This is a genomic window from Bradyrhizobium shewense (assembly GCF_900094605.1).
Classification (GTDB): domain Bacteria; phylum Pseudomonadota; class Alphaproteobacteria; order Rhizobiales; family Xanthobacteraceae; genus Bradyrhizobium; species Bradyrhizobium shewense.
Genome location: NZ_FMAI01000020.1, coordinates 1 through 54,835, shown reverse-complemented (window position 1 = coordinate 54,835; position 54,835 = coordinate 1). Strand labels below are relative to the sequence as shown.

Here is a 54,835-nt window from a genome sequence, read left to right as displayed (position 1 = left end):
GCTCGGCCGGCGCAAACAGACGATCGGCTGCGTGCGCGACCACGGGCGTGCGATGCGCCGCCGACAGATCGGTGTCGACCGAGCCGCCGAGCACGATGATGCCGTCGGGCGCGCCGCGTGCGGGGTCCCACGCCGGAAACCGCGACTCCAGCGGATAGATCAGGAGATTGCCGAGCGGCGAGAACGCCGCCAGCGCCAGCAGCACCAGCGTGGTCACCGAAAGCTTGCGGCCGAACGCGGCAAAGCGCGTCGCCATCAGCACCAGCGACAGGATTCCGAGCTCGACCATGAAGTTGATCGGCAGCAGCGCGGTGCCAAGCGTCTTGGAAAGGACGAAAAACAGGGGAGCCTCGCTGGAATGAACTGGCCGGTCCGCGCGGGGCTTGACCTGCCCGGCGATCTTCAGAAATCTTCTTGAAAGAGGATCGATCGCCGGGTCAAGCCCGGCCTGATGAAAGCGACCGGACGCGGCAAATGACCCATCACCACCTGCATTCCAGCTCCAAAACCTGCCATTGGGGCTTCTTCGAAGCCGCGCTCAAGCCCGTGCTGACGATCAAAAGCGGCGACGAGGTGACGGTCGACACCATCAGCGGCGGCCCCGACATGCTGCCCGACCGCGACAAGTTTCACATTCCCCCCGAGATGTTCGAGGTTCACGCCAACAACGAGCGCATGCTGCCCGGCCACATCCTCACCGGCCCGATCGCGGTCGAAGGCGCCGAGCCCGGCGACGTGCTCGCCGTCGAGATCCTCGACGTCCAGCTCCGGCAGGACTGGGGCTGGAACATGATCAAGCCGCTGTCCGGCACCCTGCCCGACGATTTCCACGAGACCCGCATCCTGAACATCCCGCTCGACCGGGCGCGGATGGTCGGCCGCATGCCGTGGGGCCTCGACCTGCCGCTCAAGCCGTTTTTCGGCGTGATGGGCGTGTCGCCGCCCCCTGGCTGGGGCCGTATCTCCTCGCTGATCCCGCGCGCGATGGGCGGCAATCTCGACAACAAGGAGCTCGGCGCCGGGGCGACGCTCTATTTACCGGTGTTCGTGCCGGGCGCGATGTTCTCCTGCGGCGACGGCCACGGCGTGCAGGGCGACGGCGAGGTCTGCGTCACCGCGATCGAGACGGCGCTGCAGGGCCGCTTCCGCCTGACGCTGCGCAAGGACCTGAAGTTCGACTATCCACGCGCCGAGACGGCGACCCACTACATGACCATGGCGATGGATCCCGACCTCGACCAGTGCGTCGTGCGCGCGCTGCGGGACATGATCGCGCTGCTCGGCGAGCGGCGAAACCTGTCGCGCGAGGATGCCTACACGCTGTGCAGCCTGGCCGCCGATCTCAGGGTGACCCAGACCGTCAACGGCGCCAAGGGCATCCATTGCATGATCGAAAAGGCGATCGTGCACGGCTGAGCCGGCCGCCCTTCCCCGACCTGTCGACGCCACGCCGCCGCCCGATGTTTCGCGCGGCGCGCCCGGCCATGCCGAACTTCTCCAGCGATTCCAACGAGCTGATGCACCGGCCGAGCCGGGATTTGACTTCCACCCCCGAACCTAAATAGAGTCTTAATCGTTACTTTTATGTACCCGAGTAAGAGGCTAGCGTTCGGCCATGGCCACCGAAAAAGCCGAGACTGACCGTATTCCCGTAACCTTGGCGCTCTCGACCATCACCTACCTGGAGAAGCTGGTGAGACAGGGCACCCACGGCACCAGCGTTCCCGGCGTCGCACGTACCCTGATCGAGGAAGGCATCCGTCTCGCCATCAAGGACGGGCTTTTGTCGATTCGCGACAACGGCAGAACGTGAGCGCGCGCCGAACGTGAGGCGGACGGATCTCGGAAGGCGGATGGCCACATCTGCAACCTGGGACCGTGACACATGCCTGTTCTCTCACCAACGTCTTCACCGACCTGTTCTGCACCGACGTCTTCCTCAAGCACTTATTCCGCGACGACTTATTCCTCAAAAACCTGGACCGACGAGCGCATCGAACTTCTGAAGCGGCATTTCGAGGCCGGCCTCTCCTGCCGCGAGATCGCCGCCGACATCGGCGTCAGCCGCAACGCGGTGATCGGCAAGCTGTCCCGCCTCAATCTCACGCGCGGCCGCACCATCGACGAGCGCAAGGTTCAGGACAGGCCGGCGCGGGCGCCGAGAGCCGTGCCGCGGCTGCAATATGAGATGCTCGCCACGATCTATGGCGACACCGACGCACCCGTGGCCACAGGTCCGATCGACGACGCCAATCGCTGCTCGCTGATGGAGCTGGCCGAGAACCGCTGCCGTTGGCCGATCTCGACGCCGGGCGCCGAGGATTTCTGCTTCTGCGGCAATGCCGCGCCCGACGCTCAGCCCTATTGCGCCGGCCACAGCCGCCTCGCCTACCGGCCGAACTCACGCGCTCGCGTGATGCGCGGTTAGCATCTGTTTGACGCGTTTTCTTGACGCGAACCGGTATCCACTTCGCTCGAAAACGCTGTGCCTCCCAAAAACGAAAAACCTCCGGCGGGGCATCGCCGGAGGTTTCTGGAGGCTTAGCGTGAAGCTAAGAGCCGCAACTTTCGTATTTGGCTTGGAGATATATAGCTTAGTAACTCATGTAAGTAAATAAATCTGAGGCGATTGAATCGCATAGCTCGTCTTCGCCGTCTGCACGGACGGACGGATTGCGAAGATCTCCGCAAACAAAAAGCCCCGGCGGTCTCCCGCCGGGGCCCTGTCGCATCGAGGGACGTTAAGCTTACCAGTTGCGCTGGGCGCGCAGCAGCATGCTGTAGGTGTCCTGGTCCTTCAGCTCGTAGGTCGCCGCCGGCTTGGCGACGCCCGTCAGTGCGCCTGTCGTGATCATGCCCGAATACTTCTGGTCGAGATGGCTGTAGGTGAAGTCAGCCGAGAAGGTCAGGTTCTTCACCGGCGTCCAGCGGGTGATGACACCGACCTGCCCGATGTTGAAGTCCGGGTTGCAGGAGCCGGTCAGGGTGGCGAACGCCGCGCTGCCGCAGATCATGCTCTTCGCCGTGCCGCTGTAGTTGACCGCAGCCCACGCGCCGTAGAGCGCCGTGTTCCAGTACGGGCTCCAGTTGTGGGTGAAGGCACCCCGGAAGCCGTAGGTCTTGGTCAGCTCGAGCTGGCCGCCTGGTCCGAACACCGCGTCGGACACGCCGGCGAAGCCGATGCTCTGATAGGCGGCGTTCGAGCTGCCGAACATCGAGTAGCTGGTCGCGGCCAGCTCCTGGAAGTTGTAGCGGCTCGCGCCTTCGGTGTAGACGCCCGAGATGTTGATCACGTCGCCGGCGCCCGTCGGGATGTTCTTGATGCCCAACGCGAGCTGAACGGCCCAGCCCCATTTGTCTTCGGGATGACCGGTGGTTTCGGTCGCACCGTAATAGGCAACATGGTTGTCGTGCGCGGCGACCGACGCCTGGAACAGGCCCCAGGCCTGCTCGACGCGAACCATGGCGACGAGATCGGGCGCGCGGGTGCCGCCGAGGTCGTTCGAGCCGTACGCACCGCCGAGAACGCCGGTGGTGGACATGCCGGCCGTGTTCCAGACGTTGGTCTGGAACACCTGCGTCTGGTCCTGCGCCGAGAATGCAGCCGTGATGCCCTGACCGAAATCGGCGGTGTAGGTGAACTGGGTCACGCCGTTGGTGGTGCCGCTGCCGCCGACGAGCTGGTCGAAATTGTTGCCGGGATAGTTGATCCAGGGCGCGTCGAACTGCGACACGGCCTTACCCATGGTGAAGCCGGCGAACTGGATGAAGGCGTAATAGACGCCGAGCGCACCGCCCGAGGTGTTGCCGTCGGTGCCGTTGATGTTGCCGCCGCTCGAGCCGGTGAGGCCGGTGCCGGCCGCGTTGAGGCCGATCGTGCCGCTGTACTGGGTCGCACCCGTGCCCGAACCGGTCCCGCCATAGCTGCCGGTCGTCCAGGTGAAGACCGCGTCGAAATAGGTGCGGACCACGCCGTACTCGGTCGCGGTGCGCGTATCGATGTTGAGGTCTTCACGAGCGCGCATCGAGTAGTAATTGGTGAGGCGGTTGTTGGCCGCGAACACGCCGTTGTACTGGGCGCTGTAATTGCCGCCGGCGTTGAGCGCCACTTCGGCACGCACATAGCCGCCCAGCTTGATGCAGGTGTCGCTGCCCGGGATGTAGTAGAAGCCCGCGCCGTACAGCGTGCAGATCTTGACGTACTCGACTGCCTTGGCCTTGACCGGAAGATCGGCCGCCTGGGCTCCACCGACGGCGATCAGGCCCGCCGCAGTGCCGAGCAAAAGGCTCTTCACCACTTTCATCTTAAAACCTCCAAGTTGCTCATTTTACGGAGACCGGACCGTGTGGCCCCCCAAGATTCCCGTCTCTATCAATCCGCTCGGCCGCTTTCGCACACACCCGCTTCGACGCGAGCAACGTGAGCGAACCACCTGCAACGGGACGATCGAGACCCCCCACCGTCAGGAACCAATATGCCTGCGTCATTCGCTAATCAAAATACTTTATTAAGTCATCTTTCCGGTTTTCGCTAAACCTGTGCCCCGCGCGCAACACCGGCGCCGGGCCAATCGCTGAGCTGATCATCTTTGTAGTTTTAGTGACGAAATTACCCTGCCCTGCACTTGCGTCAGAGCAGGCTTGCGTGGACTATGGCCCTCCACGAACACCGGCCTGAACAATCGGTTCACGGGAGTGACGCTGTGTCCGCGACGAGGAAAGAAGGAGCGCGCCTGCGCTCGATCGGCAATCTGGATATCATCAGGCGCTTCACCTGGGAGATATCGTCGATCAACATGTATCTGGAGGAGCTGCGTCAGTTCTGGGCGAAGACGCTCGGCATCAGCGGTCCGCAATGGCTGATCCTGATGGCCATCTCCGACCTCGACAAGGACGACGGCATTCCGGTCAACGTGGTCTCCAAGCTCCTCCACGTCGATCCGTCCTTCGTCACCACCCAGTCCAAGCTGCTCGAAAAGAAGGGCCTGCTCCGCCGTCGCCCCTCGCCGACCGACGCCAGGGTGGTCCGGCTGTCCCTGACCGACAAGACCCAGAAGCACATCGCAAGCCTCAACGAGCAGTACAAGACGATCCGCGAATTCGTCTTCCAGGAGTTCGACGAGAACGAATTGACGGAATTCACCGGCAAGCTGGCGACGCTGAAGAACCGCCTCCAGAAAGCCTGCGTCCGGATCTCGCTCGACTTTTGAAGCGTTGGTGCGGTGCTCAGATCCGCCGCGCGGCAGTGCCGAGCCGAGATTCGAGCCAGTCGAAGATGTATTCGTTGGCAAGGCTCGGATTGTCCGCATGGGCCTGCGCCGCGCCGGTCTCCGCCGCGGTGAACACCTTCAGCATGACATCCGAGGTGGCGAGCCGGGAGCTCTCGACGATCTGACGCGCCCGGTCGGCCTTGAGCCAGCCGTCCTCGCCGAGCGTGATCAGCACCGGGCAGTCCGCGCTGGAGGCCATCAGCGGCGCATGCGGCACCGGCACGATGCTGACGTCGCTCATCGCGAATCGGCTGGCAAAGAAGGCCCGCTCGTGCAGGTCCCACAGGCCGCCGTCGCAGACGGCGGCGGCGAGCCGCGGCTCCTGCAACACCGCGCGCGCCACGAAGGACGAGCCCCAGCCGTCGGCGATGATCCCGACCCGGGCGAAATCGATGTCGCCGCGCGTCTCCAGATAGTCCATCACGCCGGGAATCGCGCTCTCGAGATCCCGCCGCCGCAACAGCGCGTCGAGATAGTCGTCGCGCTGGTCGCCGAGCAGGTCGAGCGCCAGCATCGAGAATCCACGCTCGCGCGCATGCGGCACGAGCTTGAACAGGAATTCCTCCTTGCGATGGCCGGGCTCGCCGATGCAGATCACGGTCGGAGCCCGTCCGCTTCCCGACGGCGCGGGAAGGAAATAGCCCTGCAACGCATGTCCGTCGAGCCAGGGGATCGTCACGACTTCGCCGGCGGGCCCGCGCGCCGCGAGGTAGCGGCGGGCGCATTCCTGCATCGCAAGCACGGCAACCCAGCGGCGCTCGTCGGTCGGATCGAGCGGCATCGCCGCCGCACCATAGTAGTTCATGGCGCGCAGCCAGTTACGCTGCGCGCTCGCCATGTGGCCTTCCGCGAACGCGGCCTCGGCGCGCTGCCGATTGGCCTGCGCCAGCTTCTTCCACTCGCGATGCCAGGACCGGTCGTCACCGCGCTTCAACTGCCGCGCGATCATCAGGCATTCGGCGATCGTGGCGCCGCCCTCCTGGGCCGCGGTCAAGAGCCGCGTAAATTCAGCGGAGATGTCCTCCCTCTCCGGGCAAAGGATCCAGTCGTCGGAGAGGCATGCGGGAATCATCGGAGCTACGCTCTATCATCGCGTTATCCCTGATTGAGTAGACTATTTCAGTTGACCGACCAAGCAGCCGTGCACCGAATGAGAGCCGTTCGAGATCACCATCGCTTGAACGAAACGGTCCCCTCGCATGCGTGACATTCCAATTGGTCATAAGGCGATAAACACTGGCAGGAGGTGGCACGTACAATTACCTGCGCGCCTCTTGCCATGATGATTATCATACCTATATCGGCGCGCCGATCAGCCCCCCTCAACCGAGCCGCCAGCCGACCTCCTGCGTAAAGCTTTCGTAGAAGGCGCGGTCGTAGGCCTGCTCCGGCGTGGCGCGCACGCGTTCGTCGAGTCGCCCAGCGTCCTCGCCGACGAGGATGCGCCAGCGCTCCGCCTTGACCCCGTCGAGGATGATCTTCGCGGCTTGCGCAGCCGTGGTCGGCGCATCCTCCAGAAAGCTGCGGGCGCGCTCGGCGAACGCCGCCTGGATGTCCTCGTCCGACATCTTGTCGGCATCCGGCACGCCGGCCGCGACCATGCGCTTGCGGGTCAGCGCGACCTCGTCGGCATTGAGCCGCTCCGATCCGTCGGCGCTCTGCACCTTGCGCGAGTTGGAGACGATCGAGGTGCCGATGTGGCCGGGCATCACCACCGAGCATTTGACGTGCGGCGCGTGCAGGCGGAGGTCGTTGATCAGCGCTTCGGTAAATCCCTTCACCGCGAACTTGGCCGAGCTGTAGGCGGTGTGCGCCTGGCCCATGCCGATCGAGGCCCAGAAGCCGTTGACACTCGCGGTGTTGACGATGTGGGCCTCGTCCGCCGCGACCAGCATCGGCAGGAAAGTGCGCACGCCGAGATAGACGCCGCCCCAGCAGATGTTGAAGGTGCGCTCCCACTGCTCGCGCGTGTTGGTGAACAGGCTGCCGCCGCCACCGATGCCGGCATTGTTGAACAGCAGGTGGATCCTGTCCGTCTTCTGCTGCTCGGCGAGTTCATCGCGAAAGCGCTTCAGATGATCCTCGATCGAGACGTCGGCGACATGCGTCGTGACGCGCAGGCCCTGCGGCAGCTTCTCGATCTCGCAGAGCCGCTTGGTCTCCGCCATCGCCGCCTCGGAGACGTCGCACATCGCGACATTGCAGCCTTCGGCCACGAGTTGCCGCGCGAGCTCACGCCCCATTCCCGTGCCGCCGCCGGTGATGACTGCGATCTTTCCTGCGAAATCCTTCATGGGACTTTCGGCCCCTCCCTTGTCGGTATGTTTCTTCGTCATCGCACCCACTGGAGCGCGCACGAAATGTAGCAGCGCCGCATCCGCAAATGAAAGCGGATCGGCGAGGCAATCTTCGGCATCAGTTATTTCGGCGCGCGGATTATTGGCAGCCCTGGTGCAGTCGCTACGCGGTTGTTGCATGCGAGGCAGCCTCGCTTGCGGCACATCCTTCGACACGCCCGCCGTTGGCGGGCCCTCAGGGTGAGGCGCTTGCTCAATCGTCGCCGGAAGCACACGCGATAGCCCGGCCGTTGCGAGGGAGCGTCCGCGGCGCTGCCGCCACAGTCGGGCAAAATTGCCCGGTTCCCGTATTTCTCCGGCTTCGGTTTATGGGCAATTTTTTTACAATCCGAATCGTCAAATGGACTCCGGACGCTGGGTCGAGTCGGCCAGGCCAGCGTGTTGTTTGTGTGTCACAGGCTCTGGCACTCCGCTTGCATCCTCTTCGTGGTCTGAAACTACCGATGAGGTGACAGGAATGTTCGTGACCGTCGTTGCCGTGCTCTGCCGGCTGAGTGCAGCCAGCTCAGGCAGTTGCATCGAGGAAATCGTGACCGACAGCAACATGACGCCCGAGATGTCGATGATGCAATGTGCGATGGGCGCACAGGCGCCGTTGGCGAAATGGATGGGCGAGCATCCGATCTATCGCGCCAATTGGCGCCTGGATCGGTACAAATGCGTGCCCGGCCATTACGAGATCAAGGGCCACGCCTAAGGCCCGCAAAACTACCGATCCGAAGACGACGGATATGAGGAAACGCCCGGGGGCCGCTCGTCCCTTCGCGCGCACTGCCAGCGCCAAGCCCCAGCGAGGCGGCGCGCCCTGTGACCACGGTCACACGCTTCTCCCATCACGCCACCGCGCGCATGATGAGCGCCCGCGCTTTGCGTCCCTCCGGCGTCGGCATCAGCGCGTAATTGTGCGGCTGGTCACGCAGCAGATGCAGATCGACCGGCACGCCCACGGCCCTCGCCCGCTCGGCGAGATCGACGCTGTCGGGGTAAAGCAGATCGCGCGTCCCTGCGAAGATCGTCATCGGCGCGAGGAAACGGAAAGCGCCGTTGAGCGGGCTGACGAAGGGATGGCCGATATCGAGCTCGCCCGCGTAGAGCCGCCCCGCCTCGACGATCCCCGGAATGTCCTGGATCGGATCGCGCTTTGCGATCTCGATCTGCTCCGGACGGCTGACGGAGGCATCGGCCGCGGCCGAGATCAGCACCATCTGGTTCGGCTGCCGATGACCGCGATCGCGCAGCCATTGGCATGCGGCGAGCGCCAGGCCTGCGCCGGCCGAATTGCCGACGAGGGTGACTTTTGCCGGACCCGCATCCTCCAGCAGCATGCGCAACAGCTCGGCCGTCGCCGGCACGAGATCCTTCGCGGTGGCGCGCGGCGCCAGCGGATAGATCGGCACGACGCAGACGACGCGCGCCTTGCGCGTCATCTGGCCTATGAGGCGCCAATGCGCCGGCACGATCTCGTTGATGAAGCCGCCACCGTGCAGGAACATCACGAAATTGCAGCCCTCATGCCCCGACGACGGCGCGGTGTAATAGACCGGCCAGCCGCCCATCTTCGTCAGCGTCGCCTCGACACCACGACCAAGCCCCGTCGGCTCGAACGAGGCCGGCTGCAAGGCGAGCTTCTGCACATGCGCGTGCACCGCTTCGGCCGACGCGAGCTGCTGCTTGTAGGGCAACAGGGAAAGCAGCGCGTTGAAGCCGCGGCTCTGCAGGCTCGGCCCGGGCTCGGGGCTCCGTGGTGGGCACATGACAGGACAAAACTGCAGGGCCGACACGATCCTTGCGATGCTCATGGTCAGTTCTCCGCCTGGCTGGGCATCCATATGGCGACGAAGAGGCTTGCCGACAGATCGCCATATGCGCGTATAATGCGAGCATTCGCTCGCTTTTCCTACTCGCATTCGGATCGCAAAGCCCATGGCGCGCACGCCGCCGACGAAACCCCGGAAAAACGCCTTGCAGGCGCGATCACGCGCCACCGTCGACGCGCTGGTCGAGGCGACCGCTCGCATTCTGGTCCGCGAAGGTTTCGAGAAGGCCAGCACCAACCGCATCGCCGAGATCGCCGGCGTCAGCGTCGGCTCGCTCTACCAGTATTTTCCGAGCAAGGAGGCGCTGGTCGCCGCCGTGATCGATCGTCACAACGAGGAGATCATGGGCCTCGTCCGTACAGCGCTCACCGAGGTCGCCGACCTGCCGATCGACAAGGCCGCGCGAAAACTCGTCAGAGTCGCGATCGAAGCCCACCGCATCGACCCGAAACTGCACCGGGTGCTCGCCGAACAGATCCCGCGCACCGGCCAGCTCAAAGACGTCGAAGCCTTCAACCGCGAGGTCCAAACGTTAGTACGAACCTATCTCGAAAGCCGCCGCAAGGAGATGCGCAAGATCGACCTCGCTGTGGCGACCTTCGTCTGCGTCAGTTCGATCGAGGCGGTCGCGCACAACACGGTGCTGAACGGACCCGAGATGCTGTCGGAGAAGATGGTGCGGACGCTGGTGGACGAGACGACGCGGATGGTGGTGGGATATTTGAGGTAGGCGGACCTTACAGAGATCTGATCCGAGGCTCAAAAATGATAGTTCACGCCCACTCGCGCCACGTGGAAATCCGCCCGGCCGAAATTCGCCGTGTATCTGGACAGGTTCGGGCCAATGCCCGTTGCAAGTGCGTTGGCCGTCACTGACGATTTGCCGAGGTCAACGTAAAGATATTCGGCTTTGAAGCTCCAACGAGGCGCAAAGCGCCATTCGCCGCCTCCACCCAGCGTCCAGCCGGTCTGAATGCGGGAATTGCTCCCCGTGAAGCAAGTCAATCCCGTTGTACAGGCAAATGAAGTGCCGCTGACGGAGATACTGAAGCCTGCAGGCGGTCCGTTTACGATGTAGTCGTCAAATGTCGCGACCCGACCAAAAGCGAAGCCGCCGGTCCCATACAGAAGAACGCTAGGCGAGACCAGCGCCCCAAGGCGCCCACGAATACTCCCCCACCAATCAATCTTTTGCTCGGCCGAGATGGTCTGTGTGAAAGCTGGGGCCGAAAGCGGCACCGTTTCGCGACCGCTTCCGCGCAAGCCGGATGCGCTCAAGTCACCTTCAACGCCGACGAGCCATTTGCCACCCAGCTGCCAATTGTAGCCCGCTTGCAAACCTCCCGTTACGCCATTCATCGAAAAATCGTGAGCGCTGAGAGCAAATGCCCCGCAAACGGAGCTACAAGCGGAACTCCGGGATTGAAAAGGAAAGCGGAAGCGGCGTCACTCGTAAAACCCACAGACCGGTTTGCCCATGCGCCGCCAACGTTGCCGCCTACATAAAATCCCGTCCAGCTTGGGCTAGAGTCGCCCGTGCGCGCTTTCGTGAAAAATGAAGGGCTTTGGTCAGCAGCTTCCGCCCCCGACGCGACACTCGCCAAGACTGCTACAGCGGCCAGCACTCTTCTCACGGGACGCCCCCTCCGCGATTCCAAACGCGCCCGAAATTCTTAGATCATGTTGACGCTGCACGCTGTGACGCCAGGGCAACACTCGCGGAACGTTGCAACCCGCAAACGTGCGGCCCGCGGTAAACCCGCCCGAAAAGGAACTTGATTCTTTGAAAAATGGTCGGAGCGAGAGGATTTGAACCTCCGACCCCTAGTCTCCCAGACTAGTGCGCTAACCGGGCTGCGCCACGCTCCGAACGTCGTTCCATTAGCTAGGATCGCTGCTTTGCGCAAGGCGAGGCCGCAGCATTTTGGTGCCTCTCCCTCCATGGGCTCGGAGCCCAAGCGCCCGGAACTGCCGGCAAAGCCGACTGAACCGCCCCTAGCCGTCCTTCAGCGCCTGGTCCAGCATCTCGCGGCAGGCGACGAGGTCGGCGAGGACGCGCCCTAGCCGTTCCCGGTCCAGCGCGCTGGGGCCGGCGGGCGCGGCGGCGGTGCCGCCCTTGCGGAAGGTGGTGAGGATTTCCTCGTCGTCGACCTCGGTGAAGCGGAAGTCGATGCCTTCCTCTTCGTCACCCTGGTAGTCGTCATCGTCGGTGTCGGCGACGCCCTTGATCGGCGCCTCCTCGTCGTCGGGCTCCATCAGGCTGGCGCCGATGGCATCCTCAATGGCGCCGAACGAGACCGCGGCGGCACTGTCGGCGAGACCCTGCACCGATTTGACGCCGTGCTCCTTCAGGATCCGCTGCACCCCGCGGATGGTGTAGCCCTCGCCGTAGAGGAGACGGCGGATGCCCTTGAGCAGGTCGACGTCGTCGGGGCGGTAATAGCGGCGGCCGCCGCTGCGCTTCATCGGCTTGATCTGGGAGAATCGGGTCTCCCAGAACCGCAGCACGTGCTGCGGAATGTCGAGTTCCTGCGCTACTTCGCTGATGGTTCGGAACGCATCCGGCGCCTTGTCCAAATGCCAAATCCTTTGCGAGAGGCGTTACGCCTCCTGTGGAGCCTTGCTGGCGTCACCGTTGGCGCGGTGCTGGCCGTTGATCCGCTGCTTGAGGATCGCCGACGGCTTGAACACCATGACCCGGCGCGGCGAGATCGGCACCTCGGTGCCGGTCTTCGGATTGCGGCCGATGCGCTGACCCTTTTTGCGGACCATGAAGGACCCGAACGAGGACAGCTTCACCGTCTCGCCCTTCTCCAGGCAGTCGGTGATCTCCTTCAGCACGAGTTCCACGAAGGCGGACGATTCCGTGCGCGACAGGCCCACCTTCTGGTAGACGGCTTCGCAGAGATCGACACGCGTTACGGTTTTACTTTGATCGGTCATCGCCCTGCCCCACATCACGGCGAACAATTGTTGTCTGAAATTATGAGGTTACGATACGGCGGTCAACAGCGCTCATCAATGCAGACGCATCGATCTTGCGGCCAAATCCGGCAAAATTTTATCGACTGTTGCTCTACCAGCGCACGAGCGCGGAGCCCCAGGTGAAGCCGCCGCCCATGGCCTCCAGCAGGACCATGTCGCCCTTCTTGATGCGGCCGTCCTTGCCGGCCACCGACAGCGCCAGCGGAATCGAGGCGGCTGAGGTGTTGCCGTGACGGTCCACGGTCAGCACCACCTTCTCCGGCGCGATGTGGAGCTTGTGGGCGGAGGCGTCGATGATTCGCTTGTTGGCCTGGTGCGGCACGAACCAGTCGATGGTCTCGGCATTGAGCCCGGTCGCCTGGAAGGCATCGACGATGACGTCGGTGATCATGCCGACCGCATGCTTGAAGACCTCGCGGCCCTCCATGCGCAGATGGCCGACGGTCTGGGTCGAGGACGGTCCGCCGTCGACGAACAGCTTTGCCTTGTGGCGGCCGTCGGAGCGCAGATGCGTGGTGACGATGCCGCGGTCGGTCGCCGCCTTGCCCGGCTGCTCCTGCGCCTCCAGCACCACCGCGCCGGCGCCGTCGCCGAACAGCACGCAGGTGCCGCGGTCGTTCCAGTCGAGGATGCGCGAGAAGGTCTCCGCGCCGATCACCAGCGCGCGCTTGAAGGCGCCGGTGCGGAGGAAATTGTCGGCGGTGGCGAGCGCGAACACGAAGCCGGAGCATACCGCCTGGAGGTCGAAGGCCGCGCCGTGGGTGATACCGAGCCCGTGCTGCACGGCGACCGCCGTCGCCGGGAAGGTGTTGTCCGGCGTCGAGGTCGCGAGCACGATCAGGTCGATCGACTGCGCGTCCATGCCGGCGTCGGTCAGCGCAGCCTGCGCCGCCCTGATCGCCAGATGCGAGGTGAACTCGCCCTCGGCCGCGATGTGCCGCTCGCGAATGCCGGTGCGCTGCACGATCCACTCATCGGACGTATCAATGCGCGCCGCCAGCTGGGCGTTGGTCACCACCCGCTCCGGCAAATAAGAGCCGCAGCCCAGCACGACCGAACGAATCTGAGTCACGAAACAGCCTCCTGCGCGGCTTGCACGGAATTGAGTGCACCACCTTCGCGGTTGAGCATCTGATTGATCTTGTTCAGGAGATCGAATTTGACCATCTCATAGCCAACATCGATCGCTGAGGCAAAGCCTTCGGCGCTGATTCCGCCGTGGCTCTTGACCACTAATCCGTTCAAACCCAGGAACACGCCGCCATTGGACTTGTTCGGGTCCATCTTGTTGCGCAGCGCCTGGAAGGCGTCGCGGGCGAAGAGGTAGCCGAGCCTGGACATCCAGCTCCGCTGCATCCCTTCGCGCAACAATTCCGCCATCTGCCGCGCGGTTCCCTCGGCAGCCTTGAGCGCGATATTGCCGCTGTAACCTTCGGTCACGATGACGTCGGCGTGCCCCTTGCCGATGCCGTCGCCCTCGACGAAACCGATATAGTCGAGTTCCGGCAGGTTCCTCGCGCGCAGGATTTCCCCGGCTTCGCGGATCTCCTCGTGCCCCTTGATCTCCTCGACCCCGATATTGAGCAGCCCGACCGTGGGGCGCTTCTTGTCGAACAGCACGCTTGCCATCGCCGCGCCCATCACCGCGAGCGACACCAGATGGTGCGCGTCGCCGCCGATGGTTGCGCCGAGGTCGAGCACGATGGAATCGCCGCGCTTGGTCGGCCAAACGCCCGTGATCGCCGGGCGGTCGATCCCCGGCAACGTGCGCAGATGGAAGCGCGACATCGCCATCAGCGCGCCGGTATTGCCGGCGGAAACCGCGACATCCGCCTCGCCCTTCTTCACGGCATCGATGGCAAGCCACATCGAGGAGGTCTTGCGGCCGCGCCGCAGCGCCTGGCTCGGCTTGTCCGAGCCGCTGACGGCCACGTCGGTGTGGATGATCTTCGAAGCGGCCTTGAGAGCCGGATGCTTCTCGAGCTCGGGCTCGATCCTGGCGCGGTCCCCGACCAGCAGGAACTCGGTCCCGCGATGCCTCTGAAGCGAGATGGCGGCGCCGGGAATGACCACGGCGGCGCCGGCGTCGCCCCCCATGGCGTCCAGCGCGATGCGAACCTTGCTTGGCATAAAAGTCCTGGAAACCTGGTCTGGTGCGGTCTTGGATCAGCGGGACCGCAAAATGAGTTCGCCACGGACATGGCGGCTGGCCAAGCGCCACGCCGCACCCGGGCCGGGGCGCGACAATAGCGTTTTGTTACCCCGAAACAACCTCTTGCCCCCAGCCTTTTGCTTCCAGGGCGATCCGGCTGCCAAACCGCAAATTCACAGGAAACACATCGAAATCAAGTAGATAAATCAGCCTTTCAAACCATCCACGCAAGCACCTCGCGTCCCGTAGCAAAGCGGTGTTCCCGGGAATGCTCAGCTATTTGCCCTTCTTCTTGTCTTGCAGCGCCTTCAGGGCTGCGAATGGATGGTCCTCCGGATCGGGGGCGGTGACCTCCGCCTCGAACACGACCCCCTCCTTGCGCGGATAGGGATCGACCGCCAGGAACAGGGCGTCGGTGGCGAGCCGGCCGAGGTCGATGATGCCGCCCACGATCGGCTCCGGCGGGTCGGCGACCTCCGGCGGCTCCTTGTCGTCCTGCCCCTCTGCGATCAGGTCGGCGAGACGCCGCGCCTCAGCCTCGGGGGCGAACACCAGGTCCACCTCCTCCTCGATCTCGCTTTCGATCGGATCGAGCGTGACCACGCAGGTCTGGCCGATTCGGGCCCGGACGCTGCCGGTCACCTGGACCCGGCCGCCGCTCCGGGGCACCACGTCGAAGTCGGCCTCGGCCGACAGGACTTCGCGGAGGCCCGCAAGCTCGGCCATCGCCTGCCGCTCGGCGGCCGAGGCCTCGAGCTTGCGATGCAGGCCGGTGTCGGGGATTTGCGCGACGATGACGGGGGCCCGCCAGGGATCGGGCTCGGATCCGGTATTGGGTCGGCTCATGGCGTGTCGCCCTCGGGAAGCGCTGGAGGAAACCTGAAGGAGGCGCGCAGCAGCGCAGCCTCGTCGGCCCGGCCGAGATCGGCCTCGGTGGCCCGCGCATAGGCCGCCAGCCGCTTCGCCTGGTCCAGGTCGGTCCCGTTCAAGATATTCTTGCGGATCGCCTCTGCCAGGGCCTCGCCGCCGGCCTCGATGGCCTGGTCATAGGCCTGCACGCGGCCGTAAAACGCCTCGCCGAAGGCTCGCATCCGCTTCGGCACGGTCTGGTCGCCGACCCCCATCTCGCGCAGATTGTCGTCCATGTCCTCGCAGAACCGGTCGAACAGCGCCTGCGACAGCTCCGAGGCTCCTGCGGTGGCGCCCTGGACCGCGCGCAGGCGCCGCAGCAGCAGCCACAGATGCAGCAGCAACAGGTCGAAACGCCCGTTAACCGTATCGGGCACGCCCAAGTCGCGGTAAAATATGGGTTCTCGCGCCTGCGTCACGATCATGCCATAGATGGCTTCAATGGTGCCCGACGGGGTTAGCCGGGGTTTCCTGAAGTGATTGAACGGCCAAAGCATTGTGGTTTCCGCAAGGGGGCGCGCGCGAGTTGCATTCAGACGCCCAGCCCGGTACTTCAGCGCCTCGCGCGACGCAAGGGGACGGAATCAGTTCCGCTATGACGACAACGAACCAGATCAGCCTGCGCGCGGACAAGCGGCGCGGCCTTCATGCACGCTGGCGCGGCTTGCGCATGCTCGCCGCCGTCGCCCTGGTCGGCGCCGCGCTCACGGGCTGCACCGGCGAGCAATTCCAGAAGGGTTACATCCTGCCGCCCGGCGCGCTGGAGCAGATTCCGATCGGCGCGAGCCAGGACCAGGTGCTGATCGTGATGGGCACGCCCTCCACGGTGGCGACCCTCGATGGCGAAGTGTTCTACTACATCTCGCAGCGCTCGGAGCGCATGGTCGCCTTCATGAACCAGAAGGTGGTCGACCAGCGCGTCATCGCGATCTATTTCGACAAGAACCGGCGCGTGCGGCGCCTCGCGAATTACGGCCTGCAGGACGGCAAGATCTTCGACTTCATCAGTCGCACCACGCCGACGTCGGGCCAGGAGATGAGCTACCTCACGCCGCTGTTCAAGCTGCTCAGCTTTAACTGAGTCCCCGAAGCGTTTTCGGGCGAAGCCGGGGACCGGCTCGCATCAGGAAAACGCTTCAAGACAAGCATCCAGAACGCCTTCCAATTCCGCCGGAAGGTATATGGCCCTCGCCTGCGGCGTCGTGCCGCCCTCCGTGCGGCACTGACCGCCGCGCGCGACTTGCCGTCGCACCTGCGGTTTCCTACCCTCCCTGCAAAGAAAGAAGCAGGGAGTGGATTCGTGCCTAAGACTTTGTCCCGACGTCGCGTGCTCACCGGAGTGGCCGGCCTTTCGGCCGCAGCGATCCTGCCGCGATCGAGCTTTGCGGACTGGAAGCCGACCGAAAACGTCCGCCTCGTCGTGCCGGCCGCGGCCGGCGGCTCGACCGACGTGTTGGGCCGGCTCCTGGCCGCGCATCTGCAAACCGCCTGGGGCCAGTCGGCTGTCGTGGAAAACCGCTCGGGCGGCGGCGGCACCATCGGCACCGCCGAGGTGGTTCGTGCCAAGCCCGATGGCCACACCATCCTGGTCGGCAATCCCGGTCCGAACGCGATCGCCTACAGCATCTTCAAGAATCTGACCTACAAGCCGGACCAGCTCCAGCCGGTCTCCAACATGATCCGGATCCCGAACATCGTGTCGGCGCATCCGAAGACCGGCATCAAATCGGTCGCCGAGCTGATCGCCTATCTCAAGGCCAATCCGGACAAGCTCAGCTACGCCTCCTCCGGCGTCGGCCAGAGCCCTCACCTCACCGGCGCCTGGTTCCTCCAGCTCACCGGCCTCAAGATGACACACATCCCGTTCCGCGGCGCCGGACCCGCGCTCCAGGCGGCGCTGGCGGGCGACATTCAGATCCTGTTCGACAATCTCTATCCGAGCCTGCCGCAGGTGCAGAACGGCACGCTCAACGGTCTGTGCGTTACCACCACCGAGCGCAGCGACCTCGCGAAAGACCTGCCGACCATGCGCGAGAGCGCGCCGGAGCTGGCGAATTTCGACGTCTCGTCGTGGTTCTCGGTCTTCCTGCCGAAGGGCGTCTCGCCCGAGGTGTTGAGCGCGCTCAATCTCCAGGTCAAGGCGATGCTGGAGCGCGACGACATCAAGAAGCAGATCGCCGCCATGGGCGCCCGCGCCGATTACGGCACGCCCGAGCAGTTCGCCGCCTTCGTGGATTCCGAGACGAAGAAGTTCGCCGGCATCATCCAGAAGGAAGGGCTGCAGATGGACGTGCAGTAGGTCTCGTGTCCCGGACGCGGTGCAGCGTGTAACACTGCTCCGCTGAGCCGGGACCCAGCCGCGCGAACGTGGACCCCGGATCTGCAGCGCACCACTTCGTGCTGCGCGGCGTCCGGGGAACGCGGATAGAGCGAAGCCTCATAAACAAAAACCCCGCGGCTCGCACCGCGGGGTTTTGTCTTGTCTCGTCTTCGCCGCTCAGTGCGCCAGGATCGCCAGCAGCAGCAAGGCCACGATGTTGGTGATCTTGATCATCGGGTTCACTGCGGGACCTGCCGTGTCCTTGTAGGGATCGCCGACGGTGTCGCCGGTCACCGCCGACTTGTGGGCGTCAGAGCCCTTGCCGCCGAAATGACCGTCCTCGATGTACTTCTTGGCGTTGTCCCAGGCGCCGCCGCCCGAGGTCATGGAGATCGCGACGAACAGGCCCGTCACGATGACGCCGAGCAGCATGGCACCGACGGCGGAGAACGCCGCCGACTTGCCGGCCACGCCGCCGCCCGCGATCGCGTAGATCAGGAAGTAGACGACGATCGGTGACAGCACCGGGAGCAGCGAGGGGATGATCATCTCCTTGATCGCCGCCCGGGTCAGCAGGTCGACCGCCTTGCCGTAATCCGGCTTGTCGGTGCCCTGCATGATGCCCGGCTTCTCGCGGAACTGACGCCGGACCTCCTCGACGATCGCGCCGGCGGCACGGCCCACCGCGGTCATGCCCATCGCGCCGAACAGGTACGGCAGCAGACCACCGAACAGCAGGCCCACCACCACATACGGGTTGTTGAGCGAGAAGTCCGGATTGACGCCGGCGAAGTAGGGATGACGCGCGGAGTCTGCAACGAAGAACTTGAGGTCCTGGTTGTAGGCCGCAAACAGCACGAGGGCACCGAGACCGGCCGAGCCGATCGCGTAGCCCTTGGTGACCGCCTTGGTGGTGTTGCCGACCGCGTCGAGCGCATCGGTCGACTTGCGCACCTCCTTCGGCAGGCCCGCCATCTCGGCGATGCCGCCCGCGTTGTCCGTCACCGGGCCGAACGCGTCGAGCGCGACGACCATGCCGGCCAGCGCCAGCATGGTGGCGGTCGCGATCGCGATGCCGAACAGGCCGGCAAGGCTATAGGTGACCAGGATGCCGGCGATGATCACGATCGCGGGGAGCGCGGTCGCTTCCATCGAGACGGCGAGGCCCTGGATCACGTTGGTGCCGTGGCCGGTCACCGAGGCCTGGGCGATCGACTTCACGGGCCGATAGTCGGTGCCGGTGTAGTATTCAGTGATCCAGATGATCAGCGCGGTGACGACGAGGCCGACCACGCCGCATTGGAACAGCGCCATGCCGGTATAGTCGACGCCATCGAGCTTGCCGAAGCCGATCAGGCTGTAGATCACGCCGGCGATGCCGATCAGCGACAGGACGCCGGTTGCGATCAGGCCCTTGTAGAGCGCACCCATGATCGACTGGCTCGGCCCGAGCTTGACGAAGAAGGTGCCGATGATCGAGGTGATGATGCAGATGCCGCCGATCGCAAGCGGCAGCGTCATCATGTTGGCGAGGATCGGCGTCTTGGCGAAGAAGATCGCGGCGAGCACCATGGTGGCGACCGCGGTCACCGCATAGGTCTCGAACAAATCGGCGGCCATGCCGGCGCAGTCGCCGACATTGTCGCCGACGTTGTCGGCAATGGTGGCCGGATTGCGCGGATCGTCCTCGGGAATGCCGGCCTCGACCTTGCCGACGAGGTCGCCGCCGACGTCCGCACCCTTGGTGAAGATGCCGCCGCCGAGACGGGCGAAGATCGAGATCAGCGAGGCGCCGAAGCCGAGTGCCACCATGGCGTCGATGACGGTACGGCTGTCAGGCGCAAGCTTCAGCGAATGCACCAGGAAGCCGAAATAGAGCGTCACCCCGAGCAATGCGAGACCTGCCACCAGCATGCCGGTGATCGCGCCTGCCTTGAAGGCGAGCTCGAGGCCGCCGGCGAGCGAGGTGGTCGCCGCCTGGGCGGTCCGCACATTGGCGCGGACCGAGACGTTCATGCCGATGAAGCCGGCCGCCCCCGACAGGACGGCGCCGATCAGGAAGCCGATGGCGACATAGATTCCGAGGAAATAGACAAGCAATAAGAAGATGACCACGCCGACGATGCCGATCGTCGTGTACTGGCGCCGCAGATACGCTTGTGCACCCTCAGCGACCGCTCCCGCGATCTCCTGCATGCGCGGCGACCCCGCATCCGCGCTTAACACCGAAGACGTCGCCCAAATCGCGTAGACGACGGAAAGCACTCCGCAGAGCACTATCAACCATAATGCTGTCATGTGATTTTTGCCTCAGATCCTTGATGTACCCCCGGCGCCTTTTGTTGTCCGTCGAGCGGTGCGGCGCCTTGATTTCGAACAAAGCCGCCCCTTGCCCAAAAGGGGCGGCCTTAGTCGGTAGCAAGCTTGCCAAAATCAAATTGAGGGTGCAACGCCGGATAAGGCCGAAAACGCCGATCTCGGCAGGTATTTAGGCCAAGTGCAGCGAACTAAGATGCCGGTTTGGAGCAATTCCTAGAAGTGGCTGTAGGACAGCCGCCTCAAGACCAATTCCTGGCCCTGCCCGTCCAGGAAACGCGGCCCCTGCTTGCCCGCGACGATCGTGCCGATCGCGGTGACGGCAAGGCCGGCCGCCCGCCCCGCGGCCATCAGCGCATCGACCTGCGCCGGCGGGACGGTGCACAGCACCTCGTAATCGTCGCCCCCCGCAAGCAGCGTCTCGACGCAAGCGACGTTGCGGGCGACCAGGCTGGCTGCCGCGGCCGAGAACGGCACGCTCGTTACGTCGACCGTGGCGGAGACCCCGGATGCTGCGCAGAGTTTGGTCAAATCGCCGGCGAGCCCGTCGGAGACGTCCATTGCCGCGGTCGCGTGATCGCGCACGGCCCGTGCCAGCGGGTTGCGCGGCTGCGGCACGCGATAGCGGGAGACCAGGGCTTCCCTTGCAGCGGGATCGGTCGCGAGCGCTGCGGCAGCGGCACCGCCCGTGAGCACGTCGAGGCCGAGCGCGGCGTCGCCGATTGTGCCGGTCACCAGGATGCGATCGCCTGGCCTCGCGCCGGTACGGCCGACCATCCGCCCCTGCGGCACGCGGCCGAAGGCGGTGATCGAAATCATCTGCGGGCCCGGCGTCGAGACCGTGTCGCCGCCGAGCAGCGGACAAGCGAATTCCTTTGCGTCCTCGCCCAGCGCGTCCGCAAAGGGCCGGAGCCAGGCATCCTCCTTGCTGCGCAGCGCCAGCGTCAGCACGAATCCCGCCGGCGTCGCGCCCTTGGCGGCGAGATCGGACAGATTCACCCGCAGCGCCTTGCGCGCGATGGTGTCGGGGGGATCGGTGGCAAGATAGTGCACGCCTTCGACGACGGCGTCGGTGGTGACGACGATGTCGTCGCCGGACGACGACAGCACCGCCGCGTCATCGACCAGACCGAACGCACCGGGATCGGTCGCCAGCGGTTTGAAATAGCGCGCGATGAGGGAGTCTTCGGGGGAGGACTGTGTTCGGTCCTGTGTCACGATAGCAGACCCGTCATCCCTGCGCGATGGCGAAGCCATCGTCGCTGGAGGTGCGAGCCCTTGCGAGCCTCGAAGGATGTACGGCCGAGGTGCACCTTCAGTGCCACGCCGTCGTCCTTCGAGGCCTCCGCTTCGCTACGGCACCTCAGGATGACGGCTACTGCAGGGGCCATCGACTGTTCCTACCCCCGCCCGAACTCATCGCCGCGAAACTGGCGGCCGATCTGGTCGAGCACGGCGTTGACCATGCCGGTCTCCTCGCGGTCGACGAAGGCGTTGGCGACATCGACATATTCGGAGACGACGACGCGGCCCGGCACGTCCTTGCGGTGCTCCAGCTCATAGGCCCCTGCCCGCAGCACCGCGCGCAGGATCGCTTCGATCCGCTTCAAGGGCCAGCCCTTCGACAGCGCCTCGTCGATCAGGGGATCTAGCTTCTTCTGGTCGCGCACGACGCCCGAGACGACGTCGCGGAAGAAGGCGGCTTCGGCCGGCAGGTACGTGTCGCCCTCGACCTCGTTGCCGAGCCAATGGCTCTCGAACTCGGCAAAGATGTCGTTGATGCCGGCGCCGGCAATATCCATCTGGTACAGCGCCTGCACCGCCGCGAGCCGCGCCGCGCCGCGCCGGTTCGCCTTCTTCTCGTTAAGTCCTGCCGGCTTCTTGGTGGGATCAGCCATGGCTTCAGGCCCGTGCCATGCGGCGTTTGATGCGCAGCATCGCAAGCGCCGCACGTGCGGCATCGCCGCCCTTGTTGAGCTCGCTGGCCCGCGCCCGCGCCCAGGCCTGCGCCTCGGTGTTGACGGTGAGGATGCCGTTGCCGAGCGGCAGCTTTCGCGCCACGGCAAGATCCATCAGCGCGCGCGAGGATTCCTGCGACACGATCTCGAAATGGATGGTGTCGCCGCGGATTACGCAGCCGAGCGCGATCACCGCGTCATAGGGCTTGTCGTTCGCCGCCGCCGCGTCGATCGCGATGGCGACCGCCGCGGGGATCTCCAGCGCGCCGGGAACCGTGATGACGTCATGCGTCAGGCCGGCCGCCTTCAGCTCGGCGATGGCGCCGTCCAGAAGCGCGTCCTGGAGATCGTCATAGAACCGCGCCTCGACAATCAGCGCCCGTGCGCCGGAAATGTCGGTCTGGTCCTTCAGGGGTGCGCGCCGCGCGTCAGCCATCGTTTAAGATCCGTTCTAGAGGTTGGCGCGTTATGTAGTCGCCGCAGGCACGTAAGCCAAGTTCAAAGACTGTCATTCCGGGGCGCGAAGCGAACCGGGAATCTCGAGATTCCGGGTCTGGTCCTGCGGACCATTCCGGAATGACGGCTCTGCCGTCACTTCATTTCCGTCAGCCGCGCCGCGTAGCGGGCCATCAGGTCGACCTCGATATTGACCTCGTCCCCCGCCTTCCAGCCACCGATCGTCGTGACCGAGAGCGTGTGCGGGATGATCAGCACCGAAAAGGTCACGTCCCTGACCGTATTGACCGTGAGCGAGACGCCGTCGAGCGTGATCGAGCCCTTGGTGGCGATGAAGCGCGCCAGCTCCCGCGTGGTCGAGAGCTCGAACCGCGCCATGTCGGGCAGATCCTCGCGGCTGACGAGGGTCGCAATACCGTCGGCATGGCCGGCGACGATGTGGCCGCCGAGCTCGTCGCCGATCTTGAGCGCGCGCTCGAGGTTGAGCCTGGTGCCGACCTTCCAGTGCTTGGCCGTCGTGAGTGCCAGCGTCTCCGCCGCAGCATCGACGTCATACCAGGTCCTTTGCTTGGAGTCCTTGCCACCTGAGACGCCGGAAGCAACCACAGTCAGGCACACGCCGTTGCTGGCGATCGAGGCACCGTCGGCGATGGTGGTCTGATCGTAGCGGCAGGCGATGCGCAGCCGGTGCAGCTGGCCCTGTGCCACGGGCGTGAAGCTGACGATCTCGCCGATATCGGTGACAATGCCGGTGAACATTACGCGCGCCCGTAGATGGTGAGAGTATCCTTGTCGAATGTTTCGCTAGCATGAACCTTGTAGGCCTGCGACTGCGTGATTTTCGACAGGGGCAATGCATCGAGCGCATCGACGCCGCCACTGCCTACCGCTTCCGCGCCGCGGAACAGCCAGACCTCATCGGCGAGGTCGGCCGCGACGAACGAAGCCGCAACGCGGCTGCCGCCCTCGACCATCAGGCGGGTGATGCCCTTTCCGGCCAGCGCATGCAGCGCGGCCGGCAAATCGAGCCCGGAGGCGCTTGCCGGCGGGATGCGGATCACTTGCGCGCCGGTCGCGCCGAGGCGTGTTGCTGCCGCGGCTTCCGCAAGGTCGGAGCCCATCACCCAGAGCGGCGTCTCGCGCGCGGAGCCTATGAGCTTGCTCGCCCCGGGAATGCGCAGGCTCTGATCGAGCACCACGCGCACTGGCGAGCGCGCCGCCATACCCGGCAGGCGGCAGGTGAGAAGCGGGTCGTCCGCCAGCACCGTTCCGATGCCGACCAGGATGGCATCGCTCTGCGCGCGCAGGAGATGCACGCGATTGCGCGCCGCCTCCCCCGTGATCGCGACCGGCTTGCCGCCGGCGGCGCCGATCTTGCCGTCGGGCGAGACCGCCAGCTTCAGGATCACATGCGGGCGCTTGTCCCGGATGCGACGGAAATGCCCGGCATGGTCGAATGCGGCTTCAGCCGCGCACAGGCCCACATCCACATTGATGCCGGCGGCGCGCAGGCGCGCATGGCCCTGGCCGGCCACTTCCGGATTGGGATCCTCGATCGCCGCCACCACCCGCTTGATGCCAGCGGCGATCACCGCGTCGGCGCAAGGCGGCGACTTGCCGAAATGCGAGCAGGGTTCGAGCGTGACGTAGAGCGTGGCGCCGCGTGCGGCTTCGCCTGCCCGCCGCAGGGCTTCGGGCTCGGCATGCGGGCGTCCGCCTGCCTGGGTCCAGCCGCGGCCGACGATGACACCGTCCTTGACGACGACGGCGCCCACGGCCGGGTTCGGCCAGGTGCGTCCCTGCCCGCGGCGTCCGAGCGCCAGCGCAAGCTGCATAAAACGAAGATCGGCGTCCTTGGCCTCGCGGGCCTTCTGCGCGAACTGATCCTCCAGGATACGGAAGATCATTTGCGGATCGCGGCGAGCCGCGCTTCCTCCTCACCGGAGAGCTCGCCGAGCACGTCGGCGAAATCCTTGGCCTCGCGGAAATTGCGGTAGACTGAGGCGAAGCGCACATAGGCGACGTCGTCGAGCGTGCGCAGATGCTCCATCACGGTCTCGCCGATCACCTCGGAGGAGATCTCGGCCTCGCCCCCGGTCTCGAGCTCGCGCACGATGGTGGAGACCATCTTCTCCACCCGCTCCGGCTCGACCTGCCGCTTGCGCAAAGAAATCTGCACCGAGCGCATCAGCTTGTCACGGTCGAACGGCACGCGGCGGCCGTTGCGCTTGATCACCGTGAGCTCGCGCAATTGCACGCGCTCGAAGGTGGTGAAGCGGAAATTGCAGGCGACGCACACGCGCCGCCTGCGGATCACGGAAGAGTCCTCGGTCGGACGCGAGTCCTTTACCTGCGTATCGAGACTGTTGCAGTTCGGACAGCGCATCCGCGTGACCCAGCCTTACTGATAGATCGGGAACCGATCGGTGAGCGCCTTGACCCGTTCCTTGATCGCGGCCTCGACCAGCGGCGCCTTGCCGTCGTCCGACTGCGCGATCGCGTTGAGGACCTCGGCGATCATGCCGCCGACCTGCTGGAATTCCGCGACGCCGAAGCCGCGGGTGGTCGCCGCCGGCGTGCCCAGACGGATACCGGAGGTCACAAACGGCGACTCGGGGTCGAACGGAATGCCGTTCTTGTTGCAGGTGATGGCGGCACGAACCAGCGCCTTCTCCGAGGCGTTGCCCTTCAGGCCCTTCGGCCTGAGATCGACCAGCATCAGATGGTTGTCGGTACCGCCGGAGACAATGTCGAAGCCGTGGCTCTTCATCGCCTCGGCCAGCGCCTTGGCGTTCTCGACGACGTTCTTGGCGTAGACCTTGAAGTCCGGACGCAGCGCCTCGCCGAAGGCAACCGCCTTGGCCGCGATCACGTGCATCAGGGGGCCGCCCTGCAGCCCCGGGAAGATCGCCGAGTTGAACTTCTTGGTCAGCGTCTCGTCATTCCACAGCATCAGGCCGCCGCGCGGACCGCGCAGCGATTTGTGCGTCGTCGTCGTGGTGATGTGGGCATGCGGCACGGGCGAGGCATGCACGCCGCCGGCGACGAGGCCCGCGAAGTGTGCCATGTCGACCAGGAGGTACGCGCCGACGCTGTCCGCGATCTCGCGGAAGCGCTTGAAGTCCCAGGCGCGCGAATAGGCCGAGCCGCCGGCGACGATCAGCTTCGGCTTGACCTGTTCGGCCTGCTTGGCGACCGCATCCATGTCGATGATCTGGTCCTCGCGGCGCACGGTGTAGTGCGCGGCCTTGAACCACTTGCCACTCATGTTGACGGGCGAGCCGTGGGTGAGATGGCCGCCGGCCGCGAGGTCGAGACCCATGAAGGTATCGCCGGGCTGCAGCAGCGCCAGGAACACCGCCTGGTTCATCTGGCTGCCGGAGTTCGGCTGCACGTTGGCGAATTTGGCGCCGAACAGCTTCTTGGCGCGGTCGATCGCGAGGTTCTCGGCGACGTCGACCCACTCACAACCGCCATAGTAGCGCGCGCCCGGATAGCCTTCCGCGTATTTGTTGGTCATCACCGAACCCTGCGCTTCCAGCACGGCCCGGCTGACGATGTTCTCGGAGGCGATCAGCTCGACCTCATGGCGCTGCCGGCCGAGCTCGCCCTTGATGGCGGCGGCGATTTCCGGGTCGGCCTGCTCGAGCGGAGCGGCGAAAAACGAATCGGGCGCGGAGGCGGTTTTGGGTGCGGTCATCTTGCGAATATCTCCACCGCCGCAGCCTTTTGGCAGGCTACGGGCGGTCTGGTGTGGCGATCGGAAGCGGCGAGCGCGATCTACCACATCGCCCGCAACAGGCCAAGCATTTGCGGGTCGGGCCTGATATTTATGCAAGATATGGTGGAGGGTGGCGGTTTTCGGCACTTGGGCCGGCTCCGGGGAGCCGCCCGTCCACCCCTCCCGAATGGGGCCTCTTTGGGCCCTAACTCCTCATCCGTGGAGCCGCCGGCTGTCTGTCACAGCCCGGTATACCCCGCCTTCACAGGGTCCACGCTGCCGTCGAGCTGGCGCAGATAGGTCAGGCCGCAAACCACCAACCGGTGGGTGTCCTTCTCGCCGGCTTCCATCAGGATGTTGAGATAGTTCGTGACCTTCTCCCTCGCCTCCTCGCTGGCCGCGGCGGTGCGGTTGGCGAGCAGGTCATAAGTCTGCATGATGCGGTCGATGGCGGCTTCCATGGCACCCTCTGGTTCGTGCGATATTCTGGGTTCGTCGGTATTTTGGGACTGTTGATCAGGCAACCGCGCGGGCCTCAGCCTGCGCCTGGAACCGGGCGATCGCCGTGTTGGCGAGCCGGATCTTGTTGAACTCCCCGTTCTGGAGCAGCTTGATGATGATCCCGAGCAGGCGCTCGTCGGTGACCAGCGTATCGGGAATCGCGCCGGAACGGCGAAGGTAGTTCGCGGCGATGGCGTAGGCCTCGCTCACGAGTTCCACGTTCAGCGCCTGCAGCCCGCGCTCGAACAGCATCGACATTTCTCCGATCCGAAGGAGATAAGCGCCAAGCCCGGAACAGGTTCCTCGGGTCGCAAAATTTTCTTCGCAGGTGCAAAATGCAAAACGCACCGGTCCGGGGCAACTCCGGGCCGGCGCGCTGGGGAAGTTGAGGCACGTTCGGGCGGCTTGCCGGTCTTGTTGAGGGCCGGCTTGGCCTTATCCCTTGGAAACTCAGAGCCGATAGAGGATCTGGTCGGTCCAGAACCGCTCCAGGCGGTGCAGCGACTTGTTGAGGGTCGAGAATTCCTCGCCCGAGATGCCGCCGACCTGCTCCACCGTCTTGACGTGCTTCTGGTAGAGCGCATCGACGATGCGGCGGACTTCCTGGCCCTGCGGGGTCAGGCGAATGCGCACCGAGCGGCGATCGACGCGCGAGCGCTGATGATCGAGGAAGCCGAGCTCGACGAGCTTCTTCAAATTGTAGGAGACGTTGGAGCCGAGATAGTAACCGCGCGTGCGCAGCTCGCCCGCGGTCAGCTCCTTGTCGCCGATGTTGTAGAGCAGGAGAGCCTGCACCGAGTTGATGTCCGCGCGGCCGCGGCGATCGAATTCGTCCTTGATCACGTCGAGGAGCCGGCGATGCAGCCGCTCCACCAGAGTCAAAGCTTCCAGATAGAGCGACTGCACCGAACCCTGCTGGCCGGAGACGCGCTCTGCGGTATCTGCCGCAGTTGCGACGGCTTTCATCATGACACTTCCCCTGTTGTCGTTTTTATCGACACTTATTCGACGAAACTTGTGTCCCGTCTGATAGGTGCAACTTAAGGGGCTCGTTTGAAGATCGGCTTAAATAAGAGAATAAAGAGATCATGAATTTAAGACAGTGAATTGCGGATTAAGCCTGTGCCACAAGCACTTTTCGCAACGCTCTGTTGACCTTCGCAAGGTCCTGTTCACCCTCCGTCCGCCGCAACTGTCGCATTCCAGAACAGCCCCGCTCCGTTTCGAAACGGGCGCGTAACGGCTGTGGCGGAACCGGCTGGTCAACGAAAACTTACCGCAAATTTTAGGCAACCAACGGTCAACCAATCCGGCACAACTCCGCGCCTCCGCTCTCGTGTCCCAGGGCTGAACAGATCGTAGGATGGGTAGAAGCGAAACCCATCGATGCAGGCGCAAGTCAGTGATGGGTTTCGCTTCGCTCTACCCATCCTACAAGAGATCGCTACGGCGGCCGTTCGCGCGCGGCCATCCAGGCGAGCGCGAGATAGGCGGCGAGCATGAAGGCTTCGACGCCGACGACGATCAGGCTGCCGCCGTAGATTCCCGGGAACATCAGCTCGATCACCGCCATCGACACCACGGTGGTGAGCCACACCACCGCGCCCCAGGGCGTTGCCAGCCACAGGCCGACCGCGGCGACGAGCTCGATCACGGCGAAGTAGACGGTCGCCGCCTGCCAGGCCATCGACTGGTTCTCGAACGCCTCGTCCTCGCCGCCGACGAAGCCCGTCACCTGCGCCCAGTGATAGAGACCCTTCAGGATCGAGAGCAGCGCCATCACCCGCAGGAACAGCACGAGGCGGCGCGTCCAGACATTGTCGTCGGACTCCGAGCGCTCCGACGAGATCGCAGCCACCGACATCGCGCTGTCTCTGGCACTGTCTCTGACGGCGTCCCTGGGACTGCCGTCACGGGCCGCATCGCGGGTGGAGATCTCGGACATGGCCCCCTTCTGGCTGCTTCGGCCCGCAAAATCAATCGGCGGCCCAAGCTCGACTGCCAGGTCAGCTCAATTCTGCCTTGCGGCAGGTCAAGCCGCGGTGACGGGAACCATGCGAGCTGGTATAAGAATAATTCCAGCCGGAGGAAGAGTGATGGCAATTAAATACGGACGTCCGATCGAACTGCGCGAGGTTTCGCGCCGCGAGGGAGCGGCGGTGCCCCACGCCCTCGATCTGACCGTCCGCCCGCGCCGCAACCGCAAGGCCGAATGGGCCCGGCGGATGGTGCGCGAGAACGTCCTCACCACCGACGATCTGATCTGGCCGCTGTTCCTGATCGACGGCCACAACAAGCGCGAGCAGGTCGCCTCGATGCCCGGCGTCGAGCGCCTCAGCGTCGACCAGGCCGTGCGCGAGGCCGAGCGCGCCATGAAGCTCACCATCCCCTGCCTTGCGCTGTTTCCATACACCGAGCCGTCCTTGCGCGACGAGGAAGGCTCCGAGGCGACCAATCCGAACAATCTGGTCTGCCAGGCCGTGCGCGCGATCAAGAAGGAGTTTCCGGAGATCGGTATCCTCTGCGACGTCGCGCTCGACCCCTTCACCAGCCACGGCCATGACGGACTGATCTCGGACGGCAGGATCCTCAACGACGAGACGGTCGCCGTGCTGGTGCGTCAGGCGCTGGTGCAGGCCGAAGCCGGCTGCGACATCATCGCGCCCTCCGACATGATGGACGGCCGCGTCGCCGCAATCCGCGAAGGCCTGGACCGCACCGGCCTGCTCGACGTGCAGATCATGGCCTACGCCGCGAAATACGCCTCCGCCTTCTACGGCCCGTTCCGCGACGCCATCGGTTCGGCCAAGACGCTGACCGGCGACAAGCGCACCTATCAGATGGACAGCGCCAACACCGACGAAGCGCTCCGCGAGGTCGAGCTCGACATCACCGAGGGCGCCGACATGGTGATGGTGAAGCCCGGCATGCCCTATCTCGACGTCGTCCGCCGCGTGAAGGATACGTTCGCCATGCCGACCTTCGCCTATCAGGTCTCGGGCGAATACGCGATGATCGCAGCCGCCGCCAACAACGGCTGGCTCGACGGCGAGCGCGCCATGATGGAAAGCCTGCTGGCCTTCAAACGCGCCGGCGCCGATGGCGTGCTGAGCTACTTTGCGCCGAAGGCGGCGGAGAAGCTGCGCGCGCAGGGGTAAGGTGCCGTAGGGTGGGCAAAGCGAAGCGTGCCCACCAATCCATCCATCGCGCAAGATAGCGGGCAATGGTGGGCACGGCGCTACGCGCCTTTGCCCACCCTACGGCACCGGTTTCCTGCGCGTCAGCGCCGCGCCCCACCGCCCCCGAATCGCCGGAATATTTCGGCTTGTTAACGTCCCTGCGCCCTTGGCACGGGGATGGCCTGTTCCCATGTCCTGCTTGAGGGTTTTCCTTCTGTTTCCCTCTGGGAGGACGGATCATGTCGTACGACTCGGGCAATTCGGGCGCCTGGCGCAATGACGGCGGGGCGCAGCCGCACGCCTACGACCCCTATCTGCACCCGGAGCTATTCCGCGGCGTTGCGACGCGGCGCGTGTTCGCCTTCCTGATCGACATGGTCGTGATCTCGGTGCCTGTGATCCTCGGCTACATCTTTATCGCATTGTTCGGCGTGGTCACGCTCGGCATCGGCTGGGCGCTGTTCTGGCTGGCCTGGCCGGCCTCCGTGATCTGGGCCATCGTCTATTACGGCGCCTGCATTGGTGGCCCCTCCTCCGCGACGATCGGCATGCGGGTGATGGATCTGGAGCTGCGCACCTGGTACGGCGCGCCGGGCTATTTCGTGCTGGGCGCCACCCATGCCGTGCTGTTCTGGGTGTCGGTCTCGTTCCTGACGCCCTTCGTGGTGCTGCTCGGCCTGTTCAACGGCCGCCGGCGCCTGCTGCAGGATTTCGTGCTGGGAACGGTCGTGATCAACAATTCCGTCCGCGCGCCGGTGCCGCAGGCCGCGAGGACCTGGTGATCAAGAACCTATCAACCTGGATCCTCTAAGCTGACTGATCTGACCTGCCGAGCTGACCAATTGACCGGGGGCTTCCGTAGCGCGATGCTGATACTCACTTCGGAGGCCCACGACGTCCCTTGACCCAGCACTCGCGCGATACCCCCCAATTTTACCTTACGGCGCCGTCCCCCTGCCCGTATCTGCCGGGTCGGCATGAGCGCAAGGTGTTCACGCACCTCGTGGGAGAGCGCGCCGGTGACCTCAACGACCTCCTGACCCATGGCGGCTTCCGCCGCAGCCAGTCGATCGCCTACCGGCCGGCCTGCGACCAGTGCCGCGCCTGCGTCTCGGTCCGGGTCGTCGCCAACGAGTTCCGCCCCTCCCGCAACTTCCGCAAGGTGATGGCGCGCAACGCCGACATCATCGGCGAGCAGCGCAGCGCGGTGCCGACCTCCGAGCAATATTCGGTGTTCCGGGCCTATCTCGACGCCCGCCACCGCCATGGCGGCATGGCCGACATGACCGTGCTCGACTACGCCATGATGGTCGAGGACAGCCATGTCGAGACCCGCATTATCGAATACCGCAAGAGGGGCCCCGACAGCGGCATCACCGGCCGCGGCGAGGAGCTGATCGCGGTCGCGCTCACCGATGTGCTCAGCGACGGACTGTCGATGGTCTATTCGTTCTTCGAGCCGGGCCAGGTCAGCCGCTCGATGGGCACCTTCATGATCCTCGACCACATCGCCCGCGCCCGTCGGCAAGGGTTGCCTTACGTCTATCTCGGCTACTGGATCGAGGGCTCGAAGAAGATGGACTACAAGGCCCGCTTCCTGCCGCAGCAACGTCTCGCGCCCTCGGGCTGGCTGCGCGTCGACGCGCAGGGCGATGCGGCGTCCGAGCCGCAGGATTGACCCTCACGATTGCCCCTTCCGGCCTCGCGCCGGCTTTCAGGGCGCCCGAGCTGCGACGGCCTCTGAGCCGACCGCTTTCGAACTGCCCTCGCGGCCGAGGATGAATTTGAGCGCAGAGATTCCGGGAAGGAAGAAATAGCCTCCCCCCAGCGTCTGCGTAAACGCGGCCAGCGACACTTCCTCGCCGCTTGCCAATCCCGGCATGGAGAAGCTCCTGGTGGCGGCCGGCTTGCCGACGAGAGGATCGTCCGCGTCGAGCAGACAGACGAACCGGGGATTTCGCAACCAGCGCTGGTAGATGAACTCGAACTGCCGCTCGAGATCCGCGTTGCACGCGATGAAGAAGATGCCCTTGCGCGGCTTTTCGTTCGCAACCTCCTCGCGATAGGGCCGACCTCGGCGCAGCAGCCGGTGCAGCTTGACCGACTTGATGCTCGATTGCAGGTCGATGCCGAGCGTATCCCTCGGATTGACCCGGCGGATATGGGCTCCCTTCGGACAGCCAAAGCCGTTCGCGTCGTCGACACGAAGGCGAAATGCATCGGCTTCCGAATCCGAAATCGAAACGTCGGGATCGCCCTGCCACGACAATGGCTTTCCATTCCTTCGACGGCCCATCACCTTCTCGCAGACGGCCTGGCCGTATACCGCTTCAAATTTCGCGAACGCATCGACATCCTGCTCGATCTGGCGAACCGCGAGATAGGTCCCGTTCAGCGCGAAGCGGCCGCTCGTATACGCGGCGTCGCCCGGCCATCGTTTGACGTTGGGGCAATAGGTCAGCTCGTCATATTCGTTGCGATAGCCCAGAATGAACTCGCCCGGAGCGACGACGCGATCCTCATACAGGATGCCGGCATCCAGCCTGACCTGCCTGCGCTCGGCGCCGCGCTCTTCCCTGAGCTCGCTGATCACGGGCTGCGCGAGGCCATCGCGAAAGCCGAAGGACTCGTACAATCTTTCTTCGTCGTCGCCCGCCTTTTGCTGGAAGGCGCAGGGATCGTTGTCGACCTTTATGACATCGAACACGCTGGGATCAGGATCCAGTTCTGCTGACTTCTCCGGCGCGCTCGCCATCTCGGCAGCACTGCGTCGCTTTCTCCATTCGGCAACCAGGACATGCACGGGACCGCCGGCACCGCTTTCAACATCGGACCAGCGCCATTCTCGCGGGCTGTCCCTCAACAGCAACGCGCGCAGGTCGCAGCCCATGCCGCTGCTGAACGGGGACGGGAACGGATGCGCGGCAGTCTCATCGCATCCGAGCTTTGCCAGTCCCAAATAGCTGAAAGCGATCGCGACGGCATCGTCGACGGGGTGCTTCCTCGATTCCCTAACATCGGCGGCACTGACGACCAGCTTCTTGTCGACGAGCCCTGCGAGCCACGCTCGGGCATCGTCCTCGCGGCCCGCCTTGATCGTCAGCAGCCAGAAGCGGCTGGTCTTCAACCAGCCAAAGCCGCTTCCGAGCATTCCCTGAATGTCCTTGAGCTGTTCGGAGAGATGCGAAGCCTTCATGTTTCGATCGCCCTCATGATAAAGTCGTCGTTCCTGTCGTTACGCTCGCCGAACAGGGCGTCGCGCAGCCCGGTCGCGAGGTCGATCTCCTCGATCGTCGCGTTGCACGCGTCGAAGCGATACATGTGCGGAAGCATGCTGTCGCGGGCGTAGGACTTGAATTTCAACTCGCACTTCACGCCGCGAAAAAGCACGAAACGCGTCGGCGGAAAATCGCGCGGCGTCTTGATGTCCGGTTGCCCGACCGCCGCCGATCCCCTCGGCCTCAGCGTCGTCCATCGCCAGGCCAACGTGGTCCCGATCGTCGCGCCGTTGATGAAGTCGTCGAGGTAACCGCCGAAATTGCCGTCGTAGTTCGAGCAGAATAGAAAGCGCCGACCGTCCTCGATAATGTGCCAATGGCCGAAATGGATACCCGGTGCATCACCGAGCCGCCCCTCGGTGAAGAACACCCGCCCAAAGAACGTCACGACGCGCAGGGACACGCGGATCCACCAGGCGCTCCAGCCGTTCGGGCTGCGGATATCGGTCAGGCTGATCATGTGCGCGGTCCCGCTGGCCAACAGCGCTTCGCACTGGTCGATTGACGGATGGACTTGCTGGGCCCGGGTGACATCCTCTTCGTAGGGATGAAAGAACCACTTGCTCAAGGCCTCAAACCGGCGATTGATCCAGGAGAAGAAGGTCCCGATGCAGAGCAGCGCGGCGATCGCGAGCACGCCGAAGAGCGCGAGCTCCCATCCCGGAACCCGCGCGGTCAAAGCCGTGATCCCTTCCATGATCGGCTTGGGATAGAAGACGAAGACCACCGCACACGCCAAAATGGCGAGGAGCAACGGCACGCCCACGATCCAGCCGACAACACGGGTGGAGAATGACGACCACGTCTCGGTCGGCCGTTCGAGTTCGCGGCGGACGCTGTCTACCCAGCGCCGCCAGGGCGCGAACAGGGCCGGCAGGGCGACCAGGAGCAGCCATCCCAGGAACAGCAGCGCGACAAAGGCAAGCAGTGCCCTGACGCTCGCCCACACGATCCACATGCTCACACGGCTGATGACGTCCACCACGGACTGCACATCGGGCCAGGATGCGCCGACGAACCAGGTGATCGCGCCGAACAATCCCTTCGGCAGCGCGCCCACGAGCCAGACCAAGGCCAGCCACAAGCCGAAAACCACGAGCCCATAGCCGACCTTTGCCGAGATGCTTGCACCCTTCCCGCGCCAATAGGACCGCGGCGCAGGCTGCATCGCCCAGTCGAAGCGCGGGTCCTGGAAGGCCCGCTGCGCCAGCGCAAGCGCGAATGATGCACGGTCATCGCCGTACATGGCCTTCAACTTGCGCCCCTCGTCCCGGGTCCAAATCAGGAGATCGCGCTCCTTCCTGATCTGCCGGGCCGTTCGGTCGCGAGGACCGACGAAGCCGCCATCGGCGAGACTGAGCCACCCGATCAGCTTGTCGAACAATTGTCCGTTGCGCGCGCTCACCAGCGGAGGTCCGCCGCCGGGCCAATAGGAGCTGAAGAGCGACCACATTGCGCCGCTGGGATGATGGACCAGCCTGTACAGCATGTCCTTGGGATCGATGCCTTCCTCGACGGCAAGCTCGAGCATCAGCAGCGGCGCCTGCTCTTCTGCGTCCGTGCGCGCCGGCAACAGTGCGATGGACGCGAACTGAACGACTGCAACATCCTCAAACAGTGCGTTCAGCGCGGACTGCATGTCTCCCGAGTCCGAAAAATCCACCGCGCCGCGCCAGCCTGGCGCAATGATGCAGATCATCTGCTGCCGGACCATTTCGAGCATGGATTGTCCTTCCAATCCGTCAGACGAAGTTCACGCGCATGCGAGACATCAATGGGCCGTCATAGGCGATGGCCTTGCCCTCGCCCCGCGTGAGCCGCAGCTCGGGCAGGATCAGCAGACCAATCAGCGCACTCGTCAGGATCTCGACCGCGTAATCCTTGGCGGGACATTGGCGGATGCCGTATCCGAACATCAGCCAGCGCAAATCCTGGTGCGGCCCCCAATTGCGGGCGGGACAGAACTGACCGCTCTTCTTGACCACCCTGGAATCGAACAGAGCGGCGATCGACCAGATCGCCATCTTGCCGCCAGCGGAGCACGGCGCATTGTGCCGCGCGCCGGTCTCGAATTCCGTATCGCGCGGCACGTCGCGCGCGAGCAGCGGAAAGATGGGCCGAAAACGCATGAGCTCGAGCACGTGCTCGCGCACCAGATCGCGGAACTTGGCGTTTTGCCAAACGCCGGCCGGCCCGAGCCGCTGGGCTTCCGCCCGCAGGGCCCGGTGAACCTTGGAGCGCCTGAGCAACTCCTGCACGGCCAGCGCCCCCGACTGCACCGTGACCGGATGCGAAATCCAGGCAAGACCGGCGGCATTCCGCGTGATGGTGCTGGCAGTACTCGGGACACCCCAAGCCTGTTGGATGTCGCGGCTCACGGCGGCGATACGTGCACGCAACGCATCCGAGCAGAGTTCTGCCCGTCGCTGGACCCTCAGCGTCGCAGTGCTTCCTGCAAGGAGCTGGCCTGCGACATACCTGATTTCCAGGAGATATTGCCGTTGCAGCCCCGGGTCGGTGGCGTTGCCATGCGCGCCCGCCACCACCTTGCCCGTTGCCGCCCCGAACAGCGGATCCATCGATCGAAACACGATCCACATCAGGTAATCGTCAATGAGGTCGAACGACTTGTTCGCCCCGAGCTGCCCAAGCTGCTCGACGCGTCGCTGAACCTCCTGATCGGCCGCAGCTGGCAGGCTCGCAGCCAGCAAAGCCAACCGGTCATCGAGCAGACGCCTGTCGTCGTGGTAGGTGGGCCCCGGATCCATGCCAATCAGGTAATCGCCGGCGGCCAGATTGGCCGCATGGGCAGAGTTCGAGAAACTCTGCGGCCTGGTCAGGACACCCTTGACCGCGCTGGCGCGTGCCGCCATGCCGAACCAGCCGCCGGCGAATGGCCAAAGCCGAAACAGGGCACCGACGGCTCGCAATGCCCTCGGACGGCGATTGGCCCAACAGAAGATCCCATAGGAGAGGCTGCGGAGCCCCGGCGGCATTGCATCAGGAGTGCCAGCTGAGATTTTCATGCTGCGTACCCGTCCTTCCGCCAATCTGCGAGCGCCGCGGCGGCTCGCATCCGGTAGTGAGGCATGCCCAGACGCTCCGCCGCCTCGGCGGTTCGCTTGAAATGCGCTTCGGCCCCGGCCTGATCGCCGGCTTGCCGCAGCGTTTCAGCGAGCTCATACAGGGCTTCGGTCTGGTGTCCGTATTCCTCGGCGGCCTGCTCGACCGCCTTGCGTCCGACGGCGATCGCATCGTCCAGTCGTCCGAGCTTGCGATAGGCGACACCCAGGCTGACGCGCATGAACGTCCTGCCATAGGGGCCGGCCGCCTCGTAGATGCGATCGGCGAAACCCTTCTCCAGCATGGGCACCGCTTCGGCAGCCTTGCCATTGCGCGCCAGCGCGCTGCCGAGAACGCCGGTGCACACGGACAGCATCGTCGGCACGTTGTGCGTCATGCATTGCTGCACACCCGTGCGCATCAAGGACTCGGCACGGTCGAGCTCCTCGCGTTCGACCCAGATCTGCGATTGGACCGTGTCGATCAACAGACGGGAATATGGGTGATCGATGTTCGACAGAATCTCATAGCTCTTGGCGAAGAAATCGTCCGCGGCGCCGCCATCCCCGAGGCGCCACAGCGTGCTGGCATGAAATGCGTACAGGTTGATGATCGGAATCGCGGCCCAGCCGGGCTGGACATAATGCGCCGACAATTCCGGTTCGTAGTCCGACAGCAGGATCCGGCCCTCGGCCGCCGCGTCCGCGTACCGCCCGAGCGCATGCAGATGCATGAGGCGGGTCTGATGCGCCGCCATCATCATGTGACGACGCTGTGCGAGGCGCGCCGCTTCCAGTCCCTGCGAAGCGTAGCCCAGACCTTGCTCGAAATGTCCGCGCATCCACAGAAACACGGCCGTCTCGGTCGAAACCGCCGCCCGTGCACGCTGATCGTTCAGTTGCACGGCGATGGCTTCAGCCCGCTCCATGTTGTCGAAGATCTCGTCGATCTGCCCGAGAGCCAGCATTGCGCCAATGGCCTCCAGCCGAAGCGCGAGCTCCAGGGTCTGGGCGGTCGTCGCGCCCTCAACGCGCCGTGCCGCCTGGATGCCCTTCTCCAGCAATTGGACGGCCTCCCGATTGGCCGAGCGCGAGATGGCACGAGCCATCGACTTGACGGCGAATCTTGCCGCCTGCTCCCATTCCTCGCCCCCGAAGGCATGATGCGCCAGTGCCGGCGCGGCATCGACGTCGGCGGCCCCGGGCTGGGCGTGCAGCGCCAGGAAGGCCTGGCGATGCAGCGCCTTGAGCCTGGCGCGCGTGAGCACTCCGAGCACGACGTCACGGACCAGCGCATGGCGGAATGCGAAGGCATGCGACTCGTGCGAGCCCCTCGCCTGATCCGGACTCGTCAGCAATCCGGACGCGACACAAAGACCCAGCAGTTCTTCGGCACGCTCGAGGTCCACGGCCTGCATCGCGGCAACCAGGTCGCGCGTGATGGGATCACCAAGGATGGCCGCAGCCTCGAGCGCCGATTTTGCGGCTTCGGGCAGCCTGTCGACCCGCGCCCCGATCACCGCCGCAATGGAGCCCGGCACGCGCAGCTCTCCGAAAGGCCTCTGCAAACGGTAGGCGCCAGGGGTCCCTTCCAGCGACCCGTCATCGATCAGCGTGAAGACCAGTTGCTCCAGGAAGAAGGGATTGCCGTCGGCACGCGCGACCAGTTCGGTCATGACGCCGAGCACGGACGGATCATCGCCGAGAAAGGCGCGCGCGAGCTGGAGCATTTCTCCGTCGCCCAGCGGCTCGATCACGCGCTCGGAAAACCAGGATGCTCGACGCCACTGATGGTCGAAATCCGGGCGATAGGTGACGCAAATCAGGACCGGCAGCGCCTGAAGTTTGGGAAGCAGGCCCTCGAACAGCCGCCGGCTCTCGCGGTCGGCCAGGAAAACGTCCTCGAGTACGAGCAGGAAGGCGCCGGACCGCACGCGTCTGCGCACGAGCCAGAGCAACGCCTCGCCGATCCGGCGCCGTCGTTGCGCCGGGTTCAGCGCCAGCCAGGCCTCATCCGGCGCCGCAAGTCCCAAGAGATCATTGACCGCCGCCAGATGCTCGGCGCCGTCATCGGGCCATTTCGCAATCAACGCCTGCTTGGCGGAATGCCGAATGTCTGCCGCACTCGTTTGCGGAAGCCCGACCAAACTTGCGGTCAGATCGGTGGCGGTGCTGTAGGCCCGCGTGCTCGCATATCCTCTCGCCTGGGAAAAGCAGACTTCCACCCCCTCCCGCGCGAGGCTGTCCATCCAGTCGACGATCAGGCGCGACTTGCCGATCCCGGCATCGCCGCACAACCCGATCGTTCGCATTCCGGAGTTTTGAACGGTCTCCAGGGTCCCTTCCAGGATCCTCAACGTGTCCTCGCGTCCGATCAGAGGCGCCCAGCGCGGCTTCCGCGTCAACGGCGCTGCCGCCGAACTTTCGGTCTCCACCACGACTTCATGCACTTCGATCGGAACATCCAGCCCGCGCACGGTCCGCACGCCGGCCGTACGCGTGTCGATCTGCTGCGCGACCAGCCGCTGCGTCGCGGCGCTGATCAGGATGCCGCCGGGCGGCGCCATCTTCTCAAGTCGCGAAGCGAGATGGATGGTCTTTCCGTCCGCACCGTAATGGGACCACCGGTACTGTCCGACGACACCGACCAGCACCTCGCCCGAATTGATACCGATGCGTAGCGTCGGGCTGACAACGCCTCCGACGTCATGGGCTGGAATGGATGCTCTCTGCATCTTGAGGGCGGCAAGGCACGCCCGCAGGGCGTGGTCTTCCTGCGCCACGGGCGCGCCGAACAAGGCGACGAGGCCATCGCCGAGCAACTGGCTCACCGTGCCGCCATAGGTCTCGACTGCTTCAGCCAGCCGGTCCAGTGCCCTGCCGAGATAGGCGCGGGCTTCCTCGGGGTCGACATGCTGCAATAGGGAGGTCGAATTGCAGACGTCGACGAACAGCACGCTGACCTGCTTGTTTTCAGTCAGCATCTGCGAGCGAACGGGAAGATGATGGTGCAGCTGGACGACGTGCGCATCGCGGTCCGGGGCGCCCGGCTCCTCCGCGTTACGATTGAGACTCGCGCCACATTGAGAGCAGAAGCGATGCTCGCGGGAAATACGGGCTGAACAAGCGGGGCACCTGGTCACGGCAGCACACACTCATCAATGACTTGAACGAAATTACCAACGCGTTCTGGCTTGAACATCGCCCCTTCGGAGCGTGAACCCGCTCAGCAGAAAAACAAGCTGTCGATCAATCCAAACGATCAAACCAAAAAATTCGTGCGCCAACTAAAGTCGCGCACAACCGATAGATGAGTCCGGAGAATTGCAGTGGCCGCTGTTTGGTCCGGCGCAGGACCCGCCGATCATCCCGCCGGAAGCAAAATCAATGCTGCAACAGGGGTGATTATTGTACGCCCGGTCAGCAATTGCAACTAGTATACGCGCGCCGCACAGATTGAAAAGTGACAGTTTGCCAAATCGAGTTCCGACGCCAGGATTTGCAACCCCTGCGCGCGAAATCGGGAGCACGTCGCCAGCCAACACATCTAACTGGGCAGATGCTCGCTTTCGGGAAGGTCATGCTGGCTGCCTGATCGGAGGCGCTATCCGAGCAAGGCCCACTTGAACGGGCCGGACAGATAGCCGCCGCCCTCACCCGAACAGCGTATCTACCAGCAGCTTCACGTTCAAAATCACGATGACGCCCGCGACGATCCACGCTATCGCCGCGACATATCCCGGAATCGCGAACTGCCCCATCTTGCGACGGTCGGAGACGAAGCGGACCAGCGGGATCACCGCGAAGGGCAGCTGCATCGACAGCACGACCTGGCTGAACACCAGCAGATCAGCGGTGCCGCGCTCGCCATAGATCGCCGTCACCACGATCACCGGAACGATGGCGATGCCGCGCGTGAGCAGGCGGCGCGCCCAGCTCGGCAGGCGCAGGTCGAGAAAGCCTTCCATCACGATCTGGCCGGCGAGAGTCGCCGTCACCGTCGAGTTGAGGCCGGAGGCGAGCAGCGCCACCGCGAACAGGGTCGAGGCGATACCGAGGCCGAGCAGCGGCGATAGCAGCTCGAAGGCCTGGCCGATCTCGGCAACATCGGAGTGGCCGCTCTTGTGGAAGGTTGCGGCTGCGACCACCAGGATCGCGGCGTTGATGAACAGCGCCAGCATCAGGGCGATGGTCGAGTCCGTCGTCGCCCATTTGATCGCCTCGCGCCGGCCGGTGTCGTTGCGCTCATAAGCGCGCGTCTGCACGATCGAGGAATGCAAATAGAGATTATGCGGCATCACCGTCGCGCCGATGATCCCGATCGCGATGTAGAGCATCTCGGGGTTGGTGAAGATCTCGCTCTTCGGCATGAAGCCGTGCAGGACCTCCGCGACCGGCGGCGCCGCAGCCACGATCTGGACCGCGAAGCAGACCGCGATCACCGCCAGCAGCGCGATGACGAAGGCTTCGAGGAAACGGAAGCCGCGATTCATCAGGAGCAGCAGCAGGAAGGCATCGAGGGCCGCGAGCAGCGCCCCGCCGATTAGGGGGATGCCGAACAGCAGCTTCAGCGCGATCGCGGTGCCGATGACTTCGGCGAGATCGCAGGCGATGATCGCCGCCTCGCAGGCGAGCCAGAGCAGGAAATTCACCGCCGGCGAATAGGTGGCGCGGCAGGCCTGCGCGAGGTCGCGGTCGGTGACGATGCCGAGCCGTGCCGCCAGCGACTGCAGCAGGATCGCCATCAAATTCGAAAGCAGGATAACGGACAGCAGCGTGTAGCCGAACTTGGAGCCGCCGGCGAGGTCGGTCGCCCAATTGCCGGGGTCCATGTAGCCGACCGAGACCAGATAGCCTGGGCCGACAAAGGCGAGCAGCCGGCGCCACCAGCGGCCCGCGGCCGGAACGGCGACCGTGGCGTTGACCTCGGCGAGGCTTTTGGTGACGGGCGCATCAGCGCGCCAGCCGGCGGCGTCGGGTGTCAAATCAGGCGAGCGGGCATCCATGGGGCGAGAATACCGAAATCGAGTCTTATTGCAACTCATTTGCAACTGCATCTAGCGGCATGGGTTCCCGTTCCTGCCGTTATTCGCCGCCGTGTCGGGAAGCGGGTGGGTTTGGCGGCCCTTGGCGCCGGATACTGCCGCCAACCCGACTTTGCAGGAAATGAGCCATGTCAAACCCGCCTCGCCTCCCTGACACCTTTAGCCGCCTCGCCTGGTCCAATCTCGCGGCGCAGTCGGCCGAGCAGATCGCGTTGGCCGCAGCTCCCATCGTCGCCGTGCTCACGCTCGGGGTCGCGGAAGGCCAAACCGGCCTGTTGCAGACCGCGCTGACCCTGCCCTTCGTGCTGTTCGCGATCCCGGCCGGCCTGCTCGCCGACCGCATCTCGCGTCGCTCGCTGATGGCCGGGGCGGAGGCGCTGCGGGCGGTGGCCCTCGGGACAATCGTGCTGCTGCTCGCGCTCGGCGCCCTTAATCTTCCGCTGCTGGCGCTGCTCGGCTTCGCAGCCGTGTGCGGCACCGTGGTCTACAGCGTGGCCGCGCCGGCACTGGTGCCATCGTTGGTGAGTTCCGACCTCCTGCCGGCGGCGAATGCCCGGATCGAGCTGGCGCGCACCGTCGCCTTTGCCAGCGGACCCGCCCTCGGCGGCGCCCTGGTCGGCTGGTGGGGCGCGAGCCCGGCCTTCGGCTTTGCCGCGGCACTCTCGGCCATCGCTGTCGTGCTGCTCTCGGGCATCTTCGAACCCGCGCGCGCGCCCGCCCCGCGGCGCCATCCGTTCCAGGACATCCGCGAAGGCGCAGCCTTCGTATTCCATCATCCGCTGCTGCGGCCGGTGTTCGTCACCCAGTTCGTCTTCAACACCGGCTGGTTCCTGCAGATCGCGGTGTTCGTGCCCTATGCCGTGCGCCATCTCGGCCTGAGCGCCGCCGGCGTCGGCACGGTGCTGACCATGTACGGCGTCGGCATGGTGATTGGCGCGCTGTTCGCCACGCGCGTGATGCAGCGGCTCGCGTTCGGCACCGTCGTCGGTCTCGGCCCGGTCACGGGTTTCGTTGCAGCTGTGGTGATGGCGCTGACGGTGCTGGTCCCCTCGCCCTGGCTTGCGGCGTTGAGCTTCTTCCTGCTCGGCGTCGGGCCGATCCTGTGGGTTATCTCGACCACGACGCTGCGCCAGTCGGTGACGCCGCCGCGCCTGCTCGGCCGCGTCTCCGCCATCAACATCATGAGCTACGGTGCCCGCCCGCTCGGCTCGGCGCTGGGCGCGATCGTCGGCGGTCTCTGGAGCGCTGAGGCGTGTCTCTATCTGGCAGCCGCCGTGTTCGGTGTGCAGGCGCTGGTGATCTGGCTGTCGCCGGCCGTGGCGCTGGAGCGGCAGCCGGACATGGTGGGGGATGAAGTGGCGGTGGGGTGCTAATTCGCCAGATAGCGCTCGTAGCTCCCCGTCACCGGCTCGCTGGCGTCGACCTCGGGATCGAGCGTGTAGAGATCCTGCGCGCGGCCGATGCCGCGTAGCGCATAGCGGCCGGTGGAGACGAGATAGCGCCGGCCAGCGGCATCCAGGCCCTTGTAGAATTCCGCCGATGCCAATAGCTCGCGGTCGACCGAGCGGCTCATCGAGGCGATGCGGCTGACCTCGTTGACGGTCGGCCCGACCACCGTGAAGTCGAGCCGGTCCTCGCTGCCGATATTGCCGTAGAAGACCTCGCCGACATGCAGGCCGATATAGGCCGAGGTGGTGGGACGGCCGTCGGCCTCCCGCCGCTTGTTCAGCGCCGCGACGTTCTTGCGGAACAGATGCTCGGCGCGGAGCGCAGCGCGCCGCGCATCCGCCATGTCCTCACCCCAGAACATCGCGAGCACGCCGTCGCCGATCAGCTTGAGCACGTCGCCGCCGGCCTCGTGGATCGCGTCGATCACGGCCTGCGCATAATCGTTGAGGAACGGGATGATCTCGTCGGGGCCGATGCTCTCGCTGATTCCAGTCGAGCCGCGCAGATCGGAGTACCAGAGCACGGCGTTGATGCGCTCGGTGACGCCGCGCGAGATGCGCCCGCGCAGCACCTGCTCGGAGGCGTCGCGGCCGAGATAGACGCGCCCGAGCGTGCGCGCGATGTCGACCTGCTGCCCCGATTTGATCGCGAGCCCGAGCACCGGCACGAGATCACGCAGCGCCTCGAGCTCGGCTTCGGAGAAACCGCTGTCGCGCCGCGTGGTCCAACAGGAATAGAGGCAGTCCATCAGGCCGAGCGCGCCGTTCTCGCCGAAGCGGTGCACAAAGGCGAGATAGTGCTTGTGGCCTTTTTCCGCGAGCTCGCCGATCTGCGAGAAATCCATCGACGGCGCGTCGGCCAGATCGATCACCATCTCGTCGTGGCCGTGCTCCAGCATGTGGAAGAACACCGAGCGGCGCCAGCTTGCGGCGGCATCGCCCTCGGCGGTCGAGCCGTATTCGAACGCGTCGCTCTCGTTGCTGGGCCGGTCGCTCCAGCGGAAGCCGCGGCCCTCGTAGATCGGATGCAGCGTGTCGATCACGACGAGCCCGCGCGACAGCTCCAGCCCCTCGGCGCAGCAGCGCTCACAGAAGCCGCGGAGCAGTTCGTTTTCGGGAAGGCCCGTGAGCCCCTGGCCGGTCAGCCAGTTCATCAGCGCAAGGCGCGAGGTCAATTGCATGCGCCATTATGGCGTGCATTCGTGACGAGCGGAAGGCCAAGCGCGAGCGTCATGCAACCAAGGGCCCGCCTGCAGCAGGTCGAATATGCCGCAACCGCTGTTGACGCACTGTCGTGCCGGCTGCAAATGGAACCGATGTCACTGCCGACCAGAAATACAAAAATATGAGCCAGCGCCAGCTTCCGATCATCCTGGCGCTCGGCACCACGCAGACCCTGGCCTGGGCGTCCAGCTATTATCTGCCGGCGCTGATCGCCGATCCCATGGCGCGCGACCTCGGCGTCTCCTCCAACTGGATCTTTGGCGCGTTCTCGGCCTCGCTGGTGATCTCGGCGATGCTCGGCCCGCGCATCGGGCGCCAGATCGATCTCGTCGGCGGCCGGCAGGTGCTGTCGGCCTCGAACCTGACGATTGCCGCCGGCCTCGCGCTGCTTGGCTTCGCGCATTCCGTCCCGGTGATGGTGTTCGCCTGGCTCGTGCTCGGCATCGGCATGGCGATGGGGCTCTACGACGCCGCCTTCGCCGCGCTGGGGCGCATCTACGGCACCGAGGCGCGCAGGCCCATCACGGGCATCACGCTGATGGCGGGCTTTGCCTCCACCGTCGGCTGGCCGCTCACGGCCTGGGGCCTGTCGCATATCGGCTGGCGCGAGACCTGCTTTGCCTGGGCCGCGGCCAACATCCTGATCGGCCTGCCGCTCAATTTCTTCGTGCTGCCGACGATCAAGGGCGCCAGGCAGGCGGCGGCCACGGCGGAGAAGCCGCATTTGCCACTCGACCGCACCATGGTCCTGCTCGCCTTCATCTTCGCGGCGGTGTGGACCGTCACCGGCGCGATGGCCGCGCATTTCCCGCGCATCCTCGAGACGACAGGCGCAACGCCGGTCGAGGCGATCGCGGCGGGCGCGCTGATCGGCCCGGCGCAGGTCGGCGCGCGCATCCTGGAAGCCGGCTTTCTCAGCCGCTTCCATCCGCTGTGGTCGACCCGGCTCGCCTGTCTGACCCACCCGATCGGTGCGGTGATCGTGGCGATCTTCGGCGGCGCCGCGGCGAGCGCGTTCGCGCTGTTCCACGGCTCGGGCAACGGCATCTTGACGATCGCGCGCGGCACGCTGCCGCTATCGATCTTCGGCCCGAAGGATTTCGGCTACCGTCTCGGCATCATCGGCGCGCCGGCACGCATGGCGCAGGCGGTGGCGCCGCTGACCTTCGGCCTGCTGATCGACCTCATGGGCGCCAAGGTGCTGATCGTCTCGTCCGCGCTCAGCCTGTCGGCGCTGGCGGCGTTGTTCCTGATCCGCACCAAGCCGCGGCCGGATTGACCGTACAGCCGCTTTCGCGCACAAGCGGGCGATGAGCGAAGAGACCCGCCCGCCCCGCACGTTCAAAGGCCTCCTGCGCTGGGCCACCACCCCGCCGCAGGCCTGGGGCGTCTACCTCCTCGCCCTTCTCTTGATCTGGCTGGTCTCGTTCTATGCCGGCACGCTGAAGCCGAAGAAGACGCCGGACGCGAGCCCGGCCACAGTGACGGCGCCAAAAAGCTAGGCCGGCTTTGCCTCGCTGGTTGCGATCCAGATGCCGGCGAAGACCGCGACCAGCCCCAGCAGAAGATTGGGCGTGATCGGCTCGCCGATCAGCAGCGCCGCCAGCAAGGTGGCCGCGATCGGATTGACCGTCATCGTATTGGCGACGCGGGTCGGCGTTGCCCGCGCCAGGGCCATGACCCAGAGGATGAAGGCGAGCGCACCGCCGCCAATACCCAGATAAATGCCGGCGATCCACTGCGCCGACGTGAAATGATCCAGCGCCGCAAAGCTGCCCTTCACCAGACCCACCAGCACCAGCACCACGGCGCCTGCGCCCATGCCGACCGTGAGGAAGCCGAGCGCGCTGGAGCGCTGCATCAGCGGCCGCGACAGCACGTTGTAGAACGCCATGCAGAACACCGCGCCAGTCATGATCAGCTCGCCGCGCCACGCCCCCGGCGGGCTCTGCGCAAGGCCCGCGGCCAACGCGGCCGCCACCCCGAGCACGGCGATGCCGACGCCGGTGATCTTGCGGGCGGTCAGACGCTCGACGCCGAGAAGCGCGCCGACCACCATGGTGTGGAGCGGCAGCGTCGCCAGCGCCAGGCTGGCGCGCGCGGCTGTCGTGTAAGACACCGCGAGGTTGTAGAGGATGAAGAACAGGCCGAAGAAGCAGATGCCGAGCCCCGCCACGGCCGGCCAGTCGGGCCGTTGCGGCCAGCGCACACCGAGCATCAGCGCACACGGCAGGAGGCAGAGAAAGCCGATCCCCCAGCGCAGGATCGCCAGCAGGATGGGATCGGCGCCGCCGACGAGATAGCGGGTGATCGCCGCCGCCGTGCCGCCGAGGCTGCTCGACGCCAGCGCGATCGCAACGCCGAGCCACTCCCCCACAATCGTCTCCCGCCGCGGAGCTTTTGAGAGCGGTTAGCACAGCCCTGCTGCCATCGGTGTGGCAACAGGGGCCTGCGGAGAGCTAATCGTAAAACTCCGGCGCCAGCTTCTGGCTGTCGCGCTGGGCCTTGTCGTGGTTGATCCAGAGCTGCGCCTTCTCCTTGGCCAGCGTGTCGGCGATCTTCTGCATCGAGGCCGCGCTCTGGTCCTTGTCGACGTTCATGCTGGGGACGCGGCGGTTGTCCCAATTATCCCTAAAATGGACGGCGTCGCCCGACAGCACCACCGCGCCGGTCTTCGGCAGTTTCACCAGCAGCGACTGATGCCCGGGCGTGTGGCCGGGCGTGGACAGGATGGTCACGCTGCCGTCGCCGAAGACGTCCTTGTCGCCGTTAAGCAGCTCCACCGGGTGCGAGGGCTTGAAGCGCGGCTCGTTGTTGGCGCCGGGCCAATCATATTCGGCCTTCTGCACGTTGAGCGTCGCCTGCGGGAACAGCTCGACATTGCCGGTGTGGTCCGGGTGCGTGTGCGAGACCGCCATCGCCTTGACGTCGTCGGGCTTCAGCCCAAGCTGTTCGAGCTGGGCGGCAAGCGTCTTCGGCCGGCGCCAGGTGACGGCCTTGGGATCGGCGGGCACGAGACCATTCGGCATGCTTGCGACGGAATCCGCGATGCCGGTGTCCCACAGGAACCAGCCCTTGGCGTGCTTGACGAGATAGCAGGTGTCGACGAAGTCCATCGTCTTGCCTTCGTTCAGGCCGGGCGTCCAGCGCGAGATATCGCCTGCGGTGCCCTCACCGCAGTTGAGTACATAGAGCTTCTCGACGCCGGCCTTTTCCGATTGCGCCAGCGCCGCGGGGCCGGACAGAGCGAGTGCAGCGATGGCGACAGCGAACGTGATCCTGGACATCATTGTTCCTCCGGTACAGCCATGCGGGCTGCGACCGAGGATCAACCCCGGCCGCGTCGCAGAATTCCGCTCGCGCGGTTCACGTCAATGCGGGCATGTCTCGACCTCCACCGTGACGTGGCTGAGGCCCTTCAATCCGGCGAGCCGCCGCTTGTAGACCGCCGGCTGCTTCGGCTTGTCGGACACCACCGAGAGCAGGACGGCGCAATGGCCGGGGCCGACCTGCCAGAGATGCAGGTCGGTGACGCGGTCGTCGCTGACCTCTATGCGCGCCCGGATCACCCGCTCCAGCTTCTCGTCGGCGCGCACGTCGAGCAGCACCGCGCCTGACGTCTTGATCAGGCCGAACGCCCAGCTGGCGATCACCACGCTGCCGATCAGGCCGACCGCCGGATCGGCCCAGACCCATCCCGAATACATGGCGACGGCAAGAGCTGCGATCGCCAACACCGAGGTCGCGGCATCGGCCATAACATGGACATAGGCCGCGCGAAGGTTGTTGTCGTGATGATGGTGATGGCCGTGATGATCGTGATCCCCGTGGTCGTCATGTGCATGGCTGTGACCATGATCATGGCCGTGGTGGTGATGATCGTGGCTGTCGCGCAGCAGCCACGCGCTGGCGAGATTGACGCACAGCCCGAGGGCGGCCACCGCGATCGCCTCGCCATAGACGATCGGCACAGGATTTATCAGCCGCAGCACGCTCTCATAGGCAATCTCGACCGCGATCAGGCCGAGGATGACCGCGCTGGCGAAGGCGGCGAGATCGCCGAACTTGCCGGTGCCGAAGGTGAAATGCGCATTCCCCAGGTGCCGCCGCGCGAATCGATAGGCGAAAGCGGCGATCCCGAGCGCGGCGGCATGCGTGCCCATGTGCCAGCCGTCGGCCAGCAGCGCCATCGAGCCGAACAGCGAGCCCGCCACGATCTCACCGACCATCATGACCAGCGTCAGGACGACCACGAACCAGGTGCGCCGCTCGTTCTCGTCGTGCTTCTCGCCCAGAAAAGCGTGGTCGTGGGTCCATTGTTCGATGGAATGGGAATGCATCGAATTCTCCAGGAGATTCAGCTCTGTTGGCGGACAGTATAGTCGCCGTGCATCACTTTTCGAAGGTCCAATCATCCCGTGGATTGACAGTGCTTCTTAGTTTCGCTGTAATCCGCGCCATGGGGATTTGAGCGATCTCCCCACGAGGCGACATGCCCAAGTATCGCGTCCCCCGATTTATGCGAGGACGCATCATGTCAACGTTCACGACCATATCATCTGACAAATTGGCACGGCTGATCGGCACGGCGAACGGCCCTGCCCTGATCGATGTGCGCACCGACGAGGATTTTGCCGCCGACCGGCGGCTGATCCCCGGCTCCATCAAGCTCAGCCACGACAATGTGACGGACTGGGGCGGCGACTTCGCCGGCCGCCGGGCCGTCGTCTCGTGCTTCCGCGGCGAGAAGCTCGCGCAGGGCACGGCGGCCTGGCTCCGCCAGCTCGGCGTGGAGGCCGAAACGCTGGAGGGCGGCTTCGAGGGCTGGAAGGCGGCCAAGCTGCCGCTGGTCGACGCCCGCAAGCTGCCGCCACGCGATGCCAAGGGGCGCACCGTCTGGGTCACGCGGGCGCGGCCGAAGGTCGACCGCATCGCCTGCCCCTGGCTGATCCGCCGCTTCGTCGATCCCAATGCGGTGTTCCTGTATGTGGCGCCATCCGAGGTGGTCGCCGTCGGCGAGCGATTCAATGCTGCCCCCTTCGACATCGAGAACGTGTTCTGGAGCCACCGCGGCGAGCTCTGTACCTTCGACGTGATGATCGAGGAGTTCGGCATTGCGACGCCGCCTTTGCTGCGGCTGGCCACGCTGGTGCGCGGCGCCGACACCGCGCGGCCCGACCTCGCGCCGGAGGCGCCCGGCCTGCTCGCCGCCTCGCTCGGGCTGTCGCGGATGTATGACGACGACCTCGCGCAGCTCGAGGCCGGCATGACGCTGTACGACGCCTTCTACCGCTGGTGCCGCGATGCCACCACCGAGACCCACAACTGGCCGACCAACAAGGTGAAGGCTTAATGGACACCCGTAACGTTCAAGCTGGAGCTGATGCCGGTCACGGCATCAGCTTCGGTGAAGCCTTTCGCGTCTGGCTCCGCGTCGCCTGCCTGAGCTTCGGCGGGCCCGCGGGCCAGATCGCGGTGATGCACCGCATCCTGGTCGAGGAGAAGAAATGGATCTCCGAAGGCCGTTTCCTGCATGCGCTGAATTACTGCATGCTGTTGCCGGGCCCGGAGGCCCAGCAGCTGGCGACCTATGTCGGCTGGCTGATGCATCGCACCGCCGGCGGATTGATGGCGGGCGGGCTGTTCATCCTGCCCGGCATCATCGCCATCATGGGCCTCAGCTACATTTACGCCATCTACGGCAATGTCAGCTTCGTCGAGGCGCTGTTCTTCGGGCTCAAGGCCGCCGTGCTCGCCATCGTCGTCGAGGCTGTGGTCCGCGTCGGCAAGCGCGCGCTAAAAAACCGCATCATGATCGCGCTGGCGGCAATCGCCTTCGTCGCGATATTCTTCTTCGCCGTCCCCTTCCCGATCATCATCATCGCCGCCGGCCTCATCGGCTATGCCGGCGCGCGGAGCGGCCGTCCTGAGTTCGCCCCCGCCGGTCACGGCCATGGCGACAGCACCGCATTGATCGACAGCATGCTCGGCGAAGCCGTGCCCGAGCATGTGCGCCCCAACACCGCGCGCACGATCCGCACCGGCGCGCTGTGGCTGGCGCTCTGGCTGGTGCCGGTGGTCGTGTTGCTGCTCGCGCTCGGGCAAGGCAACGTGTTCAGCCAGATCGCGCTGTTCTTCTCCAAAATGTCGCTGGTGACTTTCGGCGGCGCTTATGCCGTGCTGGCCTATGTCGCCCAGCAGGCGGTCGAGCATTATCACTGGCTGAAGCCGCACGAGATGCTCGACGGCCTCGGCATGGCCGAGACCACGCCGGGACCGCTGATCATGGTGCTCCAGTTCGTGGGCTTCATGGCCGCGTTCCGCGATCCGGGCGGCCTGTCGCCGTTGCTCGCGGCGACGTATGGCGGACTGCTCGCGACCTGGGTCACCTTCACGCCCTGCTTCCTCTGGATCTTCGTCGGCGCGCCCTATATCGAGCGCCTGCGCGGCAACACGGGATTGGCCGGCGCGCTCAGCGCAATCACCGCCGCCGTCGTCGGCGTGATCCTCAACCTCTCGATCTGGTTCGCCCTGCACACGCTGTTCCGCGAGACGGTGCCGGTGCACGCGTTTCCGCTGGATTTCGACAGGCCGGTGCTGACGAGCGTCGATCTCCCCGCGCTGGTGCTGGCAATCGCGGCGGCGACAGCGATCTTCCGCTTCAAGCTGGGCATGCTGACGGTGCTGGCGGGCAGCTGTGCGGCGGGTGTGGGGCTAAAGCTGGCGGGGGTGATTTGAGGCACGTACTCGTCGGTTCGTGTTCCGGTTTGCGGTTGGAAGGCGACATCGAATCCGACGGGGCTGCATGTCGGCTTTGGGCGCAGGGAAGAGACACGGCTCCAGCACATTGGCGCGGCCCGATAACCGGCGACGCCCGAGACATTCGTTTCAGCTCAGATGGCAGCTCCGGCCAGCAAGAAAGTGCCGCCAAGTGCGACCATCACAAGTCCAGGCCAGTTCGATTTGATGCCGAAGCCGCCACCTGGCCTTTCAGGCTCCAGCGTGTCACGCCCGGAGCGAAGCCACCTTCCACCGCTGAATCGGCCTCGCCAGATGGGCTGAAACGCCATCTGGAGTATGCCGCCGAAAACAAGCAGCACACCAAGCCATATGAGGGTCATGCTCACCTCCTCTACCCGTGATCGCCGATAGAGCGGCGCCGAAACTCTGGCCCGTTCAGCGTCTATCCGCGGCTCTCGGAATCAGACCGACCTTGAAAGCCACCGGACGCACCAGCGCGCCGCACGCAGGCTGGGGATCGCACTCACCGAAGCTCAGGCTACCTCCAAGCATCCCGCTTAGTCTTCGTCCGGCTCGCGCACGACCGGCGATTCGTCGGATTGGTTCTCCTCCTCGTCTTCGTCCTCATCCTCTTCGTCGTCATCTTCTTCGTCGTCATCAGGATCTCGAGGCGGCATCGTGCTCATAACCGCGAAGAGACGCCAGTCGATCCTGGCGGGAACCAGCTCGGGGAGTAGGGTCATGTTGTTGCTCCTCGGATGTGAGCCCTGGGGCACTTTACCCCTTTTTCGGCGAGGCAGGTGACCGAGATGGTTCGCGTGCGAGCCAGAGCTTCCTTCCAGAGTTTCTTGGGGCATCTTTCTCGCGCTCGGCACGAGCCATAGCCGTTTTGTTTGAGCGTGAGCTTCCGCGCCAACCGGATCGTGCTGCCTTCCGATCCGGGAGAGACTGAAAAGAGACAGCCAACCGGACGCTTTTCCGTCGATCCGCCATGAGCGGACACGATGGCGCAGGTCCGGCAGTTCATTCGGAGCCAAGAGCCGCCCTTCCGCCAGATGCAGTTTGTCCCTACTCGGCTCCGGGGGCATCCCCGAAACGGTATCAGCGTCGAGATCCTGATGCTAGATTTCCTGGGTCATACCGAACAGGAGGACGACATGCCTGATAGCGTCTACAAGGTCATAGAACTGGTCGGTACCAGCAGCGACTCGTGGGAGAAGGCGGCCGCCAATGCGGTCGAGCAGGCTGCGAAATCTCTCCGGGATCTTCGCGTTGCAGAGGTGATCAAGCTCGATATGCAACTGGATGAGAACGGAAAAGTTGAGGCCTATCGCGCCAAGCTCAGCGTGTCGTTCAAGTTCGAGGGCTCCTGAGCCTCGGCACCTCGGCCCCCACTTGCGGGGCGAGGATGGCTCATCGGACAAGGCGCGTTGCGCGGTCCGCCCAACCGGGCGGTGTGACCCATCCCGGAGAAGGCCCTAGTCCGACTAGGGCCGATGTGCTTTGATGCGTGGGGGCGTGTGGCGCGTGGTGGCCCCATGTACATGGTCATTCGCAAGTACGCCAAGGTTCGTTCGGTAGCGGACGCTGCTCGCCGCGCCAAGAGCGGCGTCGGCGAGATCCTACGGCAATCGCACGGATTCAAATCTTACTATGTGCTGGATGCGGGCGACGGTGCTGGTATCGCTGTGATGATATTTGACGACCGCGAAAGCGCCAATGCAGCAAATGCCAAGATACTGGCGTTTGTTCAAGCAAGTCTACCTGACCTCGATCTTGGAGTTCCCGAAATCACAACCGGCGAGGTTTTGGTGCACATAGAGCCTGATGGGTCCTCGGGCATAAAGTAGCCGAAAACGCCGCCAGTTGCGTGGAAGCGCCGCCCTCTTGCTGATGTCGTCGAATTTCGGACTCGCGCCTTGTAGCGAACGGAATGCGTCTCATTCATCCGCCCATGGTCATCGCACAGAGTGATCCCATGGGCGGTCCAATCGCGCCCCGGAGAAGCCGATCATGACTGACGATCAGGTCAATCTCGTCGTTCAGCACCTTTGCGAGCAATTGCACCTTGCGCTCCGATTGAAGAACAGCGAGGCACATCCACCAAATGCCAAGGATATTGGATTTGATGCTGTCTCTGTCAGAACTGTATTGCTGACCGGGTTGCGTTCGGCAGATGTCACGATCCGCCACGAGGCAGCTGGGAGGAGCGAAGAGCCGCCGTGGTCCTGAACGCAAAACGAGGGACAGAAGCCCAGCGCCAATGTCTCAGTTGGGTCAAAATGCGAAGAACTCGGGGTGAGCAGATCCAGTCCGCTATGCCTTACGGAGCGGACGTCAATCCGAGAGGGCGTCACTTCGCAGATGGGCCATCTGCGGACTCATGCACCGCCGCAATTGTGGTCGCTATTCGATCACCTCGTCGGCGCGGACGAGCAACGAGGGGGACACAGTGAGACCGAGTGCTTTGGCGGTCTTCATGTTGATGACCAACTCGAATTTGGTTGGCCTCTCTACCGGCAACTCAGAAGGCTTGGTGCCTTTGAGTATCTTGTCCACGTAGCCGCCCGCACGGCGCATCAGATCGCCCGCTTCGGCTCCGTATACCGACAATCCGCCATTGGCGTAATGTCGGAACAAGTACATTGCCGGCAGATGATATTTCGCCGCCAGCGCGATGATTCGCGGAGCCTCGACATAGGTGAGAGGATCACCAAAATCGATTATCGCATTGGCGTGCTGAGCGGCGGCCGAGGCAAAGGCGGCGTCGAGTTCTTCGGCCCTGGTCGCCCCAACTATCAGCAGAACTATACCAAGCCTACGAGCCATGCTGGGTATCTCTTCCGCCAAGTAATGCCTTTGCATTGGGTTGTCGGGATTGACCAAAAGCGCGATCTTCGAGGCGCCGGGTACGAGTTCCCGAAGGATTTCGAGACGTTTAGCGAGGAAGTCATCTGGTACCATGGTCGAAAGACCCGTTATGTTGCCACCGGGGCGTGACAGGCCTTGGACGAGGCCGAGCTGCACGGGATCTGCTACCCCCACGAATACAATCGGAATGGTGGCAGTCGCCGATTTCAGGGCCATGGCTGCTTGTGGTCCCGGAGCAACGAGGACATCCGGATTGAGTGCAACCAGGTCGGCGACGGAGGCTGGTAGTCGATCCGGGGGTTGGGAAAAGCGATACTCGATCACCAGATTTTTCCCCTCCCCCCAGCCGAGACTTCGCAGCGTATCAACGAACACACGCTCGGCTTGGTTTAGGGCCCGCCCGCTCCCATCACCTATGGCAAGAAAGCCAAGTCGACGGCGAGCTCCCTGCGCCCACGAGCGCCTTCGCGAAACGAGCAGTGCCGCAGTAGCCGCTATGAACTCCCGCCGCTTCATCGGATCCTCATCGCAGCTTGAGGACAATGGGAGACGGGAGATGTGGTATCACGTTCGATGGCCGCGCGGACTGCGATGCTGCGTCGCAAGTACGGCGTGTGGCGCCGGAAGGCTTTGGGTCACAAGCCGCCGCCTCCAGCCGAACCAAGCGATGTCCGCTCTACCTCTGTGAGGCGACATTCCGATGAACAGAGAGACCTTCGGCAAGGGGCCAAGAGGCGACATCGACCACGGATGGCGGCTCAGTCAGCTGGGATCGTACATTGAAAGAGAGCACTCCGCGGCCGATGCGGCTCACAGTACCTCAATACTCGAAGGCAACGCCGGCAACTCTCAGCGGAGCCTCAGAGATCGATGCCGATCGCGATGTTACGGCCAGTCAATTCGGCACAGGTAGCTGTGTGCGCGTACAGCTTTGCGAATGCCTCGTCCTTTGCCAATGCTTCCTGTACTTTTCCGTACACTTCCCAACTGGAATAGCGCGTAGCGATAAGAAACTCCCCGGCCCACGTACCAGTGTGAAATCGAGAAAGCCGAAGAAATTCTGCGCCATGTTTTTCGAAGATTGCCTTCGCCTGCTTGGCAGTCTTGATCATCTCCTCAGGCTTATCGCTCTTGAAGCGTGTAAATTGTACAATGGCCATGACCTAATCCCTCCGTTGACCCCCCACAGATTAGGTCTAGGAGTGGCCGTAGAGGTTCACAGGAC

Annotated in this window: 56 protein-coding genes and 1 tRNA gene (1 of these 57 cut by a window edge); 19 read left to right on the top strand and 38 right to left on the bottom strand. The window is 64.7% G+C overall.

Annotation, left to right across the window (positions count from 1 at the left end; translation table 11 throughout):
* A protein-coding gene (locus GA0061098_RS30700) for a YdcF family protein (protein ID WP_208610700.1) crosses the window boundary here: on the bottom strand, positions 1-289 show its beginning. Its footprint begins 461 nt before the window's first position; 289 of the gene's 750 nt are visible here — the first part of the coding sequence; its start codon is at positions 287-289; its stop codon lies off the left edge, out of view.
* Positions 290-474: 185 nt separating this feature from the next.
* Between GA0061098_RS30700 and GA0061098_RS30695 the strand changes: the two genes are divergently transcribed.
* From GA0061098_RS30695 to GA0061098_RS30685, 3 genes are all read left to right on the top strand, one after another.
* A complete protein-coding gene (locus tag GA0061098_RS30695) occupies positions 475-1,416 on the top strand; it encodes an acetamidase/formamidase family protein (RefSeq protein WP_091965216.1) in 942 nt (313 codons plus the stop codon).
* 199 nt (positions 1,417-1,615) lie between these two features.
* The gene (locus tag GA0061098_RS30690; protein ID WP_007603456.1) at positions 1,616-1,813 is read left to right on the top strand and encodes a hypothetical protein; all 198 of its coding nucleotides are present in this window, start codon (positions 1,616-1,618) and stop codon (positions 1,811-1,813) included.
* Positions 1,814-1,885: 72 nt separating this feature from the next.
* Positions 1,886-2,428, top strand: coding sequence for a GcrA family cell cycle regulator (locus GA0061098_RS30685; protein WP_165637703.1), 543 nt, complete (start codon positions 1,886-1,888; stop codon positions 2,426-2,428).
* Positions 2,429-2,747: 319 nt separating this feature from the next.
* Here the strand turns inward: GA0061098_RS30685 and GA0061098_RS30680 are convergent, their stop codons facing one another.
* On the bottom strand, positions 2,748-4,304 hold the full coding sequence (locus GA0061098_RS30680; RefSeq protein ID WP_091965214.1) for a porin: 1,557 nt from the start codon (positions 4,302-4,304) through the stop codon (positions 2,748-2,750).
* Positions 4,305-4,703: 399 nt separating this feature from the next.
* On the opposite strand from GA0061098_RS30680, the gene GA0061098_RS30675 reads away from it, so the two are divergent.
* Positions 4,704-5,210 carry a MarR family winged helix-turn-helix transcriptional regulator gene (locus tag GA0061098_RS30675; RefSeq protein ID WP_026202299.1) on the top strand — a complete coding sequence of 169 codons (507 nt, stop codon included), beginning with the start codon at positions 4,704-4,706 and terminating at the stop codon, positions 5,208-5,210.
* A 16-nt stretch (positions 5,211-5,226) separates the two neighbouring features.
* On the opposite strand, the gene GA0061098_RS30670 is transcribed toward GA0061098_RS30675, so the two are convergent.
* Together GA0061098_RS30670 and GA0061098_RS30665 are read right to left on the bottom strand one after the other, a co-directional pair.
* On the bottom strand, positions 5,227-6,342 hold the full coding sequence (locus GA0061098_RS30670; protein WP_091965212.1) for an alpha/beta hydrolase family protein: 1,116 nt from the start codon (positions 6,340-6,342) through the stop codon (positions 5,227-5,229).
* A 250-nt stretch (positions 6,343-6,592) separates the two neighbouring features.
* A complete protein-coding gene (locus tag GA0061098_RS30665; RefSeq protein ID WP_091965307.1) occupies positions 6,593-7,564 on the bottom strand; it encodes an SDR family NAD(P)-dependent oxidoreductase in 972 nt (323 codons plus the stop codon).
* Between the two features lie 520 nt (positions 7,565-8,084).
* On the opposite strand from GA0061098_RS30665, the gene GA0061098_RS30660 reads away from it, so the two are divergent.
* Positions 8,085-8,324, top strand: coding sequence for a hypothetical protein (locus GA0061098_RS30660; protein WP_091965210.1), 240 nt, complete (start codon positions 8,085-8,087; stop codon positions 8,322-8,324).
* Positions 8,325-8,460: 136 nt separating this feature from the next.
* Here GA0061098_RS30660 and GA0061098_RS30655 read toward each other — a convergent pair whose 3' ends face one another.
* Complete coding sequence (locus GA0061098_RS30655) at positions 8,461-9,426, bottom strand: alpha/beta fold hydrolase (protein ID WP_165637702.1); 966 nt, start codon at positions 9,424-9,426, stop codon at positions 8,461-8,463.
* Between the two features lie 163 nt (positions 9,427-9,589).
* Here GA0061098_RS30655 and GA0061098_RS30650 point away from each other — a divergent pair, with 163 nt between their 5' ends.
* Positions 9,590-10,174, top strand: coding sequence for a TetR/AcrR family transcriptional regulator (locus GA0061098_RS30650; protein WP_245323703.1), 585 nt, complete (start codon positions 9,590-9,592; stop codon positions 10,172-10,174).
* A gap of 29 nt (positions 10,175-10,203) precedes the next feature.
* On the opposite strand, the gene GA0061098_RS30645 is transcribed toward GA0061098_RS30650, so the two are convergent.
* From GA0061098_RS30645 to GA0061098_RS30610, 8 genes are all read right to left on the bottom strand, one after another.
* Entirely contained in the window at positions 10,204-10,803 is a 600-nt protein-coding gene (locus tag GA0061098_RS30645; protein WP_091965204.1) for an outer membrane protein, read from the bottom strand.
* A gap of 432 nt (positions 10,804-11,235) precedes the next feature.
* Positions 11,236-11,313 (bottom strand) — tRNA-Pro (locus GA0061098_RS30640).
* A gap of 126 nt (positions 11,314-11,439) precedes the next feature.
* Complete coding sequence (locus GA0061098_RS30635; protein ID WP_091965202.1) at positions 11,440-12,021, bottom strand: MerR family transcriptional regulator; 582 nt, start codon at positions 12,019-12,021, stop codon at positions 11,440-11,442.
* A gap of 24 nt (positions 12,022-12,045) precedes the next feature.
* Positions 12,046-12,387 carry an integration host factor subunit alpha gene (locus GA0061098_RS30630; protein WP_026202294.1) on the bottom strand — a complete coding sequence of 114 codons (342 nt, stop codon included), beginning with the start codon at positions 12,385-12,387 and terminating at the stop codon, positions 12,046-12,048.
* 133 nt (positions 12,388-12,520) lie between these two features.
* Positions 12,521-13,501 (bottom strand): beta-ketoacyl-ACP synthase III, encoded by a 981-nt coding sequence (locus GA0061098_RS30625; RefSeq protein ID WP_091965200.1) that lies wholly within the window; start codon positions 13,499-13,501, stop codon positions 12,521-12,523.
* Positions 13,498-14,559, bottom strand: a complete 1,062-nt coding sequence (gene plsX, locus GA0061098_RS30620) for a phosphate acyltransferase PlsX (protein WP_091965198.1) — start codon at positions 14,557-14,559, stop codon at positions 13,498-13,500. Before plsX ends, GA0061098_RS30625 begins: the two co-directional genes overlap by 4 nt.
* A 298-nt stretch (positions 14,560-14,857) precedes the next feature.
* On the bottom strand, positions 14,858-15,427 hold the full coding sequence (locus GA0061098_RS30615; protein WP_091965196.1) for a YceD family protein: 570 nt from the start codon (positions 15,425-15,427) through the stop codon (positions 14,858-14,860).
* A complete protein-coding gene (locus GA0061098_RS30610; RefSeq protein ID WP_091965194.1) occupies positions 15,424-15,987 on the bottom strand; it encodes a ubiquinol-cytochrome C chaperone family protein in 564 nt (187 codons plus the stop codon). Before GA0061098_RS30610 ends, GA0061098_RS30615 begins: the two co-directional genes overlap by 4 nt.
* A gap of 98 nt (positions 15,988-16,085) precedes the next feature.
* Here GA0061098_RS30610 and GA0061098_RS30605 point away from each other — a divergent pair, with 98 nt between their 5' ends.
* Positions 16,086-16,571, top strand: coding sequence for an outer membrane protein assembly factor BamE (locus GA0061098_RS30605; RefSeq protein WP_018320052.1), 486 nt, complete (start codon positions 16,086-16,088; stop codon positions 16,569-16,571).
* A gap of 219 nt (positions 16,572-16,790) precedes the next feature.
* The gene (locus GA0061098_RS30600; protein WP_091965192.1) at positions 16,791-17,789 is read left to right on the top strand and encodes a Bug family tripartite tricarboxylate transporter substrate binding protein; all 999 of its coding nucleotides are present in this window, start codon (positions 16,791-16,793) and stop codon (positions 17,787-17,789) included.
* A 198-nt stretch (positions 17,790-17,987) separates the two neighbouring features.
* Here GA0061098_RS30600 and GA0061098_RS30595 read toward each other — a convergent pair whose 3' ends face one another.
* From GA0061098_RS30595 to GA0061098_RS30540, 12 genes are all read right to left on the bottom strand, one after another.
* Complete coding sequence (locus GA0061098_RS30595; RefSeq protein WP_091965190.1) at positions 17,988-20,108, bottom strand: sodium-translocating pyrophosphatase; 2,121 nt, start codon at positions 20,106-20,108, stop codon at positions 17,988-17,990.
* Positions 20,109-20,342: 234 nt separating this feature from the next.
* Positions 20,343-21,344, bottom strand: coding sequence for a thiamine-phosphate kinase (thiL, locus tag GA0061098_RS30590; RefSeq protein ID WP_208610699.1), 1,002 nt, complete (start codon positions 21,342-21,344; stop codon positions 20,343-20,345).
* A 182-nt stretch (positions 21,345-21,526) separates the two neighbouring features.
* Positions 21,527-22,024, bottom strand: a complete 498-nt coding sequence (gene nusB, locus GA0061098_RS30585; protein WP_018320048.1) for a transcription antitermination factor NusB — start codon at positions 22,022-22,024, stop codon at positions 21,527-21,529.
* 4 nt (positions 22,025-22,028) lie between these two features.
* Positions 22,029-22,520, bottom strand: coding sequence for a 6,7-dimethyl-8-ribityllumazine synthase (gene ribH / locus GA0061098_RS30580; RefSeq protein WP_091965186.1), 492 nt, complete (start codon positions 22,518-22,520; stop codon positions 22,029-22,031).
* A gap of 155 nt (positions 22,521-22,675) precedes the next feature.
* On the bottom strand, positions 22,676-23,299 hold the full coding sequence (locus GA0061098_RS30575) for a riboflavin synthase (RefSeq protein WP_091965184.1): 624 nt from the start codon (positions 23,297-23,299) through the stop codon (positions 22,676-22,678).
* Positions 23,299-24,447: a bifunctional diaminohydroxyphosphoribosylaminopyrimidine deaminase/5-amino-6-(5-phosphoribosylamino)uracil reductase RibD gene (gene ribD / locus GA0061098_RS30570; protein ID WP_091965182.1), complete on the bottom strand. Its 1,149-nt coding sequence runs from the start codon at positions 24,445-24,447 to the stop codon at positions 23,299-23,301. The genes GA0061098_RS30575 and ribD overlap by 1 nt, the downstream gene beginning before the upstream one ends.
* Positions 24,444-24,926 (bottom strand): transcriptional regulator NrdR, encoded by a 483-nt coding sequence (gene nrdR / locus GA0061098_RS30565; RefSeq protein WP_011087793.1) that lies wholly within the window; start codon positions 24,924-24,926, stop codon positions 24,444-24,446. Before nrdR ends, ribD begins: the two co-directional genes overlap by 4 nt.
* 15 nt (positions 24,927-24,941) lie before the next feature.
* Positions 24,942-26,240 (bottom strand): serine hydroxymethyltransferase, encoded by a 1,299-nt coding sequence (gene glyA / locus GA0061098_RS30560; protein ID WP_091965180.1) that lies wholly within the window; start codon positions 26,238-26,240, stop codon positions 24,942-24,944.
* A gap of 260 nt (positions 26,241-26,500) precedes the next feature.
* Positions 26,501-26,722 (bottom strand): hypothetical protein, encoded by a 222-nt coding sequence (locus tag GA0061098_RS30555; RefSeq protein ID WP_091965178.1) that lies wholly within the window; start codon positions 26,720-26,722, stop codon positions 26,501-26,503.
* A gap of 55 nt (positions 26,723-26,777) precedes the next feature.
* On the bottom strand, positions 26,778-27,014 hold the full coding sequence (locus GA0061098_RS30550) for a hypothetical protein (protein ID WP_091965306.1): 237 nt from the start codon (positions 27,012-27,014) through the stop codon (positions 26,778-26,780).
* Between the two features lie 198 nt (positions 27,015-27,212).
* Positions 27,213-27,731 carry a transcriptional regulator LdtR gene (ldtR, locus tag GA0061098_RS30545; protein ID WP_018320040.1) on the bottom strand — a complete coding sequence of 173 codons (519 nt, stop codon included), beginning with the start codon at positions 27,729-27,731 and terminating at the stop codon, positions 27,213-27,215.
* 475 nt (positions 27,732-28,206) lie between these two features.
* Positions 28,207-28,707, bottom strand: coding sequence for a DUF6163 family protein (locus GA0061098_RS30540; RefSeq protein ID WP_018320039.1), 501 nt, complete (start codon positions 28,705-28,707; stop codon positions 28,207-28,209).
* 151 nt (positions 28,708-28,858) lie between these two features.
* On the opposite strand from GA0061098_RS30540, the gene hemB reads away from it, so the two are divergent.
* From hemB to GA0061098_RS30525, 3 genes are all read left to right on the top strand, one after another.
* The gene (gene hemB, locus GA0061098_RS30535; protein ID WP_091965176.1) at positions 28,859-29,920 is read left to right on the top strand and encodes a porphobilinogen synthase; all 1,062 of its coding nucleotides are present in this window, start codon (positions 28,859-28,861) and stop codon (positions 29,918-29,920) included.
* A 260-nt stretch (positions 29,921-30,180) separates the two neighbouring features.
* Positions 30,181-30,723, top strand: coding sequence for an RDD family protein (locus tag GA0061098_RS30530; protein WP_038950910.1), 543 nt, complete (start codon positions 30,181-30,183; stop codon positions 30,721-30,723).
* 119 nt (positions 30,724-30,842) lie between these two features.
* Positions 30,843-31,619, top strand: coding sequence for an arginyltransferase (locus GA0061098_RS30525; RefSeq protein ID WP_091965174.1), 777 nt, complete (start codon positions 30,843-30,845; stop codon positions 31,617-31,619).
* A gap of 36 nt (positions 31,620-31,655) precedes the next feature.
* On the opposite strand, the gene GA0061098_RS30520 is transcribed toward GA0061098_RS30525, so the two are convergent.
* The 5 genes from GA0061098_RS30520 to GA0061098_RS30500 all read right to left on the bottom strand — a co-directional run bounded on the left by GA0061098_RS30520 (position 31,656) and on the right by GA0061098_RS30500 (position 41,287).
* Entirely contained in the window at positions 31,656-33,137 is a 1,482-nt protein-coding gene (locus GA0061098_RS30520) for a Dyp-type peroxidase (protein WP_091965172.1), read from the bottom strand.
* The gene (locus GA0061098_RS30515; RefSeq protein WP_091965169.1) at positions 33,134-34,942 is read right to left on the bottom strand and encodes a hypothetical protein; all 1,809 of its coding nucleotides are present in this window, start codon (positions 34,940-34,942) and stop codon (positions 33,134-33,136) included. The genes GA0061098_RS30520 and GA0061098_RS30515 overlap by 4 nt, the downstream gene beginning before the upstream one ends.
* A 19-nt stretch (positions 34,943-34,961) precedes the next feature.
* Positions 34,962-36,092, bottom strand: coding sequence for a cytochrome P450 (locus GA0061098_RS30510; protein WP_245323702.1), 1,131 nt, complete (start codon positions 36,090-36,092; stop codon positions 34,962-34,964).
* A gap of 149 nt (positions 36,093-36,241) precedes the next feature.
* Positions 36,242-39,265 carry an ATP-binding protein gene (locus GA0061098_RS30505; RefSeq protein ID WP_245323700.1) on the bottom strand — a complete coding sequence of 1,008 codons (3,024 nt, stop codon included), beginning with the start codon at positions 39,263-39,265 and terminating at the stop codon, positions 36,242-36,244.
* Positions 39,266-39,934: 669 nt separating this feature from the next.
* Positions 39,935-41,287, bottom strand: coding sequence for an Nramp family divalent metal transporter (locus tag GA0061098_RS30500; RefSeq protein ID WP_091965163.1), 1,353 nt, complete (start codon positions 41,285-41,287; stop codon positions 39,935-39,937).
* A gap of 167 nt (positions 41,288-41,454) precedes the next feature.
* Between GA0061098_RS30500 and GA0061098_RS30495 the strand changes: the two genes are divergently transcribed.
* Complete coding sequence (locus GA0061098_RS30495; protein WP_091965161.1) at positions 41,455-42,699, top strand: MFS transporter; 1,245 nt, start codon at positions 41,455-41,457, stop codon at positions 42,697-42,699.
* Here the strand turns inward: GA0061098_RS30495 and GA0061098_RS30490 are convergent.
* Positions 42,696-43,955, bottom strand: a complete 1,260-nt coding sequence (locus tag GA0061098_RS30490; protein WP_091965159.1) for an adenylate/guanylate cyclase domain-containing protein — start codon at positions 43,953-43,955, stop codon at positions 42,696-42,698. The two genes, GA0061098_RS30495 and GA0061098_RS30490, sit on opposite strands and share 4 nt — an antisense overlap.
* A gap of 164 nt (positions 43,956-44,119) precedes the next feature.
* On the opposite strand from GA0061098_RS30490, the gene GA0061098_RS30485 reads away from it, so the two are divergent.
* Positions 44,120-45,277: an MFS transporter gene (locus tag GA0061098_RS30485; RefSeq protein WP_091965157.1), complete on the top strand. Its 1,158-nt coding sequence runs from the start codon at positions 44,120-44,122 to the stop codon at positions 45,275-45,277.
* A gap of 31 nt (positions 45,278-45,308) precedes the next feature.
* Positions 45,309-45,500 carry a hypothetical protein gene (locus tag GA0061098_RS30480; protein ID WP_091965155.1) on the top strand — a complete coding sequence of 64 codons (192 nt, stop codon included), beginning with the start codon at positions 45,309-45,311 and terminating at the stop codon, positions 45,498-45,500.
* Here the strand turns inward: GA0061098_RS30480 and GA0061098_RS30475 are convergent.
* The 3 genes from GA0061098_RS30475 to dmeF all read right to left on the bottom strand — a co-directional run bounded on the left by GA0061098_RS30475 (position 45,497) and on the right by dmeF (position 48,338).
* Entirely contained in the window at positions 45,497-46,375 is an 879-nt protein-coding gene (locus tag GA0061098_RS30475; protein ID WP_091965154.1) for a DMT family transporter, read from the bottom strand. The two genes, GA0061098_RS30480 and GA0061098_RS30475, sit on opposite strands and share 4 nt — an antisense overlap.
* Before the next feature lie 82 nt (positions 46,376-46,457).
* On the bottom strand, positions 46,458-47,288 hold the full coding sequence (locus GA0061098_RS30470; protein WP_091965152.1) for an N-acyl homoserine lactonase family protein: 831 nt from the start codon (positions 47,286-47,288) through the stop codon (positions 46,458-46,460).
* Positions 47,289-47,369: 81 nt separating this feature from the next.
* Positions 47,370-48,338: a CDF family Co(II)/Ni(II) efflux transporter DmeF gene (gene dmeF, locus GA0061098_RS30465; protein ID WP_091965150.1), complete on the bottom strand. Its 969-nt coding sequence runs from the start codon at positions 48,336-48,338 to the stop codon at positions 47,370-47,372.
* A gap of 194 nt (positions 48,339-48,532) precedes the next feature.
* On the opposite strand from dmeF, the gene GA0061098_RS30460 reads away from it, so the two are divergent.
* On the top strand, positions 48,533-49,351 hold the full coding sequence (locus GA0061098_RS30460) for a chromate resistance protein ChrB domain-containing protein (protein WP_028144262.1): 819 nt from the start codon (positions 48,533-48,535) through the stop codon (positions 49,349-49,351).
* Entirely contained in the window at positions 49,351-50,736 is a 1,386-nt protein-coding gene (chrA, locus tag GA0061098_RS30455) for a chromate efflux transporter (protein ID WP_091965148.1), read from the top strand. Before GA0061098_RS30460 ends, chrA begins: the two co-directional genes overlap by 1 nt.
* A gap of 155 nt (positions 50,737-50,891) precedes the next feature.
* On the opposite strand, the gene GA0061098_RS30450 is transcribed toward chrA, so the two are convergent.
* Positions 50,892-51,119, bottom strand: coding sequence for a hypothetical protein (locus tag GA0061098_RS30450; protein ID WP_026202141.1), 228 nt, complete (start codon positions 51,117-51,119; stop codon positions 50,892-50,894).
* 177 nt (positions 51,120-51,296) lie between these two features.
* A complete protein-coding gene (locus tag GA0061098_RS30445) occupies positions 51,297-51,482 on the bottom strand; it encodes a hypothetical protein (RefSeq protein ID WP_091965146.1) in 186 nt (61 codons plus the stop codon).
* Between the two features lie 261 nt (positions 51,483-51,743).
* Between GA0061098_RS30445 and GA0061098_RS47030 the strand changes: the two genes are divergently transcribed.
* The 3 genes from GA0061098_RS47030 to GA0061098_RS44150 all read left to right on the top strand — a co-directional run bounded on the left by GA0061098_RS47030 (position 51,744) and on the right by GA0061098_RS44150 (position 52,971).
* Entirely contained in the window at positions 51,744-52,112 is a 369-nt protein-coding gene (locus GA0061098_RS47030) for a dodecin family protein (RefSeq protein ID WP_283808012.1), read from the top strand.
* A gap of 165 nt (positions 52,113-52,277) precedes the next feature.
* Positions 52,278-52,589: a hypothetical protein gene (locus GA0061098_RS30435; protein ID WP_091965144.1), complete on the top strand. Its 312-nt coding sequence runs from the start codon at positions 52,278-52,280 to the stop codon at positions 52,587-52,589.
* Between the two features lie 163 nt (positions 52,590-52,752).
* Positions 52,753-52,971, top strand: coding sequence for a hypothetical protein (locus GA0061098_RS44150; protein ID WP_129590987.1), 219 nt, complete (start codon positions 52,753-52,755; stop codon positions 52,969-52,971).
* A 174-nt stretch (positions 52,972-53,145) separates the two neighbouring features.
* On the opposite strand, the gene GA0061098_RS30430 is transcribed toward GA0061098_RS44150, so the two are convergent.
* Positions 53,146-54,126, bottom strand: coding sequence for an ABC transporter substrate-binding protein (locus GA0061098_RS30430; protein WP_091965143.1), 981 nt, complete (start codon positions 54,124-54,126; stop codon positions 53,146-53,148).
* A 344-nt stretch (positions 54,127-54,470) separates the two neighbouring features.
* Complete coding sequence (locus GA0061098_RS30425; RefSeq protein WP_091965141.1) at positions 54,471-54,770, bottom strand: hypothetical protein; 300 nt, start codon at positions 54,768-54,770, stop codon at positions 54,471-54,473.
* Positions 54,771-54,835 lie beyond the last annotated feature (65 nt).

Bases quoted from the DNA above. Each gene is read 5' to 3' on its own strand.
- GA0061098_RS30670 (WP_091965212.1), bottom strand. From the start codon at position 6,342: ATGATTCCCGCATGCCTCTCCGACGACTGGATCCTTTGCCCGGAGAGG.
- GA0061098_RS30480 (WP_091965155.1), top strand. From the start codon at position 45,309: ATGAGCGAAGAGACCCGCCCGCCCCGCACGTTCAAAGGCCTCCTGCGC.
- GA0061098_RS30680 (WP_091965214.1), bottom strand. From the start codon at position 4,304: ATGAAAGTGGTGAAGAGCCTTTTGCTCGGCACTGCGGCGGGCCTGATC.
- GA0061098_RS30595 (WP_091965190.1), bottom strand. From the start codon at position 20,108: ATGACAGCATTATGGTTGATAGTGCTCTGCGGAGTGCTTTCCGTCGTC.
- hemB (WP_091965176.1), top strand. From the start codon at position 28,859: ATGGCAATTAAATACGGACGTCCGATCGAACTGCGCGAGGTTTCGCGC.
- GA0061098_RS30510 (WP_245323702.1), bottom strand. From the start codon at position 36,092: ATGGCGGCACGCGCCAGCGCGGTCAAGGGTGTCCTGACCAGGCCGCAG.
- GA0061098_RS30495 (WP_091965161.1), top strand. From the start codon at position 41,455: ATGTCAAACCCGCCTCGCCTCCCTGACACCTTTAGCCGCCTCGCCTGG.
- GA0061098_RS30485 (WP_091965157.1), top strand. From the start codon at position 44,120: ATGAGCCAGCGCCAGCTTCCGATCATCCTGGCGCTCGGCACCACGCAG.
- GA0061098_RS30490 (WP_091965159.1), bottom strand. From the start codon at position 43,955: ATGCAATTGACCTCGCGCCTTGCGCTGATGAACTGGCTGACCGGCCAG.
- GA0061098_RS30660 (WP_091965210.1), top strand. From the start codon at position 8,085: ATGTTCGTGACCGTCGTTGCCGTGCTCTGCCGGCTGAGTGCAGCCAGC.
- GA0061098_RS30615 (WP_091965196.1), bottom strand. From the start codon at position 15,427: ATGAGCCGACCCAATACCGGATCCGAGCCCGATCCCTGGCGGGCCCCC.
- dmeF (WP_091965150.1), bottom strand. From the start codon at position 48,338: ATGCATTCCCATTCCATCGAACAATGGACCCACGACCACGCTTTTCTG.
- ribD (WP_091965182.1), bottom strand. From the start codon at position 24,447: ATGATCTTCCGTATCCTGGAGGATCAGTTCGCGCAGAAGGCCCGCGAG.
- GA0061098_RS30575 (WP_091965184.1), bottom strand. From the start codon at position 23,299: ATGTTCACCGGCATTGTCACCGATATCGGCGAGATCGTCAGCTTCACG.
- glyA (WP_091965180.1), bottom strand. From the start codon at position 26,240: ATGACCGCACCCAAAACCGCCTCCGCGCCCGATTCGTTTTTCGCCGCT.
- nusB (WP_018320048.1), bottom strand. From the start codon at position 22,024: ATGGCTGATCCCACCAAGAAGCCGGCAGGACTTAACGAGAAGAAGGCG.
- GA0061098_RS30690 (WP_007603456.1), top strand. From the start codon at position 1,616: ATGGCCACCGAAAAAGCCGAGACTGACCGTATTCCCGTAACCTTGGCG.
- GA0061098_RS30450 (WP_026202141.1), bottom strand. From the start codon at position 51,119: ATGACCCTCATATGGCTTGGTGTGCTGCTTGTTTTCGGCGGCATACTC.
- GA0061098_RS30550 (WP_091965306.1), bottom strand. From the start codon at position 27,014: ATGCTGTTCGAGCGCGGGCTGCAGGCGCTGAACGTGGAACTCGTGAGC.
- GA0061098_RS30610 (WP_091965194.1), bottom strand. From the start codon at position 15,987: ATGCTTTGGCCGTTCAATCACTTCAGGAAACCCCGGCTAACCCCGTCG.
- GA0061098_RS30540 (WP_018320039.1), bottom strand. From the start codon at position 28,707: ATGTCCGAGATCTCCACCCGCGATGCGGCCCGTGACGGCAGTCCCAGG.
- GA0061098_RS30430 (WP_091965143.1), bottom strand. From the start codon at position 54,126: ATGAAGCGGCGGGAGTTCATAGCGGCTACTGCGGCACTGCTCGTTTCG.
- GA0061098_RS30530 (WP_038950910.1), top strand. From the start codon at position 30,181: ATGTCGTACGACTCGGGCAATTCGGGCGCCTGGCGCAATGACGGCGGG.
- GA0061098_RS30665 (WP_091965307.1), bottom strand. From the start codon at position 7,564: ATGAAGGATTTCGCAGGAAAGATCGCAGTCATCACCGGCGGCGGCACG.
- GA0061098_RS30505 (WP_245323700.1), bottom strand. From the start codon at position 39,265: ATGCTGACTGAAAACAAGCAGGTCAGCGTGCTGTTCGTCGACGTCTGC.
- ldtR (WP_018320040.1), bottom strand. From the start codon at position 27,731: ATGATGAAAGCCGTCGCAACTGCGGCAGATACCGCAGAGCGCGTCTCC.
- GA0061098_RS30685 (WP_165637703.1), top strand. From the start codon at position 1,886: ATGCCTGTTCTCTCACCAACGTCTTCACCGACCTGTTCTGCACCGACG.
- GA0061098_RS30435 (WP_091965144.1), top strand. From the start codon at position 52,278: ATGTACATGGTCATTCGCAAGTACGCCAAGGTTCGTTCGGTAGCGGAC.
- GA0061098_RS30500 (WP_091965163.1), bottom strand. From the start codon at position 41,287: ATGGATGCCCGCTCGCCTGATTTGACACCCGACGCCGCCGGCTGGCGC.
- GA0061098_RS30460 (WP_028144262.1), top strand. From the start codon at position 48,533: ATGTCAACGTTCACGACCATATCATCTGACAAATTGGCACGGCTGATC.
- ribH (WP_091965186.1), bottom strand. From the start codon at position 22,520: ATGGCTGACGCGCGGCGCGCACCCCTGAAGGACCAGACCGACATTTCC.
- GA0061098_RS30515 (WP_091965169.1), bottom strand. From the start codon at position 34,942: ATGCTCGAAATGGTCCGGCAGCAGATGATCTGCATCATTGCGCCAGGC.
- GA0061098_RS30445 (WP_091965146.1), bottom strand. From the start codon at position 51,482: ATGACCCTACTCCCCGAGCTGGTTCCCGCCAGGATCGACTGGCGTCTC.
- GA0061098_RS30555 (WP_091965178.1), bottom strand. From the start codon at position 26,722: ATGGAAGCCGCCATCGACCGCATCATGCAGACTTATGACCTGCTCGCC.
- GA0061098_RS30520 (WP_091965172.1), bottom strand. From the start codon at position 33,137: ATGAAGGCTTCGCATCTCTCCGAACAGCTCAAGGACATTCAGGGAATG.
- GA0061098_RS30605 (WP_018320052.1), top strand. From the start codon at position 16,086: ATGACGACAACGAACCAGATCAGCCTGCGCGCGGACAAGCGGCGCGGC.
- GA0061098_RS30695 (WP_091965216.1), top strand. From the start codon at position 475: ATGACCCATCACCACCTGCATTCCAGCTCCAAAACCTGCCATTGGGGC.
- GA0061098_RS30630 (WP_026202294.1), bottom strand. From the start codon at position 12,387: ATGACCGATCAAAGTAAAACCGTAACGCGTGTCGATCTCTGCGAAGCC.
- nrdR (WP_011087793.1), bottom strand. From the start codon at position 24,926: ATGCGCTGTCCGAACTGCAACAGTCTCGATACGCAGGTAAAGGACTCG.
- chrA (WP_091965148.1), top strand. From the start codon at position 49,351: ATGGACACCCGTAACGTTCAAGCTGGAGCTGATGCCGGTCACGGCATC.
- GA0061098_RS30655 (WP_165637702.1), bottom strand. From the start codon at position 9,426: ATGAGCATCGCAAGGATCGTGTCGGCCCTGCAGTTTTGTCCTGTCATG.
- GA0061098_RS30645 (WP_091965204.1), bottom strand. From the start codon at position 10,803: ATGAATGGCGTAACGGGAGGTTTGCAAGCGGGCTACAATTGGCAGCTG.
- plsX (WP_091965198.1), bottom strand. From the start codon at position 14,559: ATGCCAAGCAAGGTTCGCATCGCGCTGGACGCCATGGGGGGCGACGCC.
- GA0061098_RS30470 (WP_091965152.1), bottom strand. From the start codon at position 47,288: ATGATGTCCAGGATCACGTTCGCTGTCGCCATCGCTGCACTCGCTCTG.
- GA0061098_RS47030 (WP_283808012.1), top strand. From the start codon at position 51,744: ATGGCGCAGGTCCGGCAGTTCATTCGGAGCCAAGAGCCGCCCTTCCGC.
- GA0061098_RS30425 (WP_091965141.1), bottom strand. From the start codon at position 54,770: ATGGCCATTGTACAATTTACACGCTTCAAGAGCGATAAGCCTGAGGAG.
- GA0061098_RS44150 (WP_129590987.1), top strand. From the start codon at position 52,753: ATGACTGACGATCAGGTCAATCTCGTCGTTCAGCACCTTTGCGAGCAA.